Here is a 57,671-nt window from a genome sequence, read left to right as displayed (position 1 = left end):
TGAACATAAGGATTAGTTTAGATGATTCCTCCTACTCGTTTTATATGAAATGAACATGAACACAATGTCATAGTACTTTAAGAGATGTATAATACTGCTGACTGTAGTGAAGTTTGTAGTATCTATCGATAGGATATAGCACAGTCAATCGCTAGGACGACAGCATTATTCATAGTTAATGAAGGTATAAATAGCGAACAGTCTGTTCAAAGCCTACTGATAATGGTAGAAACAGGAGTTGAACTTAAAAGACCGGGCGTTTTTTTTGCCCGGTTTTTGGTATATGTTATATTGTAATACTTGCCTGCGCTTTTTATTGAATTATTCACTATTATATTATGATTTTGCAATCACTACATTATTACGCCCATTTGATTTTGCTTCGTAAAGAGCTAAGTCAATCTTTTGCATAGTTTGTGTTAGCGTTTCACCACATTTATATTCACCAACACCTAAAGATATTGTTAGTTTTTTATGAATAGGAGAAACAGAATCCTCTACAGTCATTCTTATACGTTCTCCCAGTATATATGCTTCTTGAACATACTTTTTTGGAAGTAAAATGAGAAATTCCTCCCCACCAAGTCGGATACACTCTTCATCTTCAACACATAAGTCCTTCAAAATTTTGGAGATAAATTTGAGAACTTCATCACCGGCAATATGTCCAAATTGATCATTAACTTGTTTAAAATGATCAATATCTAACATAATTAAAGAAAACTTCTCTTTTTGGTCGAGTAATTTATCGAATAAAATATCTGCATATCTTCTATTTTTCAAGCCTGTCAAAGGGTCTGTTAAAGATATTACCTTCATATTATCGACAGTTTCTTCCTGGCGTTTCCTATAATTTTCAATCGTCTCTGTCAGTTGTTTTGCCTCAAAATACCAAGTAGGGATATCGAGTGCTTCTTCTTGTTCATCTCTCCCCCGTAACGTGTAAATGGCGAGCTCACGTAATGGTGATGCTAACTTAGTTGATACGTAAAACGCTATTACTATAAAGATAAGAATGAACGGCAAAGAAAATGTAAAAATCGTTAACATTATTCCAGATAAAGGTTTTAATGCGCTTTTAAATGGGGTCTGTGAGACTACTCCCCATCTACTTTTCTCTATGTATGTATAGCCTGCCAAAAAGTTATTTCCAAGTGTATTATCTATTTGTAAAGCTCCACTTTTCTCATCTATTAACTTCCGAACAACAGGATTACTTTCAACAGATTCCCCTATTCTAGTTTTCTCAGGATGATAGATTAGAGTTCCATCTCGATCAACTACGTAAACATAGGAACCGTCTTTAGAATAATGTTCGGCAAGTATATGATTAATAAAGTTGTCTTCCTCCAAATAAATAGTTCCATTCAACATCCCTACATATTCATCACCTCCATTAAATAATGGGGTAGAAATAAGTATTAGAAGTCTTCCTGTTTGCGCATAATACGGTTTAGATATGAATGGTTCCTTTTTTACTAAGGCTTCCTTAACAGCGTTCGAGTTAATTTTATTACCAACAAGACCTATATTCGGTGTGGTAGCAATTGCAATTCCTTGATCATTGATAACGGATAAAGAGTTGAAGTTCTTGCCACTTATATTTAGCTGTTCTAATATATTGGTAACTGTTGCGTGATTATCTATATCCTTGACCACATCTGACTTTCGAGCTTCCAAGTTATTTTGCATAGATGAAAAAACTTCATCTGTCATTTGAGCTAATTTCTTAGAGTAAACTCTATTTTGTTCTAAAGAGTTTTCTATCAAGCTTTTTTTTGTTACAAAATAACTCGAAGTTAGAGTGCTAAATATTATTCCAAGCATAGTAAAACAGATAAGCGCTAAAATCCAAAACCTTAAAGTTTTCAATAAATCCCTCCTAATAATAGGAATTTCTATTTAATTCCCATTAATAATTAATACCTATCATATTACATTAACACGAAAAAAACTACGACTAAACCTAGTCGTAGTTTACTATTAATGTCCACCAAGGTAGGCAAGTTTAACTTCTTCACTATTTTGTAATTCTTGTGCTGATCCAGAAAGTACAACTCTTCCTGTTTCAATAACATATCCTCGACTTGCTATAGATAGGGCCATATTAGCATTTTGTTCAACCAATAAAACGGTAGTCCCTTCACGATTAATATCCTCAATTACCTTGAATATTGTTTTGACCATTAATGGAGCAAGTCCCATTGAAGGTTCATCTAATAATACAAGTTTAGGTTTTGCCATAATGGCTCTTCCCATAGCCAACATCTGCTGTTCCCCCCCTGAAAGGGTCCCAGAATGCTGTTTTTTTCGCTCTAATAATCTCGGAAAAATCTCATATACCTTTTGCATGTCTTGATGAATTCCTTTTTTATCTTTCCTAAGAAATGCACCTAGTTCTAAGTTTTCTTCAACAGTTAAATTGGCAAAAACACGTCTTCCTTCCGGCACATGAGAAATCCCAGCCTTTACTATTGATTGCGCTTGTTTGCCTGAGATTGATTTGTCTAGAAATTCTATTTTTCCTTTTTTGGGTTTCAACAAACCAGAGAGAGTTTTTAACAAAGTACTTTTCCCTGCTCCGTTAGCACCAATCAAGGAAACAATTTCCCCTTCATTAACAGTAATAGAAACATCACGCAGCGCTTGAATATTCCCGTAAAACACATCTATATTTTCTATTTTAAGCATTGTCATCGCGAACTTCCTCCCCTAAATAAGCCTCTATAACCTTAGGATGGTTACGGATCTCTTCTGGTGATCCTTCCGCAAGAAGTTGACCATGATCGAGTACATATATTCTTTCACAAACTCCCATTACTAAGTTCATGTCATGCTCTATCAACAAAATAGTTAAATCGAATTTATCGCGAACAAATCCAATTAAGTTCATTAAATCCTTTGTTTCCTGTGGATTCATACCAGCTGCTGGCTCATCTAGTAGCAATAATTTTGGTCCTGCGGCTAGAGCTCTAGCAATTTCCAATCTTCTTTGTTGACCATAAGGCAAATTTTTTGCTAGTTCATCTTTATACTTTTCAAGCTTGAAAATCTTTAGAAATTCTAATGATTTTTCTTCCATCTCTTTTTCGCCCTTGAAATGAGAAGGCAGACGAAGTATAGAGCTTAACATCGTATGTGTGGCAAGAGAATGGTAAGCAACTTTTACGTTATCTAATACAGATAATTCATTGAAAAGACGAATGTTTTGGAATGTTCTACTAATCCCTTTTCTAGTTACTTTAAATGGCTGTAAACCGTTTATTCTTTCTCCATTAAAAAGAATATCTCCTTCAGTTGGTACGTATACACCAGTCAATAAATTAAAGCTTGTAGTTTTACCAGCACCATTTGGGCCAATTAGTCCAACAAGTTCCCCTTGATTTAGTATCAAGTTTAAGTTTTGTACTGCTTTTAAACCACCAAACTGAATACCAGCATTTTTTACTTCAAGTAACGGTTTATTTTCCATGCTGATCGCCTCCTTTTGGCGTTCTCCATAGCTTGAAATAATCCGTAATTTCCATCGTACCCATCAGGCCTTTTGGACGATACAGCATTACAAGGATTAATACAAGACTATAAATAATCATTCGAGTTTCAGGATATCCTTGAAGATAAGTAGAAACAACTGTCAATAAAATAGCTGAAAGTACAGCACCCGAGAGACTTCCCAATCCACCCAGAACAACAAATATTAAAATATCAAAAGATTTTAAAAATCCGAATTGACTTGGTTGAATGATATAAAAGTTATGAGAATACAAAGCACCCGCTACCCCTGCAAAAAAGGAGCCAATTGCAAATGCAACTACTTTATAATAAGTAGTATTTATCCCCATCGCATCTGATGCAATTTCATTTTCTCTAACAGAGATAGCTGCAATTCCATGTCTTGAATTAGTAAAATTCACTATTACTACAATGGTGATGACAAGGCAAACAAACGCATATGTCCAAGTCGTTAAATGAGAAACTTGCATCCCTGCAGCCCCACCAACATAGTCAATATTCAAAAATACAATACGAATAATTTCAGCAAAACCAAGGGTCGCAATCGCCAAGTAATCGCCTTTTAATCTTAAACTTGGAATACCTACAATCAGTCCAGCTAAAGCAGCAATAATTCCTCCTACAATAATAGCGACGAAAAAGGGAAGATCCAATTTCATTGTCACGATTGCCGAAATATATGCTCCTACTGCTAGGAAACCAGCATGACCAATAGAAAACTGTCCTGTAATACCTATTACTAGATGTAGGCTGACTGCTAAAATTATGTTGATAGCTATAAATATAAGTGTATTAGAATAAAATTGATTCATCGTTCCATTTGCAATAAAAACTTGAACCACTGTGTATACCAATACTGCCGCTATAATAAATAGCCAAAACTGTTTTGACTTTTTCATAATTATGTATCACCTACACTTTCTCTCGTGTATTTTTTCCAAAGATTCCAGAAGGTCTGAAGATGAGAATTAATATTAAAATGATGAATGCTGCAGCATCTCTCCACAAAGAAAATCCTAAAGCACTAACAATCGTTTCAACAACTCCAAGTACCAATCCACCAACCATTGCTCCGGGAATTATTCCAATTCCACCAAGAACCGCAGCAACAAACGCTTTCACTCCGGGAATCACACCCATTAGCGGATCTATCTTTGTATAATATACTCCGAATATTACACCAGCTGCTCCAGCTAAAGCTGAACCAATTGCGAAAGTTGCAGATATAGTATTATCAACGTTAATCCCCATTAATTTAGCAGCTTCTGTGTCATGAGAAACAGCTCTCATCGCTTTCCCTGTTTTTGTTTTGTGTACGATGAACTGTAGCAAGATCATTAATACAACAGAAACCGAAAGAATAAGAATAGATTGCATGCTAATTTGTGCACCTAAAAATTCAAATGAACGATTGGAAAACACATCTGGATAAGCTTCTGGTTGAGCCCCTCTAATATAAATTACTCCATACTCAATTAATAACGATACTCCGATCGCGGTAATAAGAGCAGCAATTCTTGTTGCATTCCGTAAGCGTTTATATGCAATTCGCTCAATAATTACACCGAATAATGCACATGCTGCCATCGATAAAATAAGTGCAGGGAAAAATCCTAACCCAAAAACGGTAATAGAATAAAATCCGATGAACGAACCAACCATGAACACATCACCATGTGCAAAGTTAATCAGCTTAATAATTCCATAAACCATCGTATAACCGAGGGCAATTAATGCATAAATACTCCCGAGTGAAATGCCGTTTATCAATTGCTGTATCCATTCCATAAATTTTCACTCCTATTGCTTAAGATTTCAACTAATTTAGAAATAGAAAAGGAGGGATATCAATCCCCCCCTAAAACCTACAAATCTTAAGGATTAACTTTCGTTTTAAATTTTTGACTTCCATCTACGTATTCAATTATTATTGCCGATTTAATCGGATGGTGATTTTCATCAACAGAGTATAATCCTGTTACAAGTTCTAATTGATCAGTAGCTTCAATCGCTTCTTTAATTTTAGTTCCATCTGTAGAACCAGCGCGTTCAATAGCGTCTTTTAATAAATAAACAGTATCATATCCAAGTGCATTGAATGAGTTAGGCTCTTTACCATATTTTTCTTTGAAATTATCAGAAAACTCCTTCGCTTTACTATCTGGATCTTCGGATGAATAAGCAGTAATAATGAATGTATTATTTAAAGCATCTGCTCCAGCCAAGTCGACAAGTGTTGGAGAATCCCAACCATCTGCTCCCATCAATGGAACAGTGATTCCTAATTCACGAGCTTGCTTAACGATAAGTCCCACTTCTTCGTAGTAACCAGGGATAAAGACAAATTCCGGATTAGCAGATTTAATACGAGTTAGATTTGATCGGAAATCAGTATCTTTTGCAACATAAGATTCTTCTGCAACAATTTTACCTCCTGCTGCTTCAAAATCTTTAATAAAAGCGGCAGCAAGACCTTTTGCGTAATCACTTGCATTGTCCGCATATACTGCAGCTGTTTTTACTTTCAACTCTTTAGAAGCAAAGTTAGCAGCTACCGTTCCTTGGAATGGATCGATAAACGCTGTACGGAATGTAAATGGATTTACTTTTCCATCTTCTCCTACAGTAACCGTTGTACTTGTTCCTGAAGGCGAAATCATAGGTGTTTTAGTATCAGTTGCTATTTGAACTTGTGCAACTGAGTTACCACTAGTCGCAGCTCCAATAATAGCTGTTACTTTGTCTTGACTCGTTAATTTAATAGCTGCATTAGTTGCTTCGGCAGCATCCGATTTATTGTCAACCTTGATAAGTTCGATTTTCTTTCCATTAATACCACCAGCAGCATTGATTTCTTCAACAGCTAGATCAATAGCATCCGCTTCTGATGTACCATAAGAAGCTACCCCTCCTGAAAGCTCAAGATTGGCACCAATTTTAATAGTGTCTCCGCCTTCTGAACTAGATCCTGCTTCTTCCCCACTTCCGCAACCAGCAAGAATTCCAATCAATAATGTAGATGATAGGAAAAGTGAAGCAAATTTCGACTTTTTCATAAAATGAACCCCCTATTTTGTTTGATAATTTTGAATTTATAAGTTATACTACTTGCCTTCTCCCTATAGCAAGCATAAACTCAAACACTATCATTTTGTAAGAACAACCCTATTGTAAAACAAACTTTAAATTCAGTCTACACTAATTTTTCTATATTATTAGAAAATTTATAATATTACATTAAAATAATTTTCAAATGCAGTCGTTAAGTCCTTATAAAATAAGGTTTTATAGGTCAATTTACTCGCCTTAAGATTTCCATTATTTTTATAAAAATATTTTTATATTTTAATTTTATGCAATATATTTTATTATTTATACTAATATTCCATACATTTAATGGGAATTTATTGTTTTTACTTTTCAGTTATTTTTATATATACTGTTGATAGTTCGAAATCCGTAATAATAAGGAGAGATAAAATGGTAAACCAAATGGCAAGACGAGAAGAAGTAAAGATGGAAGAAACTTGGAATTTAGATGATTTATTTATGACAGAAAACGATTTTGAAGATGCATTAAAAGAGATAGAAAACGGAGCACAAGAGTTTAATACTCGCTTCCATGGTAAAATCGGTAATGCTAATGATGTTGTCGATGCACTAAAAGAATATACTAAACTATACGAAAAAATAGTACCGGCTGGAGCATTTGCTAGTCTATCCTTAAGTACTGACCAAACAAATACAGACGCTCAGATGAGAGCAAGTAAATTTGGTTCCCTTTCCGCAAAGGTAAGCAGTCAATTATCTTTCTTGAATAGTGAGCTAGTAGAACTCCCTGATAATATAATTGAAGAAGCTATCAAAAAATCTCCATCCCATCAGCTTTATTTAGAAAAGTTACTACAAAAGAAAAAATACCAGCTCCATCCTGAAGTAGAAAAAACACTTGCTGCCTACTCTGCTTCTTTTGGAGCACCATACAAATTGTATGATACAACTAAAATGCTTGATATTTCGTTTGATAATTTTGAGGTAAATGGTCAAGAATATCCCCTAAGTTATGTGTCATTTGAGAATGACTGGGAAGCCGAAACAGATCCAGAAATAAGAAGAGCAGCATTTGAGGCTTTCTCCAAAAAGTTAAAAGAATATCAGCACACAACTGCTAATACGTACGATATGCATTTACAAATGGAAAAAACAACATCAGATTTGCGAGGCTACGATTCTATTTATGATTACTTATTATTCAACCAGGACGTTGACCACTCTTTATATAACAGACAAATTGATTTAATCACTAAGGAACTTGCACCTCATATGCGCAAGTACGCAAAATTACTTCAAAAGGAACATGGGCTGGATAAAATGACGTTCGCGGACTTGAAAATTTCTTTAGACCCAACGTATGAACCCAAAATTTCAGTTGAGGAATCAAAGAAGTATATTGACGATGCTCTATCAGTTATGGGTGAAGAATATATCGAAATGGTTAATCGCGCATATGAAGAACGTTGGATAGATTTCCCTCAAAACGTCGGAAAATCAACGGGTGCCTTCTGTTCTAGTCCTTATGGAAGCCACCCATATATTCTTATTTCATGGTCTAGTCGGATGAACGAGGTTTTTGTTCTTGCACATGAATTAGGCCATGCCGGCCATTTCTATTATGCAAATAAAGAACAGAACATCTTTAATTCTCGTCCTTCTCTTTATTTCATCGAAGCTCCATCAACAATGAATGAAATGCTAGTAGCCAATCATCTACTGAAAAGTTCGGATGACCCTAAATTTAAACGTTGGGTTATTTCTTCCATAGTAGCTCGTACGTATTATCATAATTTTGTAACACATCTATTGGAGGCTGCCTATCAACGTAAAGTTTATGACCGAATTGATCAAGGGTTAAATGTAAATGCACAAATCCTAAATGAATATAAACGCAGCGTATTAGAAGAATTCTGGGGAGATACGGTAGAAATTACAGAGGGTGCAGAGCTTACTTGGATGCGTCAACCACATTACTATATGGGATTGTATCCATACACATATAGCGCTGGGCTAACTATCTCCACTCAAGTGTCTAAGCGAATTTTGGATGAAGGTCAAACTGCTGTAAATGAATGGACAGAGGTATTGAAAGCTGGGGGCACTAAATCTCCTGTAGAGTTAGCTCAAATGGCTGGTGTAGATATTACGACGGATGAACCATTAAAGGATACAATTGCTTATATCGGTTCATTGATAGATGAGTTAGAATCACTAACAGATGAAATAAATCAAAACTCTTAAGGTATGCAAGTCCGAAAAAACCTGTCCCATATTGTTTTAGGAGAGCTTTGGACAGACTTGTTGCTATATATTTTTTAGAGATGCTGGTTGTGGCAGACGTCACAACTAGCATCTCATTTTTGGGTAATCATATTACATTTAACTGTAAGTAAATCTCCTACAACTTTTGGAAACTGGCTCCACTTCAAGTGACAACGTCTTCGTGACCAACCCCTATTGGCCCGCGTAAAGTGCCCTCCTTCAACGGAAATCAGCAATATCATTATATAGTTTTAATTCTTTAAAATACCAGTATATCAAATTTCAAGGCACAAATTTTAGACTTTCTTCAAAATAAAAATCACTTGCTTTCGCAAGTGATTTTTTATTTATTGTACATCTGTGTGTTTTTTAGATATATCTACTCGTTTTACAAATAGTGATAACACTAAAGCTAAAACTGTAACAAGCGTTGCTATAAAGAAAGTGAAATTAATCCCTTCTAACATTGCTTGACCACTAATTTGCATTTTAAACTGCTCTAAAGCATCTGCAGCAGTTGGAACATTCCCTGCTTTCGTAGCTTCTGCGAATAGACTAGCACCTTTTGATTCCATTCTTGCATTCATAATTGTGATAAATATTGCAGAACCTATAGCACCTGATACTTGTTGTAACGTATTATTTACTGCAGTTCCGTGCGGGTTCATCTTCATAGGTAATTCATTAAGACCATTAGTCATAATAGGCATCATTACCATGGACATACCAAACATTCGGATTGTATAAACAATCATGATGTAGTAATAATCTGAATCCGCAGCTAAATTACTCATCATATATGTCGCAATCGCAGTAATTGTTAAACCGATCATCGCTAACGATCGAGCACCGTATTTATCAAACAACTTCCCTGTTACTGGAGACATTAACCCCATAGCCAAGGCACCTGGAAGCATTAACAGACCAGAATCGAGAGGTGAAATACCTCGAATTGTTTGCACGTACAAGGGTGTTAAAATCATGCCTGAGAACATTGCAGCTGAAACAACTACAGAAATAATAGAAGATAAAGCAAACATAGGATATTTATAAATACGTAAATCTAATAATGGTTCATCTAGTTTTAATTGTCTAAGGACAAAAATCACTAGTGCAATTACTCCAATTGCAATCGTACTATATACAATTGGTGCATCCCAGCCTTTATCTCCAGCTGTACTAAATCCATATAATAGACCACCAAAACCTATGGTCGATAAACCTAGTGATAAAACATCTAGTTTCATATCTTTGTTAGGTGTAATATTCTTTAGTTTGAAAATAGCGAGTAACAATACGATTACAGCCAATGGTAAAATCAGCTCAAACAATACTCTCCAAGTATAATGCTCAATGATGAACCCAGACAATGTTGGTCCGATAGCTGGAGCCATAATCATTACTAAACCAAATAACCCCATTGCTGTCCCTCTTCGTTCAATAGGGAATGCTGTTAACATAACATTCATAAGTAAAGGCATCATTACGGCTGAGCCCGCTGCTTGAATCATACGAGCTAAAATAAGCACCCAAAATTCTGGTGCGATAGCTGCTAATAATGTACCCAACGAAAATAATGACATTGCAGTAATAAATAATTTTCTATTTGAGAACTTAGTTACAAAATACGCACTTGCTGGTATTAAAATACCATTTATCAGCATGTATCCAGTTGTTAGCCATTGAACAACGGAGGCTTTGACTGCAAATTCAGTCATAATAGTAGGTAAAGCTACGTTTAATAACGTATTATTTAAAAAAGCTATGAATGCTCCTACAAATAGGATAGCAATCATGGCATAGGGTGGCTTTTGTTGCGTTTCTTTCATTCTTCTTTTTCCTCCTAATATTTTGGGACTATAATTGCACGAGTTGTACACTACTTTGAACATTTTATACTCTTAGTTCAAAAAAAGCAATCACGAAATACTCTTATCATCTTAATTGTTGATATAGCTAACTTTATTATGTATTATATTGATTAGACTAACAGTATAAAAGGTGAGTTAAAATGAAAAACAGAAAACATCAGGTGTTACTGACTGCACAAAAGTTATTTATAGAAAAAGGATATGTAGCTACCTCGGTTCAAGATATTATAAATGAAAGCAAAATTTCAAAAGGTACTTTTTATAATTATTTTTCTTCAAAAGATGAATGCATAATAGCAATAATTGAAGCTGCCAAAGAAGAAACTGCACTTAAAAGAAGAGAGCTGTTAATACAGCAAGACATAGCCGATAAAGATATATTAATACAACAATTGATAGCTCGAATGAAAGTATATAAAGAGAGAAACCTTATCCCTCTTTTTGTTGTAATCTTCCATTCCCAGGATTCTGGTCTTAGAAATGTTGTAAAGGAAAACCATTACGAGGAAGTAAAGTGGTTAGCTAGACGTTTAGTAGATGTTTTTGGAGCAAAGCTTCATAAATTTTCTGTTGACTGTGCTATTTTGATGCTAGGGATGATTCAACAATTGCAGCATCCATGGACTATAAAGTCTAGGCCACTAGCTACAGAGGAATTAATCAAATATATTATGAAGCGGATGGAATCCTTTATCCCTGATTTAATAGACTCTGATGAGGTTCTAATTGATACCTTTGTATTTGATCATTTCTATGATGAAGTCCACATCACAAAAGAGCATGTCATTCAGTTGATAAAAACTTTTAAAGAGACCAATGAAAAGAATTTGAAGTTACAGGAAATTGAGTTAATTGACTTCATTGTGGAAGAATTAAATAATAGTAAACCAAGGAAATATTTATTGGAAACTGTCCTAAATAGTTTCTCCAATATATTAAAAGATACTGCCCACAATTATGAAATAAAAGAAATATCCTCAAATATATGGCAGGTAATCGATTCTCTATAAAAGGAGGTATAAAATGAAAAATAAAGTAATTGAGCAATATGAAGCAGATGAAAATATGATGATTCAAATCTATGTACAATGGTGCTTTAATCATGATATCAATCCTGTAGATCTTTATAGTAGAGCATACCCAAACCAGGCTTCCAACGAGGTTATGCTAGAAGTAATGGAAAGCACTGAGAAAAATTCTACGTTAATAGATACCGGGACCGTTTTATATGTACTTCAATTGTTCGGAAATGATGATCTAGCTTTTGTAGTTTCAGAGGCGGCAAAAACGTAGTTTGTATTAACAGATATTAATATCTCTTTCATGGTAAAGGAGCTGAAACCAATAGATTCAGCTCCTTTACTTATTCTTCTGGTATATATTTTAATGATCTTTCCAACAAAATTTGCTGACTATCTACTTCGCCTTCCGATTTGTCTTTAAAGTGATATTTTCCATTTTCATCTTGGACTCGAGCTTTTACGGTGTCTCGTAACTCTAAATCCAAAATTTCCATTACTCTTTTTTTAATAGGAGGAAATAGAACAGGAAATAATATCTCTACACGTTTCACCATATTTCGAGTCATCATATCCGCAGAAGAAAGATATAATCTAGAAGCGCCATTTCGATGGAACCAATAAATTCTAGAATGCTCCAAAAATCTTCCAACAATACTTATCACAGTAATATTTTCACTAACTCCTGGAATTTGAGGTAGTAAACAACATGTTCCCCTTACTATAAGATCAACTTTTACTCCAACAGATGAAGCTTCATAAAGCTTTAATATTAAATCTTTATCTGTAAGAGAATTCATCTTTAGTTTTATATGTCCATTTTGAAACGCCTGATGGTACTCCATTTCTTCATCTATTAAACTAATAAATTTATCTCGAATATCATAGGGTGAAACGACTAATTTATCATAATTTGGTTTATCCGTATAACCACTAAGAAAATTAAAAAATTGTGTCGCATCTGAACCAATTTTTTTATTTGCTGTTATCATTCCCATATCAGTATATACTCTCGCAGTTTGGTCATTATAATTTCCTGTACCAAGATGTACATATTGCTCAATTCTATTATTTCTTCTACGAACTACTAATGTTATTTTAGAATGTGTTTTTAAATTATGCATTCCATAAATTACGAGACAGCCTGCCTTCTCTAACTCTTTTGCCCATTGCACGTTATTTTCTTCGTCAAAGCGTGCTTTTAACTCAACTAACACAGTAACCTGTTTTCCGTTTTCTGCAGCGCGCTTTAAAGCAAGAATTACAGGAGAATTCCCACTAACTCGGTATAGCGTTTGCTTAATAGCCAAAACGGAAGGATCGTCAGCTGCTTTTTCTATAAAATCTATAATTGGTTGAAATGATTCATAGGGGTGATGAAAAAACAAATCTTGTTTTTGAACTTTAGCGAAAATATCCTCATCACTCGCTATATCCAATGGCGGTTGTGGGATAAAAGGTTCATAGAATAGATTCATATACTTCCCTTCAAATATTTTAATATAGGAAAATAAGAAAGTTACGTCTAAGGGTCCATCTATTTTATAGACATCCTCTGGCAATATTTCTAGTTCATCCAGCAAATAATTTAATAATTTCGGTTTAATCTCGCTCACCTTTACTTCTAATCTACTAACCGCACCCCATTTTCGCTTTTTCAATTCTTTTTCTATTTCAATAAGCAGATCTCGTGCACCCTCTTCATGGATAGTTAAATCTGCATTTCGCGTTATTCTAAAAGGGTTTGCATGCTTTACATGATACCCATGAAAAAGCTTGGAAATATGTTCAATAATGACATCCTCTAGTAGGACAGCTACAAATGAACCATCTTCCGTAGAAACTTGGATAAATCGTTTTAAAACAGATGGTACTTGTACAATTGCGATCTTGTTTTGTTCAACAATATCATCTTGGTTGTCTTCTATCATGACTAAAATGTTCATAGTTTTACTCAACAATATAGGAAACGGTCGATATGCGTCTACCGCAATTGGAGTTAATACTGGAAAAATTTCTTCCTCAAATTGCTTCTGTAATTCTTTCTTTTGAGCGATAGATAATTCTGCATATTTGACTAAAGAAATACCATGATTAGGGAGTTGTTTTTCAATCAGCTCTTTATAGATTTTCATTTGCCTTGATACTAATTGTTTCGTTATTGAAGCAATACGATTTAACTGTTCTTTAGGTGTCAATCCTGCTTTGTTTTCAGGTTTATTGAATCCAGCTCGAACCTGATCTTGTAAACCGGCTACACGAACCATAAAAAACTCATCTAGATTGGAACTGAATATAGCTAAAAATTTCAATCGTTCTAAAAGAGGATTCGATTCATCTTCCGCTTCTTCGAGCACCCGCTCATTAAATGCGAGCCAGCTTATTTCCCTGTTGTTATAATAGGCATAGTCATTAAAAGGATGTTTTTCTACCGTATTGTCAATTATCACTCAATTTCCTCCATGTTAACAAACTTCAACTTCACTTCTATATGAACTATTTTCTCTAAATGCTTCTTTAATTTTTCAGCTTGGTATTGTTCTAATATATAATTTCCTGCAACTAAAAATGTCAATTCAATGTTATCGAAAAATTTATTAATGGACACATTTTTTATATGAGCTCTCCCGAGTACATCCATTCCTTTCGTAAAACGGATTAATGCTCCAATATCTCGAAGCTGCTTATTTTCCACATTATTAATAATATGTTGATAGGGACCAATATATTGTTTGAATGTATCCTTATTTTTATAAGATGCGAGTAAAGCAATCTTCAAGCGATCTCTATCAGAAATACCATCAATCGTTAAATTAGTTAAAAGATAAAAAGTATGTTGACTATATGCGTCCTGATCAATTTTCTTACCGATATGAAAGAGTTGGAATGCATATCGTAGTAAATGATTGTTTTGGAGGGGAGTAATATAATTCCACTCTGAAAGAGTATTATAAATAGATGAAAAAATTTCATATTGTTGTAGTGATTTATTTTCATTTACATTAAACTTACCCAATACATGCCGCATTGCATTCGTTGTCACATCGTTTAGATTAAAATCATTCGGAGATTTTTTTATTAGCTGAGCTAAAATAACTCCTTCTCTCAAACCCTTCTTACTATATATAAATGCAGTACCTTTAACTACCTCCATAAATACTCGAAAGGTTTCTAATGCAGGAACAATAATATCTGTTCGATCACTGGAAAGTCCATCTACTTTCTTTAAATCCTCTACAGTTGAATTAGCGAATTCATTGCTAATCTCCTGTAAATCCAACCCACTCAACTCATATTGATGTATTCCATGCAGTGAAAAATTTTTACGTTGCTGATCTACCTGCGCTAAATTCCGTGCACTTCCTCCGATAGCAACTATCGGTATTTGCAAGTCCGACAACCATGGTAATGTGTGAAATTGTTCCCACACATAAGCAATAAGATTTTCTTTTTCTTCCAATGTGATGGAACTAGCATTAATAAATTTCTTTTTTAATGAAACTGCTCCAAAGGGAAAGCTATGTAAGAACTTTATTTCTTTATTTTCAAAGTATGTAACTTCCGTACTTCCTCCACCCATGTCTATCGTTACTGCCGTTTGAATATTCGTGGAGTGGATAACAGCCAGATACCCATAGTATGCTTCCTGCTCAGCAGATAATAGTGTAATATCAATGCCTGTTTGTGTTTCAACCTCATTTAAAATAATGTCACGATTGTTTGCCTGTCTAATAGCCGCAGTAGCCGCAGCAAACACATTTTTCACTGAAATATCATTTAATATTTTTTTAAATTTCAATAAAGTATCTATTAATATATGTATACCTTCTTCACTCAAGTTCCCTTCTGCATCTATATGCATACTTAATCTAGCGACTGTTTTAAAGTTATGATGCTCTATTAAACCTACTGTTCTGTTATAACTATAAACTACAAGGCGTATAGAGTTGGACCCTATATCTATAATTGCTTTCTGCTTGCTATTAGTTTCCATATTTTTTACTCCTCAATATATAGTTTATTCCTTAACTCATCTCTAGAATGTTAAAAGTATGTAAATTTTATACAAAAATATTCTTAATGTTGTTATTATTATAGTAACTTTCATTGTAAAATTTAAGTTATTTTCCAGAATTATTCACTTCACTTGTTTTGTATGATGTACAATAATTTATAACAATGGTTGGAAGGATGGATATTTTGAAAAAATTCACGAAAGAAGAGAATAGTTGGTCTCTTTACGATTGGGGCTCTTCCGCCTATTCAATCATCATTACTACAGCTGTTTTTCCTATCTTTTATAAGGCATCTGCAACAGCTGGGGGGCTAGATGCAGCAGATTCCACTGCTTATCTCGGATATACGATTGCCATTTTTACTTTTATACTGGCCATGATAGGACCAATTTTAGGAACAATTGCAGACTATCGTGGGATGAAAAAGAAATTTTTTACTTTCTTCTTTGTATTGGGAGTTACATTTACTACAATGCTAGCATTCGTGCCTTTTGATAATTGGCTGTTATTATTAATTTTTTATACACTTGCTGCACTCGGTGCAACTGGGGCGAATGTCTTCTACGACGGCTTTATAGTCGATGTTACAACCAATGAACGGATGCACAAAGTATCAGCACGTGGATATGGTTTTGGCTATATAGGCTCAACTATTCCTTTTTTACTTAGTATCATCATTATTTTGCTGGCGGGGCAAGAGATTATTCCTATTTCAACAACCAACGCTAGCCGAATTGCTTTTGTAATAACTGGAGCATGGTGGGTGATATTCTCTATCCCAATGTTCAAAAATGTGAAACAAATCCACTTTATCGAAAAAGATGGAAATATATTCATAGAAAGTTTTAAACGATTAGGAAATACCTTCAAAGAAATACGACAATACCGAACTGTTTTTTTATTTTTAATAGCTTACTTTTTTTATATTGACGGAGTAGGTACCATTATCTCCATGTCTACAGCTTATGGTTCTGATTTAGGCTTGGAACCTACGAGTTTGCTTATAGTTTTGTTTGCAACACAAGTTGTTGCTGCACCTTTTGCCATACTATATGGAAAATTAGCTACTAAGTTTTCTGAAAAGAAAATGCTTTATGTTGGAATAATTGTTTATATAATTATTTGTACATATGCATTTTTCTTAGATACTATTGTAGATTTTTGGATATTAGCAATGCTCGTGGCAACATCTCAAGGCGGTATACAAGCGCTTAGTAGATCCTATTTTGGTAAATTAGTTCCAAAAGAAAATTCAAACGAGTTTTTCGGGTTTTATAATATCTTCGGTAAATTTGCGTCTATCATGGGACCATTATTAGTAGGTGTTACTGCTCAGTTAACTGGAAACTCAGCGTATGGCGTGTTTAGTTTAGTTATCTTATTTATCATTGGCTTTATCATTTTAACAAGAGTACCAGAACCAAAAGAAGCGGTTCCAGTCGATGAACTAGTAAAAGCGTAAAATTATTTAGGCATACTAAAAATTAGTATGCCTTTTTTTTATTTAATATATAACTGATTTGTTATCAAACGTCGTTTAGTCCAAATCAATGTAAAAATCAAAAATAACTCAAATGCGTTTGTCAATGCTCCACTACCTACATTAATAGGTACTGCACTTCCAATAGTCATAACTATGGCACCAATAAAAAAAACTGGCCATTTTGTTTTATTCCACAAGATAGCACTAGCTACAATAAGAATAAGAACAACCAATAACACCATAATTGGTGGACCAGTAGCCTCTTCTACATTTGAGTAGCTTATGACTCCGTATTCCTTTACTATTTCAATTTCCAATCCAACAACTTCTAACGAAAATTCTAATACCATTAAACCAATCGTATAAATACTACCTGAGGTAACAAACCACTTTTTCTTTGCCCACTTGATACCACTTTCCTGCAAAGTTCCTATAGAATACATAACAAGTAATGGTGTAATTAAAGCATGTAAGCAAAAACGAGAGAAGTTTAAACTTTCCAATAACTCACCTTCTCCAATCCACTTACCTGTTGCAAGTATTGCATTATCATAAATCAGAGGCAATATGACTATATATATAACACTTGTCCATTTTGTTAACTCAAACTTTCCAATACCATATAATCCCCAGACTAATAATACTGTATATAAAGTTGCGTATAGAAAGTATAAAAAAGTATCCATTAAAACCACCCTCCCTCTCTTCACATTCCCAAATTTCGAATATTCTAATCGCAGGAATTATTTATAGAAAATAAAAAGAACCAGTGTAATAAAAACACTTGTTTTTATTACACTGGTTCTATATATAATTTATTGTTTTCCAAAAGTTGCAGGCATTAATACAGCGATAACTTCACCGCGAGCACAGAGCTCTTGTCCAGCAAACACTTCTGTAGTGACTTTGAATTTCTTAGGATGGATTTCTTCCACTTTGCCAACTGCTTTTAGTGTAACTTTTTGAGGCGTTGGTTTCAGAAAATCTACATGCAGAGAACCAGTCACAAAGCGAGGCGGTGTTTCTCCACTACCTGGTTCAAACCCATTTTTTCGATGTAGTGCAAGTGAAGCAGACCCTGTACCATGACAATCGACTAATGCCCCAATCAGCCCACCGTATACGAAGCCAGGTATCGCAATATGTTCTTCCTTCGGTTCGTAATTCGTCACTGTCTGTTCCCCATCCCAAGTGGTGCGAAAGTGATACCCCTCTTTGTTCATCCTCCCACAACCGTAGCACCATGCGAAATCCTCTGGGTATTCATCTTGAATAGCGTGAATTTTTTCTACCATTTTTAATTCCCCCTTAAGAAAACCATACAAAAAAGCTATCTGTACGTCAATACAGATAGCAATATTATATTAATATATATCCACTCTACGGTCTTTAAATACAGGAATTCTCTTTCTTACTTCTTCTACTTCTTCTATGTTGATATCAACTAAACCGATTGTTTCTTCATCGGCCCCAACCCAAAGAACTTCCCCCCACGGTGCAATTACCATCGAATTTCCGTTAAATGAATTATTAGGATCGTCTCCAACTCGATTTACTGCAACGATGTAACATTGATTTTCAATCGCCCGAGCCTGTAATAATATTTTCCAATGATCAACTCTAGTTGCCGGCCATTGTGCAGGTACAAAAATGACTTTTGCTCCAGCCAACGAATGTACCCGGAACCACTCTGGAAAGCGTAAATCATAACATATAACGCCACCCATTTCGACATCATTCAGGGTGAATATATTTTTGTTTGATCCTGCTGCTAAGTAAAGATGTTCATCCATTAATTTAAATAAATGTGCTTTGTCATATTCAGCAATCAGCTTTCCAGTATTATTTACCGTGTACATCGTATTAAAGAACTGATTATCTTTTTTCGTTGAAACAGAACCACCAATAATATGAATATGTAACTCTTTTGCCAATCGAGTCAGAAGATTTTTAGTTTCTTCCCCGTTTACATCAGCTATTTCTTCAAGATTCGTTAGATCATAACCAGTATTCCACATTTCAGGCAGTACTACGATTTCTGCATTTAACATGGCTGCTTTTCGAATCTTCTCTTCAACTTTCCTAAAATTTTCTTTTTGGTTACCAAAAGCTATATTTAACTGGACACATGCAATTCTCATTTTGACACTCCTATAGACATAATTATAAAAAGGTTATAAGATTTGACTAACAAATGCAACTTATTAGAAAACGAGGTTACGTACATGGAATTTTCAAACCGTTTAAAAAATTTACCTACACAGTTTTTTGCTACGCTAGTAAAAAAAGTAGGAGATGCAGTTCTTGAAGGTAGAGATGTGATTAATTTAGGACAGGGTAATCCTGATCAGCCCACACCCAATCATATTGTACAAGCACTACAAAAAGCTGCAGCTAATCCACTAAATCATAAGTATAGCCCATTTCGTGGAACTGGAGATTTTAAAAAAGCTGCGGCCAATTTCTATAAACGAGAATATAATGTTGATATTGACCCTGAAACTGAGGTCGCTGTTTTATTTGGAACTAAAATTGGTTTAGTAGAGCTTCCGTTAGCACTGATGAATGAAAATGACTTAATGTTGCTTCCTGACCCTGGCTATCCTGATTATTTATCAGGGGTGGGAATTGCAAATGTTGAGTTTAACACGATGCCATTAATCGAAGAAAATAATTTCCTACCTGATTACAGCTCTTTAACTGAGGAGCAAAAACAAAAAGCGAAACTAATGTACTTAAATTATCCTAATAACCCTACTGGCGCTATTGCTACACTAGAGTTTTTCCAGGAAACTGTTACTTTAGCAAAAGAAACTGATATTGCTATTGTTCATGATTTTGCATATGGAGGAATTGGCTTCGATGGCGTGAAGCCAGTAAGTTTTTTACAGGCAGAAGGTGCGAAAGAAGTTGGCATAGAGATGTATACTCTATCCAAAACTTATAATATGGCCGGCTGGAGAGTTGGTTTTGCTGTAGGAAATGCTAAAATTATTGAAGCTATTAATATAATTCAAGATCATCTATTTGTAAGTCTCTTCCCTGCTATTCAAGATGCGGCAACCATAGCGCTGAATGATAGTCAAGAATGTGTAAAGGAATTGGTTGATTTATATGAAGGTAGAAGAAATGCCCTGATCGAATCTTGTAACAGTATTGGTTGGCAGGTAAATGCACCCAAAGGTTCCTTCTTCGCATGGTTACCTGTTCCCGATAATTATTCGAGTGAAGCTTTTGCAGATTTACTCTTGAAAGAAGCAGACGTAGCTGTTGCTGCTGGTAATGGATTTGGTGTATACGGTGAAGGATATGTTCGAGTGGGTCTATTAGTCGATGAAGAACGATTAAAAGAAGCAATTACACGTATTGGAGAGCTTAATTTATTTTAAAAACCGCAGCCCTTTTATGAAGGGCTGCAGTTTTCATTTACTCACTTAAGTAGCTCGTTAGGTGTTTCTTTATTCGTTTCTACCGGATAAAACTGATTAGCCCCTGTTTCTTCGTCAAACTGTCTCCGAAACTCCATATCAACAGTTTCTGCTAACACTAGGTCTACTGTAATTACAGGATTTTCACCTTTAATAAAATGACCACCAAAAATATTACCATTTTGGTCACATATTGTGCCATGAAAATGTGTTTCAAACTGACCATCTCTTTGGCACACAACTCCTGTACCCTGCAAAAACTCAATTGGTCCCTCTTTTACAACAAGATTATTGTATCCTACACCTATAGGCGAATTAACGCTCGGAATCAAATAAACAAATCCACTCCTTTGAAAACTACCAAAACAACTAAGAATCGTAGCTGATTGAATTCCATTTACTTTACACAGTTCCTCTATCCCTTCAAGTAGGTCAGTTCCATAAACTAAACGTGCACCTACCACCTTACCGAATTGCCCTACAGCAAAATTTACCCTTATTTTTGACACCGCTTACACACTCCTAATGTATAATTATTTATTGTTATTAAACATAAACTATTTCGAATGTTATATGCAACTATAAAAAAAAGCCTGTTGACTTTAACAAATTGATGTAGTAAATTATATTTTATGAACTGTTGGAAAACTTAATAGCTGATATCTCTTATCAAGAGTAGCTGAGGGACTGGCCCGATGAAGCTCGGCAACCATCCGCATATTAAATGTATGTGGAAAGGTGCTAAATCCTGCAAAACATTTTGTTTTGATAGATAAGAGAGGACAAATGTACTTTTGCGCCTCTCTTTCTAATGGAAGAGAGGCTTTTATATTTATACAAAGTTCTTAATAATTATTCGGAGGAATGACAAATGAAGAAAATTGGATTTTTATTATCAACGGTACTATTAACTGGGACTCTTGCAGCTTGTGGGTCTGATGCAGCCTCACAAACTAAAGCGATCAATGAGGACAAAATAGTAGTAGGTGTAACTGCTGGACCACATGAACAAATTGTGGAAGTGGCTGCAGAAGTCGCAGCTAAGGACGGATTAGAAGTAGAACTTAAAGTATTCTCTGATTATATTTTACCTAATACTGCATTATCAGAGGGTGACTTAGATGCGAATAGCTACCAACACGAACCTTTCCTTAACACGTTTAATGAGGATCACAGCACAGACTTAGTGCCAGTAGGAAAAACAATATTGAATCCGATGGGCGTGTATTCAGAAAAATACAAGTCAATTGATGACCTGCCGGACGGTGCAACTTTTGGTTTACCAAATGACCCTACAAACGGCGCACGTGCATTATACATTTTAGAAGAAAATGGCTACATCAAAATTAAAGAAGACAAAAGAGAAACAGCTAGTATTTATGACATTGAAGAGAATCCAAAAAACCTTAAATTTATTGAACTAGAAGCTGCTCAAATACCAAAACAGCTAAGTGAAGTAGATGCAGCTGCTATCAATACCAACTTTGCACTTGAAGCAGGTATTAGTCCAAAAGATGATTCTATATTACTAGAATCATCAAACTCCCCTTATGTGAACTTTGTTGTTGTTCGTGCGGAAAACAAAGATGATCCAACGATCCAAAAATTTGTAAAAGCATATCAATCTGAAGAGGTAAAAAAATTCATCGAAGAAGAGTTTAAAGGTTCTGTTTTACCAAGCTGGGACGAATAATGGACTTGAAAACGTTACCGACCTCGGTAGCGTTTTCTTTAGAAAGGAAGATAACAAATGATTGTATTAGAAAATGTCTCGAAAGAGTTTAATAGCAAGAGTGGAACAGTAAAAGCAGTGAAGCAAGTAAACATTCAGGTGAATAAAGGAGAAATCCACGGAGTCATTGGATATAGTGGTGCTGGTAAAAGTACGCTAATTCGATGCGTAAATTTACTTGAAAAACCTACGGAAGGAAAAGTTTTCATTAACGGAGTAGAACTTACTTCCCTCCCACTTCCTAAACTGCGTGAAACCCGCAATAAAATCGGCATGATTTTTCAAGGATTTAATCTATTAAAAACAGCAACTGTTTATGATAATATCGCCATACCACTAAAGCTGCTTGGCTATAATAAAACCGAAGTAAAAAAACGAGTGGAACAATATTTAGAAATAGTTGGATTAACTGACAAGCATACGAACTATCCTACCCAGTTATCTGGTGGTCAAAAGCAGCGGGTCGCAATTGCCCGTGCACTAGCACAGGAACCCGAAGTATTACTAAGTGATGAAGCAACAAGCGCACTAGACCCGGAAACAACTGACTCCATTTTAGAATTACTTCTAAAGATTAATCGCGAATTAGGAATCACCATACTTTTAATCACGCATGAAATGAATGTCATTCAAAAAATTTGTGATCATGTATATGTCATGGAAAATGGAGAAATTGTTGAACAAGATACAGCCATTAATCTTTTCACCAAACCTACCCACCCTACTACTAAAAAGTTTTTAAATACAATCAGTCAGCGTAATTTATCTTCCTCTTTGATTTCTCAGCTTAATGTTACGGGTGCAGTTACTCGCTTAACATTTGTCGGGGAAAGCACTGGAAAACCATTATTAGCAGAAGTTAGTCAGAAATTCCATGTTCAGCCTAACATTTTAACTGCCAATATTATCGAACTGAAGAATGGTATCGTTGGAAATATTGTCGTTCACTTAATTGGGGAAAAAGAACAGGTTAGAAGTGCTATCCACTATTTAGAATCACAGGGTGTAGCAACAGAAGAACTGGAGGGACAATCTAATGAGTAGAATTGATCAATTTATAGAACAATGGCTACCGATTATCGGCGAATCTGTTGTACAAACATTTCAAATGGTTGGTATTTCCCTATTTTTCTCTGTATTAATCGGGATTCCATTAGGTATCTTAATTGTCCTAACTAGACCTGGCCAGGCATTAGAAAACAAAATTGTTTATCAATTAAGTAATTTGATAATAAATATTGTACGCTCCGTTCCTTTCATTATTTTACTATTTTTCATACTTCCTTTTACAAGAATGATTGTAGGTACAACGATTGGTGTGCAAGGAGTTATCGTACCATTAGTAATTTACACTGCTCCGTATATTGCTAGACTTATGGAATCTGCCCTGCTAGAAGTGGAAAACGGTGTGATTGAGGCATACACTGCGATGGGTATTAGTACACGCGCCATCATTTGGAATGTCTTACTTCGTGAAGCCCGCCCTTCTATTATTTTAGGATTAACCATTTCAACCGTCAGTTTAATCGGTGCTACAGCAATGGCTGGTATGGTTGGTGCAGGTGGTTTAGGTGACTTAGCATATCGTTTTGGACATTTACGTTATGAAGTTGATGTTATGTATGCGACAGTAGTAATTTTAATCATCCTTGTACAAAGTATCCAATCTATCGGGAACCGTATCGCAGCTAGTATTAAAAAAGATTAGTAGGAGGCTCCAAAATGACAAATCTATTATATGTAGAGCGCAATGGTTCTATTGCGACTCTTGTCTTTAATCGAGCGGATAAGAAGAATTCATTCTCCCTCGCTATGTTTAAACAATTAGGTGAATTATTGGATGAACTGGAGAAAGATCATCAAGTTAAACTATTAATACTTAAAGGAGCGGATGAAACTGCATTCTCCTCTGGTGCAGATATAACTGAGTTTCTAGAAATTCGCTTCTCTGCCCAAAAAGCAAAGGATTATAATGATGCTACACTTGAATCTATTGAAAAATTATATCGGTTCCCTAAACCTACCATTGCACTCATCAAGACGTTAGCCATTGGTGGTGGATTAGAACTTGCTAATTCCTGCGACTTCCGATTCGCATCTTCGGGTAGTAAACTTGGCATAACCGCTGCAAACATAGGCATTATTTATAATCTTGTTAGTACAAAACGTTTAGTAAATCTCATCGGACCTACAAAAGCAAAAGAGTTGTTATATACAGCAAAACTAATTACAGCCGAAGAAGGAAAAGAAATCGGCTTAATTGACTATGTTTATCCGATGGAAGTTTTAGAGGAAAAATGTCTGGAGTTTGCTGGTCAAATTATTCGTAAGTCTTCCGTTGCCAATAATGGTATTAAACAAGTAATCCAAGCAATTATTGATGGAGATAACGAAGAAACAAAAGAGATTGAGGAGCTTATCTTAGAATCCTTTAGCTCCGATGACTATAAAGAAGGCATCCAAGCATTTTTAGAAAAAAGAAAACCAAATTTCTCTTAAGAGGTGTTCCATATGTCCACTAATGATTTATTATTAAAAAATATCGAGGCGAACATCCAATATCCGATTAATTTTGCCGAATTAGAAGAAGCCGCAAAGCAAACATTAGAACCCGGTCCTTTCGGGTACATTCGTTCTTCTGCTGGTGGTGAAGAAACCTACAGAAAAAATACGGATTCCTTTTTAAAGTACTCCATCATTCCCCGTTTTTTAACGGATGTATCTACTTTAAATACAGAGGTAACTATTTTAGGACATACATATCCCCACCCCCTTTTCATTGCCCCTGTTGGTGTGAATAAAATAGCCCATGAAGACGGCGAATTAGCTGTTTCCAAAGCAGCTGCAAAATTTAGATTTCCATATATTCAAAGTACGGTGTCCAGCTATTCTATAGAGGAAATTGCCGCTGAAACAAAAGGTAGTTCAAAATGGTTCCAATTATATTGGTCCTCTCAAAATAAAGAAATCTCCTTTAGTATGGTAAAAAGAGCTGAAGCAGCAGGCTATGAAGCAATTGTATTAACAGTCGATACAACGATGCTTGGTTGGCGAGAGGAAGACGTTCGCAATCAATACTCTCCATTAAAACGTGGTTTCGGACAAGGAAACTATGCATCAGATCCAGTATTTATGGCATCATTGGTTGATCATTCTCAAGAAACTATCGTAAATAATATTATAGAAAATATATACCATCCTACTTTAAATTGGACGAACATTTCAGAGTTACGTGAGCATACAACTTTACCAATTCTAATAAAGGGTATACTTCACCCTGAGGACGCTAAACTTGCAATCGAAAAAGGAATAGACGGAATAATTGTTTCTAATCATGGAGGTCGTCAATTAGATGGGGTTATTGCGAGCATCGATGCCCTTCCAGAAGTAGTTCGAGTAGTAAATGGACAAATTCCTGTTTTATTCGATAGTGGAATAAGAAGAGGTTCTGACGCAGTAAAGGCTTTAGCACTTGGAGCAACTGCAGTTTGTATAGGGCGACCTGTAATTTGGGGGTTAGCATCTGGTGGTGAAAGCGGTGTGGAAAGAGTTTTAGAGAACTTTTTACAAGAGACCCGAGTTTCCATTTCATTGAGCGGTGCTCGTAATTTAGAAGAAGTAAAGAAACTTCAACTATTTAAAGATTAAGGGAAAAATAAGGTGGTATAAACGATGGAGCAAGCATTAAAAGGTATGAAAGTACTTGATTTATCACAGGTTCTCGCTGGACCCTATTGCACGATGGTTTTAGCAGATATGGGTGCAGACGTTATTAAAGTGGAAAAATATCCAAATGGTGATGACACTAGAAGCATGGGGCCATATATAAACGAAGAAAGCTATATGTATATGATGGTAAATCGTAATAAACGCGGGTTATGTCTGAATTTAAAGACAGATCAAGGTCTAGAGGTACTTTATAAACTCATTAAAGAAGCGGATGTTTTTATAGAAAATTATCGTCCAGGTGTTACGAAGAAACTTAGAATTGATTATGATACGTTGAAAGCTATAAATCCGGCTTTGATCTATTGTTCTATTTCCGGTTATGGTCAAACAGGACCATATAAAGATAAGGGTGGCTATGATATTATGGCCCAAGGACTTTCTGGACTGATAGATATGACTGGAGAAAAAGCTGGAAATCCTGTCAAAGTAGGTATTGCAATACATGACATAGCAGCTGCACAAACAGCCATCCAATCTATTTTATCCGCCTATATTTATCGTTTGAAAAAAGGCATAGGACAATATATTGACGTCTCCCTAGTAGATTCGGGTCTAGCATGGACTGTGTGGGAAGCAGCAGCCTATTTTGGTAAAGGTGAAGTACCCCAAAGAAATGGCACAGCACATCGTGTTTCTGCACCCTATCAAGGCTATAAAACACAGGATGGATTTATCCTTATTGGTGCAGGAAATCAGAAGCTTTGGGAAAATTTTTGCCTACTCGTTGTCCATAAACCAGAATGGCTAACGGACGAACGATTTTTAACAAATAGTATTAGAGCAAAAAATGCTAGTCAACTTGAAATAGAAATAGAGGAAGTATTAAGCGAACACCCCTCCTCCTACTGGCTAGAGTTATTAGATGCTGGTGGCGTCCCTTCTGGACCTATTTATTCGTATGATCAGACGTTGAATGATGAACATATACTATCGAGAGAAATGATATTAGATTACGAGCATCCTGTAGCAGGAGCGATGAAAACAATTGGTTTTCCAGCTAAATTCTCAGAAACACCCGGGCAAATCAGACACGCAGCTCCTCTGCTTGGTCAGCATAACAAAGAAATTCTTACTGAGCTTGGATACACAGAAGACGAAGTACAGACATTTATGTCCGATAAAATCATGAATAGGTAATTCGTTAATCTTGGAATTCAACCGATTGATGGTGATATTTAACCGATTGTAGGTAATATTCGACCGATTCTTCATGTTATTCAACCGATTCACCATTTTTGGGGGGGCAAATCGATCAATCCCCCAAGTTTTATGAACACTATCAAAGTCTAACTAGAAAAAAGACCGATTGCTCTGCAATCGGTCTAAATTATTGGCTGCAATAATGTCCAAATTACTTTCCCTTCTTCGGGACTGTCTGGAGTAATAGCAATAGAATTTGGATACGGTAAAACTGGTGCTTTTATACGATAATAGTTCGCTACATATGCATTATCCTCAATAGCCAATTCGTAAGCATCCTGTGTTTCTTTGGAAAAGAAGCTTTTCTTTTTCTCTATTGTCCAACGGAACCAGCTAAAAAACGCATTATCTGAATCTTGGTAATGACTCATTAGGCTCTCTGCTTCCTCTAATCTGTTTAAAGCGATTAATGTTGCAGCTGCAGGATATCGTACGCCTTGATGATCAGATGGATTTACTTGTAGTATTGTATTGAATAGGTTGAACGCCTCTTTGAATTGTTTCTGTTCAAAACACCATAATCCGTATTTGAACATCGCTCTTAAATAAGGTCTATTCGGTAAATAACCCCAATTGGACTCAAAATTTGGATCAAACTGCTTTTCACCAATACGTATAGCTTCATCAAATAGAGCAGATTGATCTGTTTCTTCTGTATAATCTACTTTTAACAATATCGCATCAATGTTCTGGGGATCACGCGCATAAGCAATAGAAGCCAGTCTCCCTCTTTCCATTAAATCGGTTGAAATATACGCTTCATACGCATATTTTTGTGATGCTTCTTTATTATCTTCGGGATTATATTCTTTGTTTTTGTAAATATCTATATATCTACTCATCTCTTTCTCGTTTTTAATAGAAACTTTACTGAGATGCATACCCATTTTCCAGTTTGAAAACTCTACTTGGTTTGCATCTGTTCCAGCTTCAAACGCAAAAACAGTATTCTGAGTTAGGTCTTCTTTTGAAATTTCATCATCATAAAAATCTGTGAATAATCCTTCATATTTGTTCGCGGTACTAGGTGATACCTCTAAAAATGTGGAGATTTCCTTTTTTGTCCATATATATGGTATGATTGAATTTAGCATACCAAATTGCAAAGCTCCTGCCACTAACGCAGCAGGTTTCTTAATACTCTTTGGAATACCTTTTCTTTGGATAAATTCGATAAAGATGTACATAAGCTTATCACTTTTGACATCCATTTCTACTAAACTACTATGTAAAATAGAAATAACATCCAGCTCATCTTCGCTAAATAGCTCCTCGATGGCAGTTTCTTTATCTCCTAAGATTACATAACATTCAATAATATATTTTTTATAAAAATCTGCGACTGAATGACACTTACTACTGTTATACAAAACCTTCACACGTTCAACTAATGATTCATTTTTCGCTGGGAATACGATTAACGAATTTAATAATTGAAAGTATCGCTCGCGATGCCTGGAGTCTAATAGAAAATATCCGAAAATAAAGTCTCCCACTCCACCTTCGAATGGATTGGATATTTCAATTACTACTTTTTCTTTCGAAAATACATCCAATACTTCAGCTCTATTATTATGGATTTGTGAAATAGTTCCAAGAATTACTTCTGGATTCATCCATCCTTCTAGAACAGTTTGAACTCGTGGTCTTTTCGATTTGGCAGATTCTCGTTCTAAATGCATTTGCCAAATATCTACACGATGATTGAAGTAATAACAATCTCCCATAATGGCACTCACTTTATCATTTTCGAAGCGGTCCGATAAGTACTCCTCTCTGTCACCAATCCATTCATAAATTTCGTTTGTTTCCATTTTAGTAGGGTGAGCATGAAAAAAGTTTTGTAGCACTTGTTGTAATTCTTTATCTACTTCTTCGTCTATTGAAATGATATTTTCATTCTTTAGACAACAAGCTTTATATTTTTTTCCACTATTACATGGACAAGGGTCATTTCTGCCAGTCATTTGTTTAGCTCCTTTACATTGAACTATTCTTTCAATTCGTTACAATTCTATTAAAATAATAGACGTTCCTCGTCTCTACTATGAATTTCATTGACTGTTAGAAGTGCATAAAATCGCTGGATCACGGCCTCATTTAGTCCGTGCTCGCTTCGAATTACCTTTATGTCTTTGGAGATAATCCGGAGTAAATCATGGTCTCTTTCTAGTTTTATAACAACATCTCTTAGAGCTGGATTTTCTTCCACTTTTTCTTGATAGAATCCTGATTCCTCAGCATCCGCATGGCTAATAACTCTTGTCTCCCAATAATCTAATAAGTCATCCGCAGCTAAATTTGCTGCCTCTAACTCTCCTGATTTCAATAATTCTAAAAAATTATTCGTTTTTTGTATTGCCCCTGAAAGTCCACCCTCATGAATAGCATGATGCGAATGTAATTGTTTCAAAGCTGGTCCTGGTTTAGTCATTTTCCCGCTCCTTTTAAATTATCCCCCAATGTAGGACATATTTATTTTCGTACGATTTTTAGCAGTTTCTTCCGTTCTTTCATCAGAATATCGATCTTTTCTACGTTCCCACACATTTCTGATCGCTTCCGCTAACTCATCATCTGTAGCTCCATTTCTTATGAGTTTTCTTAAGTCAAATCCATTAGTAGCAAATAAACATGTATAAAACTTTCCATCCGATGAAAGTCTTGCTCTTGTACAGGACGAACAAAAAGATTCTGAAACAGATGTGATAAAACCTACTTGAGATTCAGATCCTGCATATTGATAACGTTCTGCAACTTCACCAAAATAATCCTTATCTACAGGATCTAAATCGAATTCTTGCTGCAACATCATTAAAATTTGTTTCTTTGTTACTACTTTTTCAAAACTCCAGGCATTATCATTCCCGACGTCCATAAATTCAATAAAGCGGAGTGTAATTCCTTGTTCTTTAAAATACTTAGCCATTGGAATTATTTCTTGATCGTTCACATTTTTTTGGACGACCATATTTACTTTAATTTCAAAGCCAAGTTTTTTTGCAAATTGTATATTTTCTAAAATGAAGGAAGGTTTAATCCCTCTTCCATTGAGATTTCCAAATAAGTTTTCGTCTAATGCATCTAGACTTATATTAAGTCTAGTTAATCCAGCATCTTTCAATTTTTGACCATATTGCTTCAATAATACTCCGTTTGTAGTTAGACCAACGTCTTTAATATTGTCCATACTGAGTAGTTTTTTAACAAGTTCATCTATATTTCTCCGCATTAACGGCTCTCCACCTGTTAAGCGGATTTTTTTTACACCAAAACTCTCAAATATTTTTGCCAATCTTTCCATTTCTTCAAACGTTAATAATTCTTCACGAGGTAAAAATACATAATCATCACCGAAAATTTCTTTAGGCATACAATATGAACAACGGAAATTACAGCGATCGGTTACTGAAATTCGCAGATCTCTCATTGGTCTATCTAATTGATCTCGCAATATATTAACCGACATACATTTCACTTCCTTTTCATAGAGGTTTATTTATATTTTGGAAAACGATAGCTGGTTCCTCACTAATCTGATTTGCTTGTATCCATTCTGTACCGACAGTTGATAAAAATTGCATGACACCTAATTTTTCAGCTATTAAACTTTGGTAAAGTTTTTCTTTTAAACTACTATTCCATATACTTACAAGTGGATGAAATATTTCTTCTTGCTTTACTGCTTTAATATCTTCATTTAAAGGGAAACGTACTAAATTTTTTAACACCTCTTCTGTAATAAAAGGCATATCACATGGTAGTACTATATATTGATCTCCTTTTAATCTGTTCATAGCAGTATATATACCAGCCAAAGGTCCTAATCCTTGAAAACTCTGTTCGTCTGTTAATATGAATAGACTACTTGGAAATAACGGAATTAATTCTTCTCTCGTAATAACTACCACATCATCACATACACTTTCTAATGCTGCATAGGACCACTCATAGAAATACCGATTATTCCATGTTGCGAATGCTTTGGGTGAACCAAATCTCCTAGACCTTCCTCCTGCAAGTAAAATCCCAACAGTCTTCATCAACCGCCACTAACTGGTGGGATTAATGCAATCGTATCTCTCTCATGAATAATATCGTCTAGTAAAGCGTATTCCTCATTGATAGCTACTTGAATTATTCCATCTGCCAATCCTTCATATTTACGCTGAAGTTCCTCTAATAATTGTTTTACTGTTTTTCCTGAAAACACAAACTCTTCTTTATCTGTGCCGGTCTTTTCCTTCAAACCTGCAAAATACAATACCGTAATCATTTTAATTCTCCTTCCACTACTGGCTTCTGTTTTTGGTCTCCTATCCATTCCTGACCATTCTCCCAAATTTCTTTCTTCCATATTGGCACAATTTCTTTTATTCGCTCAATTGCATATTCATTTGCCTCATATGCGACTTTTCGGTGAGGAGATGAAACTGCGATAACAACTGCAATATCTGATATTTCTAATTTCCCTATTCGATGTGCTATAGCAACTTTTGTATTGGGCCACTGTTCTTCAATTTCTTTCCCAATTTGAGTAAGTTTTTTTTCAGCCATCGGTATATATGCCTCATAAGCCAAGTAAATAGTTCTTACTCCCTTTGTCCATTCCCGTACATGACCCGTAAATACGGTTACTGCTCCAGCAGATGCATGTAGCACTGCTTTTCTATAAGTTTCTGGGTCAATTTCTGTTTCAACGATTTCAAATAGTTTCAAGCTTATCTCCACCAATCCAATCTATTAACCATTCTTTTAATAGAACTGTATTTTCTATATGTATCATTGGATAATTTTCTATTTCCAGGTCACCATGTACGATTACACAAACGATATTCTTTAGATGCTGAAGTGTTTCCCAATCCTTTGAATCTTTTAAAATAACTACTTTATGATAATGTTCTTGTTTGTATCCTTCGATGAAAATAACCTCAGGTTCACTGATTTTTACTAATTGTAGTAATTGCTCAAGCTTCCATTCCTTCTTTAATTGATGCATTTGAATCGTTTGATCATCAACTGCAATCGAGCAAGTGGCTCCAGAATGAAAAATTTTCATACTATCTGTCTCATTGCTTGGAAGGTCTAGACCACTAGCATGTCCATGATGCTTAATAACAGCAACCTCTTTTTCTATTGCAACGATTTCCTTTACCCAATTTTCGATTAAAGTTGTCTTTCTACTATTTTTATACCCTACAACTTGTAAAATACTCACAGATTCCATGAAGGCACACCGTTTTCATTACCCAACAAAAGAACATCCACTAGATCACCAGCTACAAAATTACGTGATCCACCTGGTAGTACCATCAATGCATTTCCTCTAGCAATAGACGACACTGCGTTAGATTTGTTAAAGCCTGCGGGAGTTATAATTGCATCATTCCCTTCAAACCTGTACACACTTCGAACAAATCTTGTGAACGGATTAGGCTTTAAAAAGTCCTCTGTTAATTTTGCCTTTGTATGAGTAGTATAGGGAGAATTATTTAGCATCATATTTTCAATAGCTGGTTTTGCAAACAATTCATACCCCGTAAAGCAAGCAGAAGGGTTACCCGAAAGTCCAAACAGTAATTTACCATTTGCAAATGCTGCAGTTGTCACGCTACCAGGTCGCATCGCTACCTTGTTAAATAATACTTCCGCCTGTAGTCTACGATAAATCTCTGGTAAATGATCAAAATCACCTACAGAAACCCCACCTGTAGTTATAACACAGTCAGTTTCTTCCAACGCCGTTTTCACTAGTTGATAACAGCTATCTAAATCATCCGAAAGAATTCCATAATATCTAGATTCAATACCCCGTCTTTTTAACTGAGCTTCAATCATCGGTCCATTACTATTTCGTATTTTTCCTGGTTCTAATTCATCTTCTACCGTTAGAAGTTCAGTCCCTGTGCAAAGAATACCAACAACAGGTTTTTTTCTAACTTTCACTTTTGCATAACCAAACGTCGCTAAAAGTGCTATAGTACCTGGATGTATAAAAGTTCCAGCTGGGATCAACGTTTCGCCTTTTTTCGAGTCTTCACCCTGTAAAGAGACATTTTCAAAAGGTTTAAATGTCTTGCGAATATTAAAGGATTCTTCACTTTCCACTGTTTGCTCAAGCATAACAACGGCATCTGCACCTTTTGGAATAGGAGCACCAGTCATAATACGTACTGCCTCTAATTTACCTAGAGTATGATTAGAAACTTGTCCAGCACCTATATAATCTTTTACTTGAAAGCGAATACGATTATTTCCACTTGCACCGATAGAATCATCGGATCGAATCGCAAATCCATCATACGGTGAATTATTAAATGATGGCACATCATGCTTCGCAATAATCGGTTCTGCTAGAATATAACCATAACTATCAGAAAGAGAGATTTCGACTAAGGGCAAGGAACTAGTCTTTTCCATTACTCGTTGTATAGCATCCTTTACAGGTATTGGTTTTCTGATTTCTACCATTTTTAACAACTCCTTCTACTACACATGCTATAATTTGTTTATCCCGGTTTAACTAACCATCAGTGGGTGATGAAGAAAAACCCCACTGATAGAAGTTTCACTTTATCCCATTTGAAAGGATGTTAATAATGTCAGAACTCACACACTTTAATGAACAAGGTCGCGCAAAGATGGTAGATATTTCGGATAAAAACGAAACTACTAGAACAGCTATTGCCGTTTCCTCCATAACTGTAAATGAATCTATCAAAAGCCAAATCACTGAAGGAACGAATAAAAAAGGAGATGTATTTGCTGTAGCACAAGTAGCAGGAATAATGGCTGCAAAAAATACCTCTTCCTTAATACCAATGTGTCATCCCATTTTCTTATCAGGGATTAACATTACTTTTGAATGGTCTGTTAAAGAAGCATACGTCATTAATATTCGCTCTGAAGTAAAAACAGTAGGTTCCACCGGTGTCGAAATGGAAGCCCTAGTTGCCGCTTCTGCAGCCGCTTTAACCATTTATGACATGTGTAAAGCTTCTGGAAAAGATATGATCATCGGGTCTACCATGTTATTATCTAAAACTGGCGGAAAAAATGGCGATTATCAACGAGAAACTATTTAATAGTTTCTTGTTTTTATTTCGTTAATTCAAATACAATATGTTCTAGCTCTGGAAGTATTAGCTTTGTCATTGCTAACTTGATAGCTCCGACCGATCCTGGAAGAACAAAAACTGCTTTATCATTCACTACACCAGCAACTGCACGACTAAGCATTGCCTTAGTTCCAACATCCTCCGTAAAACTTAGAAAACGAAATAACTCTCCAAAACCACTAATTTCTTTTGTAAAGCTTGGGAGTATAGCTTCAATTGTACAGTCTCTTTTCGCAATACCTGTCCCACCAGTTGTAATAATGACATCTATTTTGTTATTACTTGTCCAAGTTTTGAGTATAGTCTGAATTTCACTTATTTCATCCTTACATATTAACTTCTCCACTACATCGACAGATGCCTGCTCCAATAATTGAGAAATTAAATGACCACCTTTATCTGTTTCCTCTGTTCTTGTATCGCTTATCGTTAAAATCGCAGCTTGTAATGTACGATTCAATGTAAATTTAGTTGACAACTAACCAGCTCCCCATGTATTCATCCAAAAATTTCTGTATACAATCTTCTTCCGAGGTTTACATCTTTAATGCCGTGTATTAATAATCTCCCATCTTCAAACAAAAGCATTCTATAATGTTCCCGTTCAAACTCTACAAAGTAAGGGGTCCTTCTCTTGAATGCATTTAAATTTTTCGCTAATTTTTCTGCATCTTTCAACGTAACTTTTCTATCTGGACTTGGTAAAACTTGCACTGCATCTCTTCCGCATAACACTGCATATTGTGATTGATGATCTCTTTCTAGTGATGGAAAAGTCGCATTTTCACTGCATGTTTCACATGTTTCATTTTTCACTTTTGAAATACCAATATCTAAAAAAGTATTATTCCAACAGTCAAAATGATGAACCTTAGTACGAACAGCTTCATGGTTTCCTGTTAAAAGTTTAAGAACTTCTGCACATTGTGTTGCTGCTGTAATTTGAACTGCAGGTGATATTATTCCAACAGTGTCACACGTTTCATTTACTGTGGGTAAAACTGGAAGTAAGCATCTGAAACAGGCTGTTTGTTCTGGTATAAAGGGAAAAACTACTCCTGAGCTACCAACACATGCTCCATAGATCCATGGAATATTATGCTTATATGCTGCGTCATTGATTAATAGTCTTGTTTCAAAGTTATCGGTTGCATCTATAATTACATCCACTCTTGTTACTAAATATTCTATTAGCAAATGATCTACATTTTGTAAATAAGTATGCAAAACAACACTGGAGTTTATCGATTTTAATCTTTTCTCAGCTGCAACTACTTTTGGAAGCATTTCCCCAGCATCTTCTTCTGTAAATAGTTGTTGTCTCTGAATATTAGATAACTCCACATAATCACGATCGGCTATATGGATAGTTCCAACACCTGCCCTTACCAATGTTTCTGCAATTGCTGAACCAAGTGCGCCACAGCCGATAATTGCAACAGCTGCTTTACCTAAATGTTTTTGACCAGTTGCTCCTATTTTTTTAAATAATAGTTGTCTTGAATATCTTGAATCCATTTAAACACTTCCTTATTATCACTACATTAACTTAAACTAATTTTATCATCATAGCGATAAGCTTTGTAACATCATAATCCATATACTTTATTATTCTTTAAAATAGGGGAAGGCCCCCTATCTTTACGATTGGTTGCCCTCTTCGGTCCGGTGTGCAGTTATATCTGTGAAGGTTCCAACATATCTGACATCTTCGCCTGTTTCATCTTTTACTGCACTAATATTCAACCATTCCAAGTACTCTTCTCCATTTTTTCTACGATTCCAAATTTCACCTTGCCACATTCCATTTTTTTGAATACTTCCCCACATTTCATCGTAAAATGCTTTTTCCTGACGTTTAGATTTTAAAATTCTTGGAGTTTGCCCTATAGCTTCCTCTTCACTAAATCCTGTCAGTTGTGTGAATGACGGGTTTACTGTAACTATTGTACCCGCTGTATTTGTTACCATAATTCCTTGGCCAGTTGATTTAAATACTTCCTGTGCTAGCTTTAATCTATCTTGATAGTACATGAATACTACTAAAACCAAGCTTGCCAATGATACAGAAGATAGGAGCATAAATCCAATTGAATACTGTCCAGTTATCGAGAATATAGAAGCTAATAAGAGTGGTGGGAAAAAGCCTCCTAGACCACCCATCATAGAAACAATACCGTTAGCAATACCTGCTTGTTTGTTGAAATAGAATGGTACCAGCTTGAAAATTACACCATTTCCTATTCCTGCACTAATACCAATTACTATACATCCAATCGTATATAGCATTATTGAAGGTGAAAAAGCTAATAATATTGCAGCAATTGTATAGACCGAAAATACACCCATCAAAAGGAATAGCGGTTGAAATTTATCTCCCAACCATCCACCAACTGGTCTAAAAACTGTTGCAACAGCTATAAATCCAGCAGTTCTTAACCCAGCATCGACTTTATCTAATTCGAAGTTACTTACTAAAAAGTTTGGTAGATAAACAGTAAACGCTACAAACGAGCCAAATGTTATGAAATAGAATAATGAGAAAAACCATAGTTTATCATTTTTCCAAACTCCTTTAATCTGTTCAATAATTGGTGTTTTTACTTTTACTTCGTGTTTATCACCTAAAAAGATATTAATAACGATAAATATCAATAGTAATACTAAATATAATTTTATCGTTAAAGACCAACCTATTTGAGTTGCAATCATTGGAGCTGCAAATGTTGATATCGCAGTACCAATATTACCGGCACCGTATATACCATTCACAAACCCATGCTTTTCTTTAGGATAATATTTTGGTAATGATGTAACACCTACAGAAAAAACCGCTCCCCCAACTCCTAAAAATAATCCCCCAATCATTAAATCTATATAACTAGAGGCTTCACTGATATAAAATACGGGGAACATTAATAATACAAAGCTAATTAGAAATACGAGTCTTGCACCTATTACATTCGCATAATAGCCAAGTGGAATTCGCAATATTGACCCTAATACTACAGGTATAGCAGTTAAAATAGCTATTTTGTCTGCAGGTATATCAATATCTTCTTTAATAAATGGAAGTAAAGAAGAAATGATTACCCAGATCATAAATCCTAAAACTAAGTTCATCGTCTGTAACGGCAATTGGACTTTCTTTATCATTCATATCACCTTTTCTATTTGGTATTGAATGATTCACGTATTGATTCCCTACTATTAGTTTAACTAAATTTTAAATAGTTTCTAATAGGGGACTCCCCTTTACAGCCAAGGGTATTCCCTAAATAATAAGAAAAACCAACCAAAAAGACGCCCGGTCCTTTAAGGTCAAAACCTGTTTCTATCATTTTCGAAGTGGTTTGAACAGACTTGTTGTTATACCCTATTACCGGTTGTTTTTTTGGAGATGCTGGTCGTCTGTTCGTCGCCCTCCTACAACTTTTAGAAACAGGTAAGTGCATTTGGATAACTAGAGAAAAAATACCTTCCTACTCATAGAATAAGCGCCCGAAGATACTATTTCGGGCGCTCCCTCCTTCTTTATTGAGTAAACACTTACTCTTCCTCTAGATCTTCACTATTATAAAAATATATCTACTGTCTTCTTCATCCTTAATTTAGTAACATGAAAATGCTATTAACACTTATTGCAGAGCATTTTTTATACTTTTATCCTGTAACATAGCAATTACAGGATGTTATTATTACTACATTAACTTAAACAAATTCTATTACCTTAGTGACTGTCTATGCTAAATCTTATTACCTGAGTACTACTCCCTATAATGATTGTAGTAGAAGGTGGCGTCTCCAGTAGGATGAGTGAGACAGATGAACCATCACAGGCGAAGACGGAGCGTCGGTGATGGTTCATCGCTCACCCTGCGGAACGCGTCCACCTGAAGAGGAAATCAGCGATATCGTTTTAATTCTTTAAAGTACCTTGAACACCGGATTCGAAGCACGATAATCCATTTAATATATTAAATAGAAAAAAATAACCCATAGAGTGAAATGAGTTATTTTACACAATTAACGTATTCAGTTGTTCCAATAACTTATCCTGATCTACTGCTTTCATCACTTTATCCGTCATCGGAAATAATACAGATTCTTCTTTTACAAAATGAACCATCAACACTTCAAAAGCTTCGCCTGCATCTTTTGCTATCTGTTTCATATCATCTAGACTCAACTGATCCACACCTGTCCGAGTATGATGTAAAAAGTGACCGATATAGGCATCAATTTCTTCATGCTCAGCTTCAATAGTGACAATAGGACCTTGCTCTGTACCGATATAATGTCCTAATAATGGAAAAAAGAACTTTTCTTCTTTATCTGTATGATTTTTAAGAGGCTCTAAAAAATCTATTAACAACTTTCGCAAACTCTTAAACTCTGAACGAGCTTCTATTTCCTCGTAAATATCATTTTCAAAGTTTAGAACGATAGTATGCCATTCATTCATCAAGTGCATTAAATATTGGTGTTCGTTTTCTAAAATTCTCATAGCGGGAACGGGACTTTGGAAATTAGTATTAACCATTATTAAAGACCTCACTTTTTAAAATTCTAATAATTTCTTTTTCAACGCATACTCAACTATCTCTGGACGACTTTTTAAATTTAGTTTTTCCATTATTTTTGCTTTATGTGCTTCTACGGTTTTTACAGATATAAACAGTTTTGCTGCAATATCTTTATTGCCATACCCTTTTGCAACTAACGGTAAAATCTCTATTTCTCTTTTGGAAAGAACACTAAATGGATCGTCGTCTATAATATTTTGATCTTTCTTTATGAATTCTTTTACGAGAGAAGTTGCCATTTTGGGGTGTATATAGGTTCCACCTTTATAAACCATACGTATGGCACTCAAAAGTTCCTCATCTGGTGCATTTTTTAATATGTATCCAGAAGCACCACTTTTCAACACATGGAACATATACTCTTGATCGTCGTACATTGTTAAAACAAGTATTTTTGTGTTCGGAAAATCTTCACTAATTTTACCAGTTGCTATTAACCCACTCTCTCCAGGTGGCATACTTAAGTCAAGGAGAAGTATATCTGGTTGATGCTTAGCAACCATCAAATGTGCTTCTATTCCGTCGGCCGCAGTCGCTACAACTTCCATATCTTCTTGATAGTTTAATATCATCGAAAACCCACTTCGTACAACTGCATGGTCATCTGCAATAACAATTTTCATCCATTTAACGCTCCTTTAGTGGAATATATAGAAGAACTTCAGTGCCCTTATCCTTTGAAGACATAATAGATAATTTACCACCTACAAGTTCTGCCCTTTCCTTCATACCAAACAACCCTAAACCTGTACCTTTTATCACTCTTTTTGTAGTATCAAAGCCAATACCCTCATCTACTATTCTAAGCATTAAATTATCATCTTTCTCATACAGTTCGACCATGACCTCGTCTACATCTGCATATTTTAGTGCGTTTAAAATGGATTCCTGGCATATTCGATAGACAACCGTTTCTATTTCACTAAGAAAACGTTTCCCTTTGATTTCAGAAGTATAATGAACAATTAGACCATAGTTTTTTTCAATCCACTTAAAGTGTGATCTTAGAGCTGCTTCTATTCCTAAATCATCTAATGAGGAAGGTCTTAATTCTACAGACAAATTCCTAATTTCATCTAGCAGTCTAGTTAAGGATGCTTCTATATGTTGAACCTTCTGTGAAACGTCCTCAGGACTTTTCAAATATTTCATAACTCTTAAATCTACTAATGAACTTAATATTTCCTGTGCTACACTATCATGTAATTCTCGAGAAATCCTTTTGCGCTCGTCCTCTTGTGCTTTTATTATTTGTTTAATCGTTGTATTTTTAAATAATAATTCTCTTGTTTCAAGTAACTTGGTTAAATTTCTTAATATAAGTACTTTTGTTCCTTTTTCACTATCAATAGTATGAAAACTTGCTACATAGGGAAGAACCCCTTTATCTTTTGTATCTAAATATACCTGAAAGGAACTGAAATCTTGTTCTGGATTGGTGAAATAGCAATTTTCACAGGAAACTAACTCTGTTGTATTCGTATACCCCTTACAAGTTTGGCAAAGAGACCTTTCTTGACCTTCTAACATTGCATTTATCGCATCAGTATCTAAAATTTCTTTCGCAATAGGATTTAAATGTAATAATTTATTGTCTTTATTAAAAAAGAAGAAGCCTTCAGAACTGTTTTCGTACATTCCTATTAAGCTATCAACTAAATCTGAATGCAAATTATTTGTCAATTCTTAGCCATCTCCTTACCGTAATATTTTGGAAAATCCTTATGAATATTATAAATTATTCGTTCAAATAACTCATTTGTCATTTTATTCTCTTCTCTATACCCTAATAATATTACACCTTGAACTTTATTTTTTTTATAAAGTGGCAGAGCACAAAAACTTTTAATCTTTTCTGAAACAATTATTGGGTAATTAAATAAATCTTTCGAAGGAAATTCAGTGAGGACATTTCGGACAAGCATAGGTTTTCCAGACTTAAAAACTTGACCTGCAACCCCTTTACCGGATTGTAGAACAATTCTTTTCAGTCGATTGTTTATATTTCCAATAGCAAACTGCCATGTCAGCACATATTCCAATTGCGCTGGTTGAATAAATGCTAATGTCACTAAATCTACTTCATACTTGTCTTTAATAGCAGTTATCACTTCTTGAAAATCAAGATCATTATTCATATAAATTCCCCTTATGGATAAAAAAGAAGACCGAGGTCTCCTTTTTCTTTATTCTGAACGATTCTTTCTATATAAGATGTAGCTTCTACCTACGTAGTTTAATGGTACACTCCATACGTGAACTAATCTAGTAAATGGCCATAATGCAAATATTAAAAATCCTGTTACTACGTGGATTTTAAATGACATTGGAACATTTAACATATATGAAGCATCTGGCTGCAAGATAAATAAGTTTCTGAACCATACGGAAATGGAGGTTCTATAGTCAAAATCAGGTTGAACTGCATTTGTGACAAGCGTTGCATACATCCCCATAAATACGATAAATAATAATATCACATTTACTATTAAATCTGAAGCACTACTCAATTTCCGAACTGTGGACTTCGTGAATCGGCGAGATGTTAAAATTATCATTCCTGCTAATGTCACGAAACCAAAGAATCCGCCAATGTATATCGCTCCTATATGGTATAAATGATCATTTACGCCAACTGCTTGAAGCCATGATTTCGGAATAGCTAACCCAGATACATGCCCCATTATTACTGGAATAATACCAATATGGAAAAGTAAGCTTCCGATCATTAATTGTTTTTTCTCTATAAATTCACTCGATTTCGCAGTCCAGCTAAACTGGTCTGTTTTATATCGAAAAATATGACCAATAATAAAAACTGCTATACAAATATAAGGAAATATAACCCATAAAAACTGATCAATCATGTTCATGATTTACAGCCTCCCTTTCTATACATGCTTTAAAGGTTTCTCGTAATCCTCTAACTAGTGGGAGATATGGGCTATTAAATTTTTCCAATGCTTCAATCAAATGATATGTCCCATCTTCAAGTACAGCGAATAGTATATTAAAACTATCTTTTGCTCTTGGATCGCCTAACCATTCTGCTGCGTATAAAAATTCACAGATAAGTGGCAGATAATCAGAAAGTTCCTCTGCCGGCATATCTAAACCAAACATTTCATACATCACTTTTAACTTTGCAAGCATTTGACCTCTTTCTTTTGCATCCTCAAACTTAAAATAAGTCATGTATAAGGTTGCATTTTTTTGAAAATCAAATGTTTGTACATATAGTTCCTGTATATCATCTAAACTATACGTATGAATTTCATCCCAGTATTCTTTAACTAACTCGTAAGCTGGGTCCTCAGGTGAAAATGACTCTCCTAAGGCAGTTGGATGAAAGGTTAGTTTTTCTGGATAAGTTAGCTGTTGGGCAAAAAAGCCGAAAGCTGATTTATGTTTATATAGCTTTTCTAAATCAATCACGCCAAATACCCCCATAGAAATTCTCTTCATAAATTTCCTTACCCGTTTTAGTTGGTGTTGGATTTGGAGATGCTGGTCCGCATCCGTCACAGCCCATATCGTAGCCCATAGAGCCTTGTGCACGGTAAGGGTCCATATATCCCTCTCGATGAGATGTTGGAACGACAAAACGATCCTCGTATTTAGCAATTGCCAATAATCTATACATTTGCTGTGTTTGATGAGCTGTTAAACCGACACGTTCCAAACGACTTTCATCAAACTCTTTACCAGAAGACATAGCACGCATATAGGAGCGCATCATTGCCATTCGTTGAAGAGCGCCTTTTACTGCTTGAGCATCTCCGGCAGTTAGCATATTTGCTAAATATTGAATTGGCGTACGCATCTCTTCAATTGCAGGGAAAATCATATCAGGATTTTTAATAGAATCCTTCCCTTCGAAATAGTTCATAATAGGGCTTAAAGGCGGAACATACCATACCATTGGCAATGTTCTATATTCCGGATGCAATGGGAATGCAAGCTGGTACTCTATTGCGAGTTTGTAAACAGGTGAATTTTGTGCACCCTCAATCCACTCTTCTGCAATTCCATCTTTTCTTGCTTGCTCAATGACTTCCGGATCATTTGGATTTAAGAAAATTCCACACTGTGCTTTGTACAAATCTTTTTCATCTGGAGTTGAAGCTACTTCCAGTACACGATCTGCATCATATAAAAGTACTCCTAAATAACGAATACGACCTGTGCATGTTTCGGAACAAACAGTCGGAAGTCCAGATTCAATTCGTGGATAACAGAATGTACATTTCTCTGCTTTATTTGTTTTCCAGTTGAAATATACTTTTTTGTACGGACATCCAGTCATACAATAGCGCCATCCACGACATGCTTCTTGGTCAACTAGAACGATACCATCTTCTTCACGTTTATACATAGCTCCAGATGGGCAAGATGCCACACAACTTGGATTTAAACAGTGTTCACAGAGTCTTGGTAGATACATCATAAATGACTGTTCAAAATTGAATTTTATTTCTTCCTCAATTTTTTGGATATTTGGATCAGTTGGCCCGGTAATATGGGCTCCAGCCAAATCATCCTCCCAGTTTGGTCCCCATTCCAAGTCCATATATTCTCCAGTAACTACTGATTTTGGACGAGCAACAGGTGAATGTTTCACTTCTGGTGAATTAGTCAGTTTTTCATAGTCATATGTCCATGGTTCATAGTAATCTTTCATCTCCGGCATATCGGGATTATAAAAAATCTTCCCTAAAGCTATTTTAGAAAGCTTGGAACCCGATTTCAGTTCCAACTTTCCATTTCGCATTTGCCATCCACCCTTGTATACTTCTTGGTCTTCCCAACGTTTCGGATATCCAATACCTGGTTTAGTTTCTACATTATTAAACCACATGTATTCGGCACCCTCACGATTTGTCCAAGTACTTTTACATGTAACACTACAAGTATGGCACCCAATACATTTGTCTAGGTTCATCACCATTGCAATTTGCGCTTTAATCTTCAAGCCAATTTACCTCCTTCATCTTACGTACAGCTACGTACCCATCCCTTTGGTTTCCTATCGGACCATAATAATTAAATCCATAGCTTAGTTGTGCGTAACCTCCGACCATTTGCGTTGGTTTTACATGAATTTTTGTAGGTGCATTATGACTTCCACCACGTTCTTCTGTAATTTCAGAACCAGGAACGTTAATATGCTTATCCTGTGCATGGTACATGAACATAGTTCCTTTTGGCATACGATGACTAACAACAGCTCTAGCTGTAACTACTCCATTTCGGTTATATACTTCTAACCAAGCGTTATCCTCAATGTCATGCTCCGCTGCATCATCATTATTAATCCAAACAACTGGTCCACCTCTAAATAATGTGAGCATATGCAGATTATCCTGATAAGTACTATGGATATTCCATTTTCCATGTGGCGTTAAGTAACGTAGAACTAATGCATCTTTCCCACCAACAATAGGTTTATCCTTTGTACCAAATACCATAGGTGGCAATGTTGGTTTGTAAACTGGTAACGATTCTCCGTATTGTAAGAATATCTCATGATCAATATAAAAATGTTGACGGCCTGTTAGTGTTCTAAATGGAACAAGTCGTTCAATATTTGTTGTAAATGGTGAGTATCTTCGCCCTAATTTGTTCGAACCACTAAACACTGGAGTTGGAATTACTTCCCTTGGTTGAACGGTAATATTTTGGAACGTAATTTTTTCTGCTGCACGGTCTGCAGAAATATCCTTCAGCTGAACACCAGTATCTTTTTCTGCTGATTCGAAGGCTTTTTGCGATACTTTACCATTTGTTGCTGAAGATAAGTGAAGTACAGCGTTTACTGCTTGTCTTGCTGAGTGAATCATTGGAAGACCATTTTTTATCGTGTCATCAAAGTGGGCTCCATTTATTTTTTTCATATCTTCATACTCTTCGGAAACAGAGAAGCTCACACCATGTGCTCCAATCTTTCCTTTTTCAGTTAGAGGTCCGAGGGAAACATACTTATCATAAACTTTTGTATAATCTCTTTCCACGACTGTAAAGTTTGGCATTGTTTTACCAATGATCGGTTCCACTTCGCCCTTTTTCCAATCCTTCACTAATCCCATTGGTTGAGAAATTTCACTTTTCGAATCATGAGCTAGTGGAGATGTAACTACATCTTTATAGACTCCAGGTAGATTCACCTCTGCCATTTTTGAAAATGTTTCGGCTAATGAACGGTATACATCCCAATCGGAACGCGATTCCCATAATGGATCTACCGCTGGATTGAACGGATGAACGAATGGATGCATATCGGTAGATGAAATATCCGTTTTTTCATACCAAGTTGCAGCTGGTAATACAATGTCTGAATATAATGGAGTAGTTGTCATTCTAAAATCGATTGACACTAGAAGGTCTAATTTACCTTCTACATCCTCTCTCCACTTGATTTCTTCCGGTTTTTCATCTTCATTTGGTGTCGCTAATAATCCATCACTTGCACCTAGTAAATGCTTCATAAAATATTCTTGACCTTTGGCAGAACTTGAAATTAAGTTTGATCTCCACACAAATAGTGATTTTGGGAAGTTTTCTGGTGAATCTGGATCTTCGATTGCAGCTTTCACTTCCCCTGAAACGACTTGATCATATGCAATTTTAATAATTTCTTCATTTGTTGTTTGTCCTTTGGCAGCTGCTTCTTCTGCGAAAAGTAAACTGTTTTTATTGAATTGTGGATATGATGGTAACCAACCAAGACGTGCAGCTAAAACATTATAATCTGCAGGATGTTGGTACTTCAGATCCCCAGCTAGAGGAGATTTTAATGAATCATTACCCATTTCTTCATATTTCCACTGATCGGTAGCAAAATAGAAGAAGGATGTTGCATTTTGTAGACGCGGTTGTGCCTGCCAATCTTTGGCAAACGCAATTGTACTCCACCCTTCAATCGGGCGAACTTTTTCTTGGCCAACATAATGTGCCCATCCACCGCCGTTAACACCTTGGGAAGCTGTCAAAATAACTAAGTTTAAAATAGAACGATAGATTGTATCACTATTGAACCAATGGTTAATACCAGCCCCCATAATAATCATCGATCTACCTTCTGTATCAATAGCATTTTGTGCAAATTCTCTAGCCACTTGTACAACTACTGAGGATTTAACACCAGTTACTTTTTCCTGCCAAGCTGGTGTGTAAAACGAATCTGCATCATCATACCCTTTTGCATTAAATTCACTTTCACCACGATTAATACCATACTGACTTAACATTAAATCATATACAGTCACCACTAAACGAGTAGTGCCATCTGCCAACGTAACTTTTTTAGAAGGTATATGCCTATTAAATGTTCCATTTGAAACATTATCAAAGAAAGGAAAGACTATTTCTGTTTGACTTGCTTCAAAATTTTCAACACTCATAGCAGGATCAATTTTAGTACCATCTTCATTTTCTAAAATCAAATTCCAGTTTTTATCTTCTTCCCAGCGTTGACCCATTGTTCCATTTGGAACGATTATTTTAGCTGTAATTTCATCAATAATTACTGGCTTCCACTCAGCATTCTCCGTAGTATCTCCAAAATCACTTGCGCGTAAGAATCGTCCAGCTTTGTGGATTCCTTCATGTTCATCCAATAAGATTAAAAACGGCATATCTGTATATTGTTTTGCATAGTTAATAAACATTTCTTCTTTTCGTTGTACATAAAACTCATCTAAAATAACGTGGGTCATTGCTTGAGCAACAGCAGCATCCGTTCCTGGATGTGGAGCTAGCCAGTTATCCGCAAATTTCACGTTTTCTGCATGGTCAGGAGCAACCGATACAACTTTCGTTCCTTTATAACGAACCTCTGTCATGAAATGGGCATCAGGTGTACGAGTTAGCGGTACATTTGAACCCCACATAATTAAATAGCCTGAATTATACCAATCAGATGATTCCGGTACATCTGTTTGTTCTCCCCAGATTTGCGGAGAGGCAGGTGGTAAATCAGCATACCAATCGTAGAAACTTAACATTTCACCGCCAAGTAAGCTGATGAATCTCGAACCAGCTGCATAGCTAATCATTGACATTGCTGGTATTGGTGTAAATCCAGCTATTCTATCAGGACCATACGTACGAATTGTATAAATCAATTGTGCACATATCAATTCCATCGCATCTTGCCACGTAACTCGAACATGTCCACCTTTACCTCTAGCACGTTTATAAGTAAATGATTTCTCAGGATCTTCTACAATACTTGCCCATGCATCGACTGGATTTTGGTGTTCATGTAAAGCTGATTTCCAAAGTCTCCATAGTCGTCCTCGCATATAAGGGTATTTCACTCTTAACGGGCTATATTCATACCAGGAGAATGAAGCTCCACGAGGGCATCCCCTAGGTTCAAACTCTGGCATTTCAGGACCACATGAAGGATAATCTATTTGCTGATTTTCCCATGTAATAATTCCGTTTTTCACAAATACTTTCCAACTACATGATCCAGTACAGTTAACTCCGTGCGTCGTACGAACTACTTTGTCGTGAGACCAACGTTCACGGTACATATTTTCCCAGTCTCGGTTTTTTTGCTCAAGAATTGACCAGCTTCCTGAATATTTTTCTGTAGGCTTAAAATACTTCAATCCAAATTTACGTTTCATTAGTATCGATCACCCTTCCTTTTCGAATGAATAGCATGACGGGAATCAATTACTTGCTCATTCTTATACTATTATTATGAAAGACTATGACATTAATCGACATTAGGGAAAGTCCTAATCACTACTGGGATTTCCCTAGAGAACTATATTCTTAGGGGAAATAAATGAAAAGTGCAAGACGCCTTCTATGCTCATAACATGTTTCCATCATTTCGGTTGGCTTTGAACAGACTTGTTGCTATATTATTATCGATCGATTTTTTAAAGAGGATGATTGTGACTGACGTCACAATCATCCTCCCTTTTATCGGTAATCTTATGCCATTTGCCTGTCCGTCGCCTTCTTTAAGAAAGCCACATTATTTATACTTTTATCCCGTAAAAACACATTAAATTCCAACGGGAATAGTTAAAATATTGATCCCATAATTCAGAAACGGTGATTGGATCGAATTGCCATAAATTTAACTTAATATAATTCTATTATTACAGCGATACGCTATGCAAAATCATATTATAAAGTACTACTCCCTTTATTGATTGGAGAGAAAGGCGGCAACTCCAGCGGGAACAGCGAGAATTTCGAGACCCCGCAGGGAGCGTAGCGAACGAGGAGGCTCGGCCTCTCGCCCGCGGAAAGCATCCGCCTGAAACGGAAATCAGCAGTATCATTGTATAATCTTCTTCAAAAAAAGACTTAAGCATATTTGCTTAAGTCTCAAAATAGCATTCAATTACTCTCTTTACGCTGAATAATCATCAACATGATAAACGATATAAATATAATAGAAATAACCCAGAGCCAAGCCAATTCCATATTTCCGGAATCAATTGCAGTATAAATTGCTGTAGGTAGGGTTTGGGTTTGACCAGGGATATTACCTGCAAACATTAAAGTGGCACCAAATTCACCTAGCGCCCGTGCAAAACTTAAAATCGCACCAGAAATAATAGACTTAGATGCGAGAGGGATTGATAAATAGTATAGAATCTTCCATTCACTTGCCCCATCAACTCTAGCAGCTTCCTCTATTGTTGTATCAATTGCTTGAAATCCGGACTTGGCCGATTGGTACATTAATGGAAAAGCAACAACTACAGAAGCAATCACTGCAGCCCACCAAGTAAATATAATTGGCTGGTTAAACAACCATTCGATCCCTTGTCCAAAAATACTATTTCGACCAAATAAAACAATCAGCAAAAATCCGACAACAGTAGGGGAAAGCACCATTGGTAGCAATAGGACTGTTTCCACAATCGACTTTCCTTTGAATGAATTTCTCGCTAAAAGTCTCCCTACTAGTATTCCAGAAATAATAACTATAACGCTAGCTATGATAGTAATTTTCAAGGATAACCAAATGGGATTAAAAAACTCGTTCAAAGTAATGTTAGTTAATAGTAAATCCATAATCCTTAAAAACCTTTAATCCTTCCTCACTTTGAAGATAATCATAGAAATCTTTTGCTTCTTCATAGTGTTTGGTTTTCTTCAAAATCCCAAGTGGGTACGTGATTACAGTGTGTGTTTGCTGTTCTGCTGCAGTGATTACCTTTACCTTTTCAGAAGAAATTACATCTGTTTTATAGACAATTCCTGCCGTTACATTACCTGTCTCAACGTATGATAGTACTTGTCTAACATCTTTAGCAAACACTATTTTATCTTCTATATCATTCCAAATCCCTAGGTTTTGCAATGATTCTTTTGCGTATTTTCCTGCGGGTACAGTTTCAGGGGTTCCAATAGAGATTTTCTCTATTTCTTGTTTATCGAGGTCTTGAAAGCTACTAATATATGTTTCCTTACCATTTGGAACGATCAATACTAACTCATTTCCTAATAAATCAGTAACATCAGTTTCATCAATAAGGCCCTCTTCCACTAACAAATCAAGTTTATCTTCCGCCGCAGAGAAAAAAAGATCTACTGGGGCTCCTTGGGAAATTTGTTGCTGTAGAGAACCAGAACCACCAAAGTTAAAGTGCAATTTGATATGAGGGTTTTCTGTTTCATATGTATTCTTTATCTCTTCCACTGCTTCTTTTAGACTCGAAGCAATAGAAATAGTTAATTCTGTTTTTGAATTTTCTTCACTGTTAAACGGCGAACACGCTACTAGAACTGAAACGATTAATAAGCAAGCTATGATTAATTTGATAATATTGTTCATAATGTCCTCCTACCTTAAACACTTTCTCTAATTATAGCTCCTAATCCTCCAAAAAAAAATAGTCGCTACTTTTGTCAAAGTAACTTCGACTAAATAGCGACCTTTCTGTTAGATTGCTTTTCTCACATTTTCAAATAATATATTATTCTCTAAATGAATATGTTCAAATGTGTCTTTTTCAAGCTGCTCAAGTCGTTGATATACTAATCTGAATGTTCCGCAAGCACTTTCTGGAGGTGTGAAATTATTAGTTATCTCTCGTAGCTCTTTAAGAAGATTACCAGCATTTTCATGTTCTTCTTCTAATTCTAGTACATGTGGTTTTAAATTCTCTACATGCTCTTCTGTTAGATTCGCTATAAATTCCTTTATTAATGGGAATACAACATTGTCTTCATCATCGGTATGGTCTATTAATTCTCTTTTTAAAACAGTGAAAATCTCTTTAACTCTGATGAGATGTGGATGATTTTCGCCATGTACTTTTGATACTTTTGTTATATAAGGTGTCAAAGAAGGTAATTCCTCACGTAAATAAGCATGATGCTTCGTTTGTATATGTTCGATCAACGCCTTCTCATCTAAAGAAGTTGGTAGCGTTTGTTGATATTCTGTTTGTTTTGATTGGATACCTTTCACTTTTTCTAGTACCTCTTCTGGGTCTAACTGTTGATTTATCGCTGCAGTTCTAAGTGGCACCTTTCCCCCGCAACAAAAATCTATTCGAAGCTTTCTAAACAAATCACCAGTTTGTGGTATTTCTTTTACAATTTCTGAAACATTTGTTTCTACGGATAATAAAGTCATTTTCTTCAATCCCTTCTTTAAATGTCTACAATTTAATTGTAAATTGTAAACTAAAAAAGAATACTAGGGAGTTCCCTTTTACTCGAATATTTTACGCTATTTCTTTACATATTAGCCAATAATCTTTTTGCTATAGCTTCATATTCGTCCGGTCCTATACCTGGTGCAAATTCTTCTGGTAATGATCTTAAATCAGGAATATCATACCCTTTTGGACTTCCCTCTTTCACATATAGCTGTTCTCCACTCAACGGATTAGTGCCTTTCCAAATCTGATTAATATCTTTGTAGTCACCTACATTATTCCATGTGAATAATACATTACCATACCCTTGATCTTCATACTTTCTTGCAGTATCAAATACACGATTATCTAGGTTTGGTATTGGTAACATTTTCGTGACATCTGTTCCAGTCGCTATCTCAATAGCTTTTGCATACGCAAGAACATGTGTTCCTCCACGTACAAGTAAATATCCAATCATTTCTCGAGCTGTCGGGTGATCCGTCATCTCATATACGCGCATTTTATGAGTTCTAGCACCACATTCTAAAAAGAAGTTATGAAGTAAATCTAATACTAAGTTTCCACTTGAAAATACGTAGTCACCTCTCCAAGGATTTCCCATGGAATCTCCAGCCAAGGATGTTTGAGCATTCGCGATAAAAGCGTAAGTATTTCGTTTGTCTATAGCATCTTGAAGCGGAGTGGTATTTGGATCACCTGTAAAAGAAGAATTTTTGTTTAGCAGGTTAATAGTATTGGATACTAATTCCACATGTCCAAACTCTTCTGCAGTAATGCTAGCTACTAAATCATAAAATGGTTTTAATTTCGTCCTTCCACGAAAATTGAATGATTGATACATATAATTATTTAATGTCGACATTTCTCCAAATTTCCCGCCTAGTAACTCTTGTACCGCTGAAGCAGCATTAGCATCCCCATATTCGACAGTGGGTAGATCGATTAATAATTTATCCACTCTTTGAAACAAATAACAAGCTCCTCTCTTTTATTTTATAGGTGAAATCCACACTATTTGTTGTGTTCTGACATAAAACGGGACCCCGCTTACGTCCACTACTAGATGATCTGGTGCAATACCCATAAGTCTACCTTGTATTGTACTTCTAGTAGTTTGAACAGCAATCATTTTGTCCTTCAATCCCTTAGCTACCTGATATACATAACCTTCAAAATGACTTACAAATTCTACGGTCGCCTGTGGTTTGTCGTTCACTAAACATCCATCCCTTCCTCACAATCATATTAGTGTATGAGATAAGGTTTTATATGGTTACGAGAACATGCTATGATGGACTAAGACGTTTAGATAAGTTGGGTGATGTAATGATTAAAAGATTATTAGTAACAGGTTATAAAGCACATGAATTAGGAATATTTAATGAATCCCATGAAGGAATTCCTATCATTAAAAAAGCAATAGAAACTCAACTTCGTGTTTTATTGGATGAAGGATTAGAGTGGGTAATATTAGGTGGTCAACAAGGGGTAGAAACTTGGACTGCTGAACTAATTTTAGAGCTTAAAGTTGAGTATCCACATGTAAAATTTGCAATTATTACCCCCTTTTTAGAGCAAGAAAAAAATTGGAATGAACAAAAGAAAGAAATGTATGAGCGACTATTAATGCAAGCTGATTATCATACAAGTGTCACTAAAAAACCGTATGAAGCTCCTTGGCAGTTTATAGAGAGAAATAAATTCGTTGTTCGTAATTCGGATGGAATGTTAATCGTATACGACGAGGAAAATGAAGGCTCACCGAAGTTCATCAAAAAATTAGCCGAGCAATTTGCTGAAAAAAATGATTATCGATTAATCGTTATTGATGCATATGATCTCCAAGTAATGGCAGAAGAAATAGCTGAAGAAGGAAGGAATCAATTTCTATGATTACAAACAAACTCACTAAAAAAATCGAGGAAGCAACAAACAATGAAATAGCGTTAACAATGGAAGAAAAAGATTTTGCAGAAAGAAATCAATTACTACCAGAAGGATTAAAAGTTATTGAACAAAACTTATTTAGCGATGCAATTATCGAAAGATACAACAAAGAAACGGATGAGTTAATATCTAAAGAATCTACAACATTTTTACAAACACCTGTATCCTATTTTAAAGACAATATTCAAGAATATGTTTTTTTAGAAACACCGATTTTGGATGTTGTTAGCGTTGATGCAATTGCAGTTGAATACGATGAAGTATTTGAAGTTTACACTGCAATGTTCGGTTTATTTATACAAAAAAAATATAACGAAGAAATTAGAGCGGTTTTAGATGACCACTACAACTCAGAGAAAATGCAATATAGTATGATGTTTGCTGGTAATGAAGGTTTATGGGAAATTAATTTACCTATAAATTATTTAAAAGGTTTCAATGATTCCTTTACTATCGAAGAAGTATATCAATTATTATACTCATTAATCTTTAAATTAGTTTCGACTATTAAATAAACGACACACAATCCCAATATAAATATGTTGGGATTGTTTTTATTTTTATACCATGCATATTTTATATCCTTTTGCTCAAACTACAAAGGATGTTTCATCACAGTTTCTACAAGGAGGAAAAGTTGGAATGACACAAAACCCATTTGGACAAGGTCAAGGTCAAACACATCAAAATATGCAAACTGGTAATATCCCGCAAAATATGAATCATGGCGGTCATGAGGTTTTTGACCTGCATGAAGTACTATCGACAGTTGTTTCTGGATTAAATTTAAAAACACTTCTTCGTCCACATGTAAAAGACCAGGAACTGCTGAATATTTTAGATCGACAATATGCATTCGCATTAGACGAATATAATATTACGGTAGAATGCTTTAAAACAGGTACAGATCCATCACACCCAACTTCTAGCTATAAAATGCAAACTGGAAATGATTTTATTTATGGTATAAAACCTTCCCAACCCAAAAAGCCAATCCAATCTGCCAATGAGCTTTCGGACGAACTGATTTCTGGATACCTTCTTGGAGCTGCGAAAGCCTCCGCCACTATAAAAACTGGAGCTGCATTAGAAACAACGAATCCGGTTGTTCGCCGTGTGCTAGCAGATTCAATTCCTAACTGCATTGAAATGGCTTATGAGCTTTCCATTTATCAAAACAAACACCATTATTACCAAGTTCCACAGCTGGATCAGCAAAGCATGCAAGCAATGACGAACTCATTTGGCCCTGCTCAAGGTAAAATGATGAGCTAAATAATAAATCCTCGTCCCATTAGTTTGGGGCGATTTTTTATTTATTCATGTATAATAATAGTATGAATTATTATTTGAGAAAAGGGTGGAATTTATGCGAGTAGCTATTTTTGATTTTGACGGAACTATTTATGCAGAAGAAACATTTACATTATTAATGAAGCATTTAAAAGAACACCCTATCTATCATTCATCATACAAACGTTTTTACCGAGCAATCGTGCCGCCATACATAGCAAATAAAATCAAATTATATCCGGATAACAAAATGAAAAAACGTTCCATGCAATTATATTTAGAAGCATTTGAAGGTCTGACAAAACAGGAAATGGATGTATATTTTGAGGAAATCAAAGCTGTCATGCAGCAAGATTTTAACCAAACAGTGTTAGAAAGACTCAAACTTCATCAGAAAGAGAATGTTCATATTTTACTAGTATCCGGTGCTTATACACAGTTTTTAGAACGTGTGACAGAAGGACTTGTGTTCAATCAAATAATTGGAACTGATATATTTTATAAGGACGATAAAGTCTATACCAAGAATATACTTACCCATGTAAATGGGGAACAAAAAACAATGAAGGTCCATGAAGCTTTGAGTGGACATAAAATTGACTGGGAAAATAGTTTTGCCTATGGAGATAGTTTTTCAGACTTGCCGGTTTTAGAGCTAGTAGGAAATCCCGTGGCCGTTAGACCAGAAGAAAAGCTACGGAGTTTAGCAAATGAGCGTGGATGGGAAGTAATGGATTAAGCACTTTATGATTTCTAAGAGAATTTTGTTCGATTATAAGTGAGGATAAACGATGTTGGCGTATTCGACTGATTAACGGTGATTTTCAACCGATAATCTATTATTTCCGACCGATATTTAAGTTATTCGACCGATTGTTCGAGGCTTTCAACCGATTCTCATACATATTCAACCCATTTAACATTTTGGTCCCTAAAAAATGACCTAGCCAAAATTGGCTAGGTCATTTCTGTTAAGTAAGACGTACATTCACATTTTTAGTTTGCAAGTAGGATTTAATTTCCCCTATTGTATAATCTCCATAGTGAATCATTGATGCAACAAGAGCAGCATCTGCTTTCCCCTCTAAGAAGACTTCTTCAATATGTTCGATTTTTCCTGCACCACCTGATGCGATTATTGGGATGTTTACTTTTTCCGATAATAGCTTGATCAGCGCTACATCATAGCCATTTTTCATGCCATCTTTATGGATACTTGTACAAATAATTTCTCCCGCACCTAGGTCTGCGGCTTGCTGTGCCCATTCAACAACATCGAGTCCAGTTTTCTCATGACCGGAATGTGTGTAAACTTCCCATCTAATAATTTCTTCATGCTCATTATAAATTGGCATGGCATCTAACCCTAATACGACGCATTGTTTGCCGTAAATATCTGCTGCTTCTTTGAGTAATTCTGGACGCCTTACTGCAGCAGAGTTGACCCCCACCTTATCTGCTCCAGCCCGTAGTAAATTTTTGAAATCTTCTACTGTACGAACGCCACCGATTACGGAAAATGGAATATTTACTTGTTCGGCAACTCGTTGTATCCATTCTAATTTTAAATCTTGGTTTTTCAGGGAGGCAGTAGTGTCAAGATAGATTAATTCATCTGCACCATCTTCGGTATACTTTTTACCAAGCTCTGCAGGATCACCTATAATAGTAGGATTTCTAAATTGAACATACTTAACTGCTTGATCATTTAATACATCAATGGCTGGTACAATTCGTTTTCTTAACATGCTATTTATCTCCTTGTTTACAGTAATTATCTAAAAGCTGTATGCCATACTTACCACTTTTTTCTGGATGAAATTGTACGCCCATTACTTGAGAAGAATTACCTATAACCGAGGCAAAATTTAATCCATAGTCTGTTTCACCTAAAATATCTTCGTGTTTCTCTGGTTTTGCAAAATAGGAGTGAACAAAGTAAAAGTCCGTTTCATCTGGAATATTTTCAAATAGAAAATGATTTTGAACATCTTTCACTTGGTTCCAGCCCATATGTGGAATTTTCTCCGATTCATCGGTAAATTCAGGTACTGTCCCTGTTAGTAATCCAAGACAAGGCACATTTCCTTCCTCGCTCGTTTCTAATAAAAGCTGCATCCCAAGGCATATACCTAATAATGGAGTCCCGTCCAAAACTTTCGCTTTTAAATAATCACTTAGACCGGTGCTATTCAAAACATCCATAGCAACTTTAGCGTTTCCAACTCCTGGAAGGATTAACTTAGTAATTTCATCGGTATGATCACTTGCCTTCGTAATGAGCTTCGTTTTATATCCAAGCTGTTTAATTGCCTTTAACACACTATGTAAATTTCCTGCTCCATAATCTATAATTCCAATCATGTTATTGCCTCCATATTCGTTATGTAACTATTATGACATCTATTGAGGAAAAACAAAACAAAAACTTTAGCGCACTAGCATAGTAAAACCGGTCATGAGATTATGACCGGTTTATTACTTACATATTCACTTACACGTTTTGCTACTTCTTGCCCTTCTTTGATAGCCCAAACGATCAAGCTTTGCCCTCTTCTAGCATCACCAGCTGTAAAGACTCCCTCAACGTTTGTTGAGTAATCTTTTGTAGATGCAGTAATCTTTTTATTTGAAACCCGAACACCAAACTGGTCTGCTAAAGTAGTTTCTGGTCCTTCAAAACCAATAGCTATAAATACAAATTGGGCAGGCCATACTTTCTCTGTTCCTGGAACTTCTTTAAAAAAGTAAAACTCATCTTCTCCAAGAATCTTTTCCATTTGGATCGTATGCAGCTCTTTTAAATTCCCATTCGCATCAGCAATGATTTTCTTCGTTTGAATTAAATATTCTCTTGGATCTTTTCCATACTTTGCATCTGCTTCTTCATAAGCATATTCTAGTTTGAAAATAGTTGGATCAGTCGGCCATTGATTATCTTCTGCTCGAGTTGCTGGAAGTTGAGGATGTTTGCCAAATTGGACAACACTCCGACACTTTTGACGAAGAGCAGTCGCCACACAGTCAGCTCCAGTGTCTCCACCTCCAATGACTATTACATCTTTACCTTTTGTATTGATAAACTGATTATCCTTAAAATTAGAGTCCAATAAACTCTTTGTAGTCGTTGTAAGATAATCCATTGCAAGATGTATCCCTTTAGATTTACTGCCTTCCATATGAAGCACACGTTGTTTCTGTGCTCCAATGCATAAAATAACCGCATCGTACTGTTCTTTTAACTGCTCTGCTGAAATATCCACTCCAACCTCTGTATTAAGGATAAAATCAATACCCTCCCGCTGAAGTAATTGAATCCGACGTTCTACAATATCTTTTTCTAGTTTCATATTTGGAATCCCATACATTAGAAGTCCACCTGCTCGATCAGAACGCTCAAAAACGGTAACAGAATGACCTGCCTGATTGAGGTCATCTGCACTTGCAAGTCCAGCAGGACCAGAGCCAATAATAGCTATTTTCTTCCCAGTTCTTGATAATGGAATTCGTGGAACTATCCAGCCGTTTTCAAAGCCTTTATCAATAATAGTACGCTCAATATTTTTAATAGAAACTGCTGGATCTGAAATAGCCAGAGTACACGAACCTTCACATGGTGCTGGACAAACCCGACCTGTAAACTCAGGAAAATTATTAGTCATAAGCAATCTTTCTAGTGCTTCTTCCCATTTCCCTTTATAGACAAGATCGTTCCACTCTGGGATAAGGTTATTTATAGGGCAACCTGAAGTAGCCCCCCTAACCTCTATTC

General features: G+C 35.6%; 57 protein-coding genes and 1 riboswitch (2 of these 58 running past the window's edge). Of the genes, 17 read left to right on the top strand and 40 right to left on the bottom strand.

Going from position 1 to position 57,671, the window contains the following annotated elements; translation table 11 throughout:
- A protein-coding gene (locus KD050_RS20075; RefSeq protein WP_211894060.1) for a hypothetical protein crosses the window boundary here: on the top strand, nucleotides 1–16 show its end. The gene continues 362 nt to the left of window position 1, outside the view; only the last 16 of its 378 coding nucleotides appear in the window; the start codon falls outside the window, past its left edge; the stop codon is at nucleotides 14–16.
- 320 nt (nucleotides 17–336) lie between these two features.
- On the opposite strand, the gene KD050_RS20070 is transcribed toward KD050_RS20075, so the two are convergent.
- From KD050_RS20070 to KD050_RS20045, 6 genes are all read right to left on the bottom strand, one after another.
- Nucleotides 337–1,872 carry a sensor domain-containing diguanylate cyclase gene (locus KD050_RS20070; RefSeq protein ID WP_211894059.1) on the bottom strand — a complete coding sequence of 512 codons (1,536 nt, stop codon included), beginning with the start codon at nucleotides 1,870–1,872 and terminating at the stop codon, nucleotides 337–339.
- A gap of 111 nt (nucleotides 1,873–1,983) precedes the next feature.
- Nucleotides 1,984–2,691: an ABC transporter ATP-binding protein gene (locus KD050_RS20065; RefSeq protein WP_211894058.1), complete on the bottom strand. Its 708-nt coding sequence runs from the start codon at nucleotides 2,689–2,691 to the stop codon at nucleotides 1,984–1,986.
- The gene (locus tag KD050_RS20060) at nucleotides 2,684–3,472 is read right to left on the bottom strand and encodes an ABC transporter ATP-binding protein (RefSeq protein ID WP_211894057.1); all 789 of its coding nucleotides are present in this window, start codon (nucleotides 3,470–3,472) and stop codon (nucleotides 2,684–2,686) included. The genes KD050_RS20065 and KD050_RS20060 overlap by 8 nt, the downstream gene beginning before the upstream one ends.
- Nucleotides 3,462–4,412 carry a branched-chain amino acid ABC transporter permease gene (locus tag KD050_RS20055; protein WP_211894056.1) on the bottom strand — a complete coding sequence of 317 codons (951 nt, stop codon included), beginning with the start codon at nucleotides 4,410–4,412 and terminating at the stop codon, nucleotides 3,462–3,464. The genes KD050_RS20060 and KD050_RS20055 overlap by 11 nt, the downstream gene beginning before the upstream one ends.
- Before the next feature lie 13 nt (nucleotides 4,413–4,425).
- Complete coding sequence (locus tag KD050_RS20050; protein WP_211894055.1) at nucleotides 4,426–5,301, bottom strand: branched-chain amino acid ABC transporter permease; 876 nt, start codon at nucleotides 5,299–5,301, stop codon at nucleotides 4,426–4,428.
- Between the two features lie 86 nt (nucleotides 5,302–5,387).
- Nucleotides 5,388–6,569, bottom strand: coding sequence for an ABC transporter substrate-binding protein (locus KD050_RS20045; protein WP_211894054.1), 1,182 nt, complete (start codon nucleotides 6,567–6,569; stop codon nucleotides 5,388–5,390).
- 424 nt (nucleotides 6,570–6,993) lie between these two features.
- On the opposite strand from KD050_RS20045, the gene pepF reads away from it, so the two are divergent.
- The gene (gene pepF, locus KD050_RS20040; protein WP_211894053.1) at nucleotides 6,994–8,808 is read left to right on the top strand and encodes an oligoendopeptidase F; all 1,815 of its coding nucleotides are present in this window, start codon (nucleotides 6,994–6,996) and stop codon (nucleotides 8,806–8,808) included.
- 368 nt (nucleotides 8,809–9,176) lie between these two features.
- On the opposite strand, the gene KD050_RS20035 is transcribed toward pepF, so the two are convergent.
- A complete protein-coding gene (locus KD050_RS20035; protein WP_211894052.1) occupies nucleotides 9,177–10,658 on the bottom strand; it encodes a DHA2 family efflux MFS transporter permease subunit in 1,482 nt (493 codons plus the stop codon).
- 182 nt (nucleotides 10,659–10,840) lie between these two features.
- Between KD050_RS20035 and KD050_RS20030 the strand changes: the two genes are divergently transcribed.
- Entirely contained in the window at nucleotides 10,841–11,710 is an 870-nt protein-coding gene (locus KD050_RS20030) for a TetR/AcrR family transcriptional regulator (RefSeq protein WP_211894051.1), read from the top strand.
- Nucleotides 11,711–11,723: 13 nt separating this feature from the next.
- Nucleotides 11,724–11,993, top strand: coding sequence for a hypothetical protein (locus KD050_RS20025; RefSeq protein WP_211894050.1), 270 nt, complete (start codon nucleotides 11,724–11,726; stop codon nucleotides 11,991–11,993).
- A 70-nt stretch (nucleotides 11,994–12,063) separates the two neighbouring features.
- Here the strand turns inward: KD050_RS20025 and KD050_RS20020 are convergent, their stop codons facing one another.
- Nucleotides 12,064–14,169, bottom strand: coding sequence for an RNA degradosome polyphosphate kinase (locus KD050_RS20020; RefSeq protein WP_305080230.1), 2,106 nt, complete (start codon nucleotides 14,167–14,169; stop codon nucleotides 12,064–12,066).
- Complete coding sequence (locus KD050_RS20015; RefSeq protein ID WP_211894049.1) at nucleotides 14,166–15,713, bottom strand: Ppx/GppA family phosphatase; 1,548 nt, start codon at nucleotides 15,711–15,713, stop codon at nucleotides 14,166–14,168. The genes KD050_RS20020 and KD050_RS20015 overlap by 4 nt, the downstream gene beginning before the upstream one ends.
- 203 nt (nucleotides 15,714–15,916) lie before the next feature.
- Here KD050_RS20015 and KD050_RS20010 point away from each other — a divergent pair, with 203 nt between their 5' ends.
- Nucleotides 15,917–17,197 (top strand): MFS transporter, encoded by a 1,281-nt coding sequence (locus KD050_RS20010; RefSeq protein WP_235754013.1) that lies wholly within the window; start codon nucleotides 15,917–15,919, stop codon nucleotides 17,195–17,197.
- Nucleotides 17,198–17,235: 38 nt separating this feature from the next.
- On the opposite strand, the gene KD050_RS20005 is transcribed toward KD050_RS20010, so the two are convergent.
- From KD050_RS20005 to KD050_RS19995, 3 genes are all read right to left on the bottom strand, one after another.
- Entirely contained in the window at nucleotides 17,236–17,904 is a 669-nt protein-coding gene (locus KD050_RS20005) for a phospholipid phosphatase (RefSeq protein WP_211894047.1), read from the bottom strand.
- A gap of 129 nt (nucleotides 17,905–18,033) precedes the next feature.
- Nucleotides 18,034–18,513 carry a PaaI family thioesterase gene (locus KD050_RS20000; protein WP_211894046.1) on the bottom strand — a complete coding sequence of 160 codons (480 nt, stop codon included), beginning with the start codon at nucleotides 18,511–18,513 and terminating at the stop codon, nucleotides 18,034–18,036.
- A 69-nt stretch (nucleotides 18,514–18,582) separates the two neighbouring features.
- Complete coding sequence (locus KD050_RS19995) at nucleotides 18,583–19,359, bottom strand: carbon-nitrogen family hydrolase (RefSeq protein WP_211894045.1); 777 nt, start codon at nucleotides 19,357–19,359, stop codon at nucleotides 18,583–18,585.
- An 84-nt stretch (nucleotides 19,360–19,443) separates the two neighbouring features.
- On the opposite strand from KD050_RS19995, the gene KD050_RS19990 reads away from it, so the two are divergent.
- On the top strand, nucleotides 19,444–20,607 hold the full coding sequence (locus KD050_RS19990; protein WP_211894044.1) for a pyridoxal phosphate-dependent aminotransferase: 1,164 nt from the start codon (nucleotides 19,444–19,446) through the stop codon (nucleotides 20,605–20,607).
- Nucleotides 20,608–20,648: 41 nt separating this feature from the next.
- Here the strand turns inward: KD050_RS19990 and KD050_RS19985 are convergent, their stop codons facing one another.
- Nucleotides 20,649–21,155, bottom strand: coding sequence for a PPC domain-containing DNA-binding protein (locus KD050_RS19985; RefSeq protein WP_235753861.1), 507 nt, complete (start codon nucleotides 21,153–21,155; stop codon nucleotides 20,649–20,651).
- A 154-nt stretch (nucleotides 21,156–21,309) separates the two neighbouring features.
- Nucleotides 21,310–21,425: riboswitch (SAM riboswitch) on the top strand.
- 92 nt (nucleotides 21,426–21,517) lie between these two features.
- On the opposite strand from KD050_RS19985, the gene KD050_RS19980 reads away from it, so the two are divergent.
- From KD050_RS19980 to KD050_RS19955, 6 genes are read left to right on the top strand one after another with little or no spacing between them, the layout of a single operon-like run.
- Entirely contained in the window at nucleotides 21,518–22,339 is an 822-nt protein-coding gene (locus tag KD050_RS19980) for a MetQ/NlpA family ABC transporter substrate-binding protein (protein ID WP_211894043.1), read from the top strand.
- 57 nt (nucleotides 22,340–22,396) lie between these two features.
- Nucleotides 22,397–23,422, top strand: coding sequence for a methionine ABC transporter ATP-binding protein (locus KD050_RS19975; RefSeq protein ID WP_211894042.1), 1,026 nt, complete (start codon nucleotides 22,397–22,399; stop codon nucleotides 23,420–23,422).
- Complete coding sequence (locus KD050_RS19970) at nucleotides 23,415–24,086, top strand: methionine ABC transporter permease (RefSeq protein ID WP_211894041.1); 672 nt, start codon at nucleotides 23,415–23,417, stop codon at nucleotides 24,084–24,086. Before KD050_RS19975 ends, KD050_RS19970 begins: the two co-directional genes overlap by 8 nt.
- Nucleotides 24,087–24,100: 14 nt before the next feature.
- Nucleotides 24,101–24,877, top strand: a complete 777-nt coding sequence (locus tag KD050_RS19965) for an enoyl-CoA hydratase/isomerase family protein (RefSeq protein ID WP_211894040.1) — start codon at nucleotides 24,101–24,103, stop codon at nucleotides 24,875–24,877.
- A gap of 12 nt (nucleotides 24,878–24,889) precedes the next feature.
- Nucleotides 24,890–26,026, top strand: a complete 1,137-nt coding sequence (locus tag KD050_RS19960; RefSeq protein WP_211894039.1) for an alpha-hydroxy-acid oxidizing protein — start codon at nucleotides 24,890–24,892, stop codon at nucleotides 26,024–26,026.
- Nucleotides 26,027–26,050: 24 nt separating this feature from the next.
- Nucleotides 26,051–27,244: a CaiB/BaiF CoA transferase family protein gene (locus tag KD050_RS19955; RefSeq protein ID WP_211894038.1), complete on the top strand. Its 1,194-nt coding sequence runs from the start codon at nucleotides 26,051–26,053 to the stop codon at nucleotides 27,242–27,244.
- A 185-nt stretch (nucleotides 27,245–27,429) separates the two neighbouring features.
- Here the strand turns inward: KD050_RS19955 and KD050_RS19950 are convergent, their stop codons facing one another.
- From KD050_RS19950 to glp, 8 genes are read right to left on the bottom strand one after another with little or no spacing between them, the layout of a single operon-like run.
- The gene (locus KD050_RS19950; RefSeq protein WP_211894037.1) at nucleotides 27,430–29,274 is read right to left on the bottom strand and encodes an SEC-C metal-binding domain-containing protein; all 1,845 of its coding nucleotides are present in this window, start codon (nucleotides 29,272–29,274) and stop codon (nucleotides 27,430–27,432) included.
- A 50-nt stretch (nucleotides 29,275–29,324) separates the two neighbouring features.
- Nucleotides 29,325–29,741, bottom strand: a complete 417-nt coding sequence (locus KD050_RS19945; RefSeq protein ID WP_211894036.1) for a hemerythrin domain-containing protein — start codon at nucleotides 29,739–29,741, stop codon at nucleotides 29,325–29,327.
- Between the two features lie 18 nt (nucleotides 29,742–29,759).
- Nucleotides 29,760–30,776, bottom strand: coding sequence for a GTP 3',8-cyclase MoaA (gene moaA / locus KD050_RS19940; protein ID WP_211894035.1), 1,017 nt, complete (start codon nucleotides 30,774–30,776; stop codon nucleotides 29,760–29,762).
- Nucleotides 30,777–30,792: 16 nt separating this feature from the next.
- On the bottom strand, nucleotides 30,793–31,350 hold the full coding sequence (locus tag KD050_RS19935; RefSeq protein ID WP_211894034.1) for a molybdenum cofactor guanylyltransferase: 558 nt from the start codon (nucleotides 31,348–31,350) through the stop codon (nucleotides 30,793–30,795).
- On the bottom strand, nucleotides 31,350–31,583 hold the full coding sequence (gene moaD, locus KD050_RS19930) for a molybdopterin converting factor subunit 1 (protein ID WP_211894033.1): 234 nt from the start codon (nucleotides 31,581–31,583) through the stop codon (nucleotides 31,350–31,352). Before moaD ends, KD050_RS19935 begins: the two co-directional genes overlap by 1 nt.
- Nucleotides 31,580–32,026 (bottom strand): molybdenum cofactor biosynthesis protein MoaE, encoded by a 447-nt coding sequence (locus KD050_RS19925; RefSeq protein ID WP_305080229.1) that lies wholly within the window; start codon nucleotides 32,024–32,026, stop codon nucleotides 31,580–31,582. Before KD050_RS19925 ends, moaD begins: the two co-directional genes overlap by 4 nt.
- Complete coding sequence (gene mobB, locus KD050_RS19920) at nucleotides 32,013–32,534, bottom strand: molybdopterin-guanine dinucleotide biosynthesis protein B (RefSeq protein WP_211894032.1); 522 nt, start codon at nucleotides 32,532–32,534, stop codon at nucleotides 32,013–32,015. The genes KD050_RS19925 and mobB overlap by 14 nt, the downstream gene beginning before the upstream one ends.
- Nucleotides 32,522–33,778: a molybdopterin molybdotransferase MoeA gene (gene glp, locus KD050_RS19915; protein ID WP_211894031.1), complete on the bottom strand. Its 1,257-nt coding sequence runs from the start codon at nucleotides 33,776–33,778 to the stop codon at nucleotides 32,522–32,524. Before glp ends, mobB begins: the two co-directional genes overlap by 13 nt.
- 128 nt (nucleotides 33,779–33,906) lie before the next feature.
- On the opposite strand from glp, the gene moaC reads away from it, so the two are divergent.
- The gene (gene moaC / locus KD050_RS19910) at nucleotides 33,907–34,392 is read left to right on the top strand and encodes a cyclic pyranopterin monophosphate synthase MoaC (protein WP_211894030.1); all 486 of its coding nucleotides are present in this window, start codon (nucleotides 33,907–33,909) and stop codon (nucleotides 34,390–34,392) included.
- Nucleotides 34,393–34,405: 13 nt separating this feature from the next.
- On the opposite strand, the gene KD050_RS19905 is transcribed toward moaC, so the two are convergent.
- The 16 genes from KD050_RS19905 to KD050_RS19830 form a co-directional block, all read right to left on the bottom strand.
- Nucleotides 34,406–34,903 (bottom strand): MogA/MoaB family molybdenum cofactor biosynthesis protein, encoded by a 498-nt coding sequence (locus KD050_RS19905; protein ID WP_211894029.1) that lies wholly within the window; start codon nucleotides 34,901–34,903, stop codon nucleotides 34,406–34,408.
- A 20-nt stretch (nucleotides 34,904–34,923) separates the two neighbouring features.
- Nucleotides 34,924–35,943 (bottom strand): ThiF family adenylyltransferase, encoded by a 1,020-nt coding sequence (locus tag KD050_RS19900; protein WP_211894028.1) that lies wholly within the window; start codon nucleotides 35,941–35,943, stop codon nucleotides 34,924–34,926.
- Nucleotides 35,944–36,066: 123 nt separating this feature from the next.
- Nucleotides 36,067–37,581 carry a nitrate/nitrite transporter gene (locus KD050_RS19895; protein ID WP_211894027.1) on the bottom strand — a complete coding sequence of 505 codons (1,515 nt, stop codon included), beginning with the start codon at nucleotides 37,579–37,581 and terminating at the stop codon, nucleotides 36,067–36,069.
- Nucleotides 37,582–38,443: 862 nt separating this feature from the next.
- Complete coding sequence (locus tag KD050_RS19890; protein WP_211894026.1) at nucleotides 38,444–38,968, bottom strand: hemerythrin domain-containing protein; 525 nt, start codon at nucleotides 38,966–38,968, stop codon at nucleotides 38,444–38,446.
- Between the two features lie 18 nt (nucleotides 38,969–38,986).
- Nucleotides 38,987–39,634, bottom strand: coding sequence for a response regulator transcription factor (locus KD050_RS19885; RefSeq protein WP_211894025.1), 648 nt, complete (start codon nucleotides 39,632–39,634; stop codon nucleotides 38,987–38,989).
- 4 nt (nucleotides 39,635–39,638) lie between these two features.
- Nucleotides 39,639–40,694, bottom strand: a complete 1,056-nt coding sequence (locus KD050_RS19880) for a sensor histidine kinase (protein ID WP_370627148.1) — start codon at nucleotides 40,692–40,694, stop codon at nucleotides 39,639–39,641.
- The gene (locus KD050_RS19875; protein ID WP_211894024.1) at nucleotides 40,691–41,149 is read right to left on the bottom strand and encodes a GAF domain-containing protein; all 459 of its coding nucleotides are present in this window, start codon (nucleotides 41,147–41,149) and stop codon (nucleotides 40,691–40,693) included. Before KD050_RS19875 ends, KD050_RS19880 begins: the two co-directional genes overlap by 4 nt.
- A gap of 48 nt (nucleotides 41,150–41,197) precedes the next feature.
- On the bottom strand, nucleotides 41,198–41,884 hold the full coding sequence (gene narI, locus KD050_RS19870; protein WP_211894023.1) for a respiratory nitrate reductase subunit gamma: 687 nt from the start codon (nucleotides 41,882–41,884) through the stop codon (nucleotides 41,198–41,200).
- On the bottom strand, nucleotides 41,871–42,446 hold the full coding sequence (gene narJ, locus KD050_RS19865; protein WP_211894022.1) for a nitrate reductase molybdenum cofactor assembly chaperone: 576 nt from the start codon (nucleotides 42,444–42,446) through the stop codon (nucleotides 41,871–41,873). Before narJ ends, narI begins: the two co-directional genes overlap by 14 nt.
- Nucleotides 42,439–43,983, bottom strand: coding sequence for a nitrate reductase subunit beta (narH, locus tag KD050_RS19860; protein ID WP_211894021.1), 1,545 nt, complete (start codon nucleotides 43,981–43,983; stop codon nucleotides 42,439–42,441). Before narH ends, narJ begins: the two co-directional genes overlap by 8 nt.
- Entirely contained in the window at nucleotides 43,973–47,647 is a 3,675-nt protein-coding gene (locus KD050_RS19855) for a nitrate reductase subunit alpha (RefSeq protein ID WP_211894020.1), read from the bottom strand. The genes narH and KD050_RS19855 overlap by 11 nt, the downstream gene beginning before the upstream one ends.
- Nucleotides 47,648–48,377: 730 nt before the next feature.
- On the bottom strand, nucleotides 48,378–49,061 hold the full coding sequence (modB, locus tag KD050_RS19850; RefSeq protein ID WP_211894019.1) for a molybdate ABC transporter permease subunit: 684 nt from the start codon (nucleotides 49,059–49,061) through the stop codon (nucleotides 48,378–48,380).
- On the bottom strand, nucleotides 49,042–49,824 hold the full coding sequence (modA, locus tag KD050_RS19845) for a molybdate ABC transporter substrate-binding protein (protein ID WP_211894018.1): 783 nt from the start codon (nucleotides 49,822–49,824) through the stop codon (nucleotides 49,042–49,044). The genes modB and modA overlap by 20 nt, the downstream gene beginning before the upstream one ends.
- A 108-nt stretch (nucleotides 49,825–49,932) precedes the next feature.
- Complete coding sequence (ric, locus tag KD050_RS19840; RefSeq protein ID WP_211894017.1) at nucleotides 49,933–50,631, bottom strand: iron-sulfur cluster repair di-iron protein; 699 nt, start codon at nucleotides 50,629–50,631, stop codon at nucleotides 49,933–49,935.
- A 104-nt stretch (nucleotides 50,632–50,735) separates the two neighbouring features.
- Nucleotides 50,736–51,629 (bottom strand): manganese catalase family protein, encoded by an 894-nt coding sequence (locus KD050_RS19835; protein WP_211894016.1) that lies wholly within the window; start codon nucleotides 51,627–51,629, stop codon nucleotides 50,736–50,738.
- Nucleotides 51,630–51,647: 18 nt separating this feature from the next.
- Complete coding sequence (locus tag KD050_RS19830; protein ID WP_211894015.1) at nucleotides 51,648–51,875, bottom strand: DUF2642 domain-containing protein; 228 nt, start codon at nucleotides 51,873–51,875, stop codon at nucleotides 51,648–51,650.
- Between the two features lie 110 nt (nucleotides 51,876–51,985).
- On the opposite strand from KD050_RS19830, the gene KD050_RS19825 reads away from it, so the two are divergent.
- From KD050_RS19825 to KD050_RS19810, 4 genes are all read left to right on the top strand, one after another.
- A complete protein-coding gene (locus KD050_RS19825) occupies nucleotides 51,986–52,552 on the top strand; it encodes an SLOG family protein (RefSeq protein WP_211896369.1) in 567 nt (188 codons plus the stop codon).
- Nucleotides 52,549–53,121, top strand: coding sequence for a hypothetical protein (locus KD050_RS19820; RefSeq protein ID WP_211894014.1), 573 nt, complete (start codon nucleotides 52,549–52,551; stop codon nucleotides 53,119–53,121). Before KD050_RS19825 ends, KD050_RS19820 begins: the two co-directional genes overlap by 4 nt.
- Nucleotides 53,122–53,248: 127 nt before the next feature.
- Nucleotides 53,249–53,881: a spore coat protein gene (locus tag KD050_RS19815; protein ID WP_211894013.1), complete on the top strand. Its 633-nt coding sequence runs from the start codon at nucleotides 53,249–53,251 to the stop codon at nucleotides 53,879–53,881.
- Between the two features lie 94 nt (nucleotides 53,882–53,975).
- The gene (locus KD050_RS19810) at nucleotides 53,976–54,638 is read left to right on the top strand and encodes an HAD family hydrolase (protein ID WP_211894012.1); all 663 of its coding nucleotides are present in this window, start codon (nucleotides 53,976–53,978) and stop codon (nucleotides 54,636–54,638) included.
- A 232-nt stretch (nucleotides 54,639–54,870) separates the two neighbouring features.
- On the opposite strand, the gene hisF is transcribed toward KD050_RS19810, so the two are convergent.
- The 3 genes from hisF to gltD all read right to left on the bottom strand — a co-directional run.
- Nucleotides 54,871–55,647, bottom strand: coding sequence for an imidazole glycerol phosphate synthase subunit HisF (gene hisF, locus KD050_RS19805; RefSeq protein ID WP_211894011.1), 777 nt, complete (start codon nucleotides 55,645–55,647; stop codon nucleotides 54,871–54,873).
- Nucleotide 55,648: 1 nt separating this feature from the next.
- The gene (gene hisH / locus KD050_RS19800) at nucleotides 55,649–56,263 is read right to left on the bottom strand and encodes an imidazole glycerol phosphate synthase subunit HisH (protein ID WP_211894010.1); all 615 of its coding nucleotides are present in this window, start codon (nucleotides 56,261–56,263) and stop codon (nucleotides 55,649–55,651) included.
- Between the two features lie 92 nt (nucleotides 56,264–56,355).
- On the bottom strand, nucleotides 56,356–57,671 hold the 3' portion of the coding sequence (gltD, locus tag KD050_RS19795; RefSeq protein WP_211894009.1) for a glutamate synthase small subunit. The gene runs 169 nt beyond the window's last position; the window shows 1,316 of its 1,485 coding nt (coding positions 170–1,485); its start codon lies off the right edge, out of view — the gene reads right to left on this strand; the stop codon is at nucleotides 56,356–56,358.

Source organism: Psychrobacillus sp. INOP01, assembly GCF_018140925.1.
Classification (GTDB): Bacteria; Bacillota; Bacilli; order Bacillales_A; family Planococcaceae; genus Psychrobacillus.
This window is presented reverse-complemented; position numbering and strand designations above follow the sequence as displayed.

Excerpts from the sequence above, each read along its gene's own strand:
- hisF (WP_211894011.1), bottom strand. The coding sequence starts at position 55,647 with ATGTTAAGAAAACGAATTGTACCAGCCATTGATGTATTAAATGATCAA.
- mobB (WP_211894032.1), bottom strand. The coding sequence starts at position 32,534 with ATGGAATCTGTGAGTATTTTACAAGTTGTAGGGTATAAAAATAGTAGA.
- KD050_RS19935 (WP_211894034.1), bottom strand. The coding sequence starts at position 31,350 with ATGAAGACTGTTGGGATTTTACTTGCAGGAGGAAGGTCTAGGAGATTT.
- moaD (WP_211894033.1), bottom strand. The coding sequence starts at position 31,583 with ATGATTACGGTATTGTATTTTGCAGGTTTGAAGGAAAAGACCGGCACA.
- KD050_RS19895 (WP_211894027.1), bottom strand. The coding sequence starts at position 37,581 with ATGATAAAGAAAGTCCAATTGCCGTTACAGACGATGAACTTAGTTTTA.
- modB (WP_211894019.1), bottom strand. The coding sequence starts at position 49,061 with ATGGATTTACTATTAACTAACATTACTTTGAACGAGTTTTTTAATCCC.
- hisH (WP_211894010.1), bottom strand. The coding sequence starts at position 56,263 with ATGATTGGAATTATAGATTATGGAGCAGGAAATTTACATAGTGTGTTA.
- KD050_RS19890 (WP_211894026.1), bottom strand. The coding sequence starts at position 38,968 with ATGGTTAATACTAATTTCCAAAGTCCCGTTCCCGCTATGAGAATTTTA.
- ric (WP_211894017.1), bottom strand. The coding sequence starts at position 50,631 with ATGACTTTATTATCCGTAGAAACAAATGTTTCAGAAATTGTAAAAGAA.
- KD050_RS19955 (WP_211894038.1), top strand. The coding sequence starts at position 26,051 with ATGGAGCAAGCATTAAAAGGTATGAAAGTACTTGATTTATCACAGGTT.
- KD050_RS20025 (WP_211894050.1), top strand. The coding sequence starts at position 11,724 with ATGAAAAATAAAGTAATTGAGCAATATGAAGCAGATGAAAATATGATG.
- KD050_RS20045 (WP_211894054.1), bottom strand. The coding sequence starts at position 6,569 with ATGAAAAAGTCGAAATTTGCTTCACTTTTCCTATCATCTACATTATTG.
- KD050_RS19980 (WP_211894043.1), top strand. The coding sequence starts at position 21,518 with ATGAAGAAAATTGGATTTTTATTATCAACGGTACTATTAACTGGGACT.
- KD050_RS20005 (WP_211894047.1), bottom strand. The coding sequence starts at position 17,904 with ATGGATACTTTTTTATACTTTCTATACGCAACTTTATATACAGTATTA.
- KD050_RS19945 (WP_211894036.1), bottom strand. The coding sequence starts at position 29,741 with ATGACTAAACCAGGACCAGCTTTGAAACAATTACATTCGCATCATGCT.
- KD050_RS19900 (WP_211894028.1), bottom strand. The coding sequence starts at position 35,943 with ATGGATTCAAGATATTCAAGACAACTATTATTTAAAAAAATAGGAGCA.
- KD050_RS20000 (WP_211894046.1), bottom strand. The coding sequence starts at position 18,513 with ATGGTAGAAAAAATTCACGCTATTCAAGATGAATACCCAGAGGATTTC.
- KD050_RS19970 (WP_211894041.1), top strand. The coding sequence starts at position 23,415 with ATGAGTAGAATTGATCAATTTATAGAACAATGGCTACCGATTATCGGC.
- KD050_RS20035 (WP_211894052.1), bottom strand. The coding sequence starts at position 10,658 with ATGAAAGAAACGCAACAAAAGCCACCCTATGCCATGATTGCTATCCTA.
- narI (WP_211894023.1), bottom strand. The coding sequence starts at position 41,884 with ATGAACATGATTGATCAGTTTTTATGGGTTATATTTCCTTATATTTGT.
- KD050_RS19995 (WP_211894045.1), bottom strand. The coding sequence starts at position 19,359 with ATGAGAATTGCATGTGTCCAGTTAAATATAGCTTTTGGTAACCAAAAA.
- modA (WP_211894018.1), bottom strand. The coding sequence starts at position 49,824 with ATGAACAATATTATCAAATTAATCATAGCTTGCTTATTAATCGTTTCA.
- KD050_RS20065 (WP_211894058.1), bottom strand. The coding sequence starts at position 2,691 with ATGCTTAAAATAGAAAATATAGATGTGTTTTACGGGAATATTCAAGCG.
- KD050_RS19990 (WP_211894044.1), top strand. The coding sequence starts at position 19,444 with ATGGAATTTTCAAACCGTTTAAAAAATTTACCTACACAGTTTTTTGCT.
- KD050_RS20050 (WP_211894055.1), bottom strand. The coding sequence starts at position 5,301 with ATGGAATGGATACAGCAATTGATAAACGGCATTTCACTCGGGAGTATT.
- moaC (WP_211894030.1), top strand. The coding sequence starts at position 33,907 with ATGTCAGAACTCACACACTTTAATGAACAAGGTCGCGCAAAGATGGTA.
- KD050_RS20015 (WP_211894049.1), bottom strand. The coding sequence starts at position 15,713 with ATGGAAACTAATAGCAAGCAGAAAGCAATTATAGATATAGGGTCCAAC.
- KD050_RS19815 (WP_211894013.1), top strand. The coding sequence starts at position 53,249 with ATGACACAAAACCCATTTGGACAAGGTCAAGGTCAAACACATCAAAAT.
- KD050_RS19965 (WP_211894040.1), top strand. The coding sequence starts at position 24,101 with ATGACAAATCTATTATATGTAGAGCGCAATGGTTCTATTGCGACTCTT.
- KD050_RS20055 (WP_211894056.1), bottom strand. The coding sequence starts at position 4,412 with ATGAAAAAGTCAAAACAGTTTTGGCTATTTATTATAGCGGCAGTATTG.
- KD050_RS20030 (WP_211894051.1), top strand. The coding sequence starts at position 10,841 with ATGAAAAACAGAAAACATCAGGTGTTACTGACTGCACAAAAGTTATTT.
- KD050_RS19960 (WP_211894039.1), top strand. The coding sequence starts at position 24,890 with ATGTCCACTAATGATTTATTATTAAAAAATATCGAGGCGAACATCCAA.
- moaA (WP_211894035.1), bottom strand. The coding sequence starts at position 30,776 with ATGTCGGTTAATATATTGCGAGATCAATTAGATAGACCAATGAGAGAT.
- KD050_RS19855 (WP_211894020.1), bottom strand. The coding sequence starts at position 47,647 with ATGAAACGTAAATTTGGATTGAAGTATTTTAAGCCTACAGAAAAATAT.
- KD050_RS19820 (WP_211894014.1), top strand. The coding sequence starts at position 52,549 with ATGATTACAAACAAACTCACTAAAAAAATCGAGGAAGCAACAAACAAT.
- glp (WP_211894031.1), bottom strand. The coding sequence starts at position 33,778 with ATGGTAGAAATCAGAAAACCAATACCTGTAAAGGATGCTATACAACGA.
- pepF (WP_211894053.1), top strand. The coding sequence starts at position 6,994 with ATGGTAAACCAAATGGCAAGACGAGAAGAAGTAAAGATGGAAGAAACT.
- KD050_RS19975 (WP_211894042.1), top strand. The coding sequence starts at position 22,397 with ATGATTGTATTAGAAAATGTCTCGAAAGAGTTTAATAGCAAGAGTGGA.
- KD050_RS20060 (WP_211894057.1), bottom strand. The coding sequence starts at position 3,472 with ATGGAAAATAAACCGTTACTTGAAGTAAAAAATGCTGGTATTCAGTTT.
- KD050_RS19875 (WP_211894024.1), bottom strand. The coding sequence starts at position 41,149 with ATGAATAATGATCTTGATTTTCAAGAAGTGATAACTGCTATTAAAGAC.
- KD050_RS19825 (WP_211896369.1), top strand. The coding sequence starts at position 51,986 with ATGATTAAAAGATTATTAGTAACAGGTTATAAAGCACATGAATTAGGA.
- KD050_RS19950 (WP_211894037.1), bottom strand. The coding sequence starts at position 29,274 with ATGACTGGCAGAAATGACCCTTGTCCATGTAATAGTGGAAAAAAATAT.
- KD050_RS19810 (WP_211894012.1), top strand. The coding sequence starts at position 53,976 with ATGCGAGTAGCTATTTTTGATTTTGACGGAACTATTTATGCAGAAGAA.
- KD050_RS19885 (WP_211894025.1), bottom strand. The coding sequence starts at position 39,634 with ATGAAAATTGTTATTGCAGATGACCATGCAGTTGTACGAAGTGGGTTT.